The 54,260-nt window shown below is 67.1% G+C and carries 62 protein-coding genes and 4 tRNA genes (1 of these 66 running past the window's edge); 53 read left to right on the top strand and 13 right to left on the bottom strand.

The features are described 5' to 3' along the window. From L3V18_RS08700 to L3V18_RS08500, 41 genes are all read left to right on the top strand, one after another. Positions 1–588 carry the 3' end of a tetratricopeptide repeat protein gene (locus L3V18_RS08700; protein WP_237054296.1) on the top strand. The gene continues 1,233 nt to the left of window position 1, outside the view, so only the last 588 of its 1,821 coding nucleotides appear in the window; its start codon lies off the left edge, out of view; the stop codon is at positions 586–588. After that, the gene (gene lolB / locus L3V18_RS08695) at positions 585–1,298 is read left to right on the top strand and encodes a lipoprotein insertase outer membrane protein LolB (protein ID WP_237054295.1); all 714 of its coding nucleotides are present in this window, start codon (positions 585–587) and stop codon (positions 1,296–1,298) included. The genes L3V18_RS08700 and lolB overlap by 4 nt, the downstream gene beginning before the upstream one ends. 64 nt (positions 1,299–1,362) lie before the next feature. Beyond that, the gene (ispE, locus tag L3V18_RS08690) at positions 1,363–2,244 is read left to right on the top strand and encodes a 4-(cytidine 5'-diphospho)-2-C-methyl-D-erythritol kinase (protein WP_237054523.1); all 882 of its coding nucleotides are present in this window, start codon (positions 1,363–1,365) and stop codon (positions 2,242–2,244) included. Positions 2,245–2,291: 47 nt separating this feature from the next. Then, positions 2,292–2,368 (top strand) — tRNA-Gln (locus L3V18_RS08685). A gap of 134 nt (positions 2,369–2,502) precedes the next feature. Further along, complete coding sequence (locus L3V18_RS08680; RefSeq protein ID WP_237054294.1) at positions 2,503–3,462, top strand: ribose-phosphate diphosphokinase; 960 nt, start codon at positions 2,503–2,505, stop codon at positions 3,460–3,462. Positions 3,463–3,592: 130 nt separating this feature from the next. After that, complete coding sequence (locus L3V18_RS08675; RefSeq protein WP_237054293.1) at positions 3,593–4,246, top strand: 50S ribosomal protein L25/general stress protein Ctc; 654 nt, start codon at positions 3,593–3,595, stop codon at positions 4,244–4,246. A 69-nt stretch (positions 4,247–4,315) separates the two neighbouring features. Continuing rightward, positions 4,316–4,897 (top strand): aminoacyl-tRNA hydrolase, encoded by a 582-nt coding sequence (pth, locus tag L3V18_RS08670; RefSeq protein ID WP_237054522.1) that lies wholly within the window; start codon positions 4,316–4,318, stop codon positions 4,895–4,897. 98 nt (positions 4,898–4,995) lie between these two features. Further along, positions 4,996–6,087, top strand: coding sequence for a redox-regulated ATPase YchF (gene ychF, locus L3V18_RS08665; protein ID WP_237054292.1), 1,092 nt, complete (start codon positions 4,996–4,998; stop codon positions 6,085–6,087). Between the two features lie 117 nt (positions 6,088–6,204). After that, positions 6,205–6,290, top strand: a tRNA-Tyr gene (locus L3V18_RS08660). A gap of 248 nt (positions 6,291–6,538) precedes the next feature. Further along, positions 6,539–6,612 (top strand) — tRNA-Gly (locus L3V18_RS08655). 32 nt (positions 6,613–6,644) lie between these two features. Next, a tRNA-Thr gene (locus L3V18_RS08650) sits at positions 6,645–6,720 on the top strand. Positions 6,721–6,793: 73 nt separating this feature from the next. Then, positions 6,794–7,984, top strand: a complete 1,191-nt coding sequence (gene tuf / locus L3V18_RS08645; protein WP_237054291.1) for an elongation factor Tu — start codon at positions 6,794–6,796, stop codon at positions 7,982–7,984. A 502-nt stretch (positions 7,985–8,486) separates the two neighbouring features. Then, positions 8,487–8,798: a 30S ribosomal protein S10 gene (rpsJ, locus tag L3V18_RS08640; protein ID WP_027070119.1), complete on the top strand. Its 312-nt coding sequence runs from the start codon at positions 8,487–8,489 to the stop codon at positions 8,796–8,798. Between the two features lie 10 nt (positions 8,799–8,808). Continuing rightward, positions 8,809–9,462: a 50S ribosomal protein L3 gene (gene rplC, locus L3V18_RS08635; RefSeq protein WP_237054290.1), complete on the top strand. Its 654-nt coding sequence runs from the start codon at positions 8,809–8,811 to the stop codon at positions 9,460–9,462. A gap of 12 nt (positions 9,463–9,474) precedes the next feature. Then, the gene (gene rplD / locus L3V18_RS08630; RefSeq protein WP_237054289.1) at positions 9,475–10,080 is read left to right on the top strand and encodes a 50S ribosomal protein L4; all 606 of its coding nucleotides are present in this window, start codon (positions 9,475–9,477) and stop codon (positions 10,078–10,080) included. Further along, positions 10,077–10,373: a 50S ribosomal protein L23 gene (rplW, locus tag L3V18_RS08625; protein WP_111267077.1), complete on the top strand. Its 297-nt coding sequence runs from the start codon at positions 10,077–10,079 to the stop codon at positions 10,371–10,373. The genes rplD and rplW overlap by 4 nt, the downstream gene beginning before the upstream one ends. 10 nt (positions 10,374–10,383) lie before the next feature. Next, a complete protein-coding gene (gene rplB / locus L3V18_RS08620) occupies positions 10,384–11,211 on the top strand; it encodes a 50S ribosomal protein L2 (RefSeq protein ID WP_237054288.1) in 828 nt (275 codons plus the stop codon). A gap of 6 nt (positions 11,212–11,217) precedes the next feature. Continuing rightward, positions 11,218–11,484: a 30S ribosomal protein S19 gene (rpsS, locus tag L3V18_RS08615; protein ID WP_237054287.1), complete on the top strand. Its 267-nt coding sequence runs from the start codon at positions 11,218–11,220 to the stop codon at positions 11,482–11,484. Between the two features lie 10 nt (positions 11,485–11,494). Further along, positions 11,495–11,830 carry a 50S ribosomal protein L22 gene (gene rplV / locus L3V18_RS08610; RefSeq protein ID WP_111267074.1) on the top strand — a complete coding sequence of 112 codons (336 nt, stop codon included), beginning with the start codon at positions 11,495–11,497 and terminating at the stop codon, positions 11,828–11,830. 14 nt (positions 11,831–11,844) lie between these two features. Next, on the top strand, positions 11,845–12,579 hold the full coding sequence (gene rpsC / locus L3V18_RS08605; protein ID WP_237054286.1) for a 30S ribosomal protein S3: 735 nt from the start codon (positions 11,845–11,847) through the stop codon (positions 12,577–12,579). Positions 12,580–12,585: 6 nt separating this feature from the next. Beyond that, positions 12,586–12,999, top strand: a complete 414-nt coding sequence (gene rplP / locus L3V18_RS08600; protein ID WP_111267072.1) for a 50S ribosomal protein L16 — start codon at positions 12,586–12,588, stop codon at positions 12,997–12,999. Continuing rightward, positions 12,999–13,184 carry a 50S ribosomal protein L29 gene (gene rpmC, locus L3V18_RS08595; RefSeq protein WP_237054285.1) on the top strand — a complete coding sequence of 62 codons (186 nt, stop codon included), beginning with the start codon at positions 12,999–13,001 and terminating at the stop codon, positions 13,182–13,184. The genes rplP and rpmC overlap by 1 nt, the downstream gene beginning before the upstream one ends. Positions 13,185–13,193: 9 nt before the next feature. Next, complete coding sequence (gene rpsQ / locus L3V18_RS08590; RefSeq protein WP_237054284.1) at positions 13,194–13,463, top strand: 30S ribosomal protein S17; 270 nt, start codon at positions 13,194–13,196, stop codon at positions 13,461–13,463. 16 nt (positions 13,464–13,479) lie between these two features. Further along, a complete protein-coding gene (gene rplN, locus L3V18_RS08585) occupies positions 13,480–13,848 on the top strand; it encodes a 50S ribosomal protein L14 (RefSeq protein ID WP_111267069.1) in 369 nt (122 codons plus the stop codon). Positions 13,849–13,865: 17 nt separating this feature from the next. Further along, positions 13,866–14,180: a 50S ribosomal protein L24 gene (gene rplX, locus L3V18_RS08580; RefSeq protein ID WP_237054283.1), complete on the top strand. Its 315-nt coding sequence runs from the start codon at positions 13,866–13,868 to the stop codon at positions 14,178–14,180. 11 nt (positions 14,181–14,191) lie between these two features. Next, complete coding sequence (gene rplE, locus L3V18_RS08575) at positions 14,192–14,731, top strand: 50S ribosomal protein L5 (protein ID WP_237054282.1); 540 nt, start codon at positions 14,192–14,194, stop codon at positions 14,729–14,731. A gap of 16 nt (positions 14,732–14,747) precedes the next feature. Then, complete coding sequence (rpsN, locus tag L3V18_RS08570; RefSeq protein ID WP_237054281.1) at positions 14,748–15,053, top strand: 30S ribosomal protein S14; 306 nt, start codon at positions 14,748–14,750, stop codon at positions 15,051–15,053. 197 nt (positions 15,054–15,250) lie between these two features. Further along, positions 15,251–15,649 (top strand): 30S ribosomal protein S8, encoded by a 399-nt coding sequence (gene rpsH, locus L3V18_RS08565; RefSeq protein ID WP_237054280.1) that lies wholly within the window; start codon positions 15,251–15,253, stop codon positions 15,647–15,649. A gap of 13 nt (positions 15,650–15,662) precedes the next feature. After that, a complete protein-coding gene (gene rplF / locus L3V18_RS08560; protein ID WP_237054279.1) occupies positions 15,663–16,190 on the top strand; it encodes a 50S ribosomal protein L6 in 528 nt (175 codons plus the stop codon). A gap of 29 nt (positions 16,191–16,219) precedes the next feature. Beyond that, positions 16,220–16,573, top strand: coding sequence for a 50S ribosomal protein L18 (rplR, locus tag L3V18_RS08555; protein WP_237054278.1), 354 nt, complete (start codon positions 16,220–16,222; stop codon positions 16,571–16,573). A 161-nt stretch (positions 16,574–16,734) separates the two neighbouring features. Beyond that, positions 16,735–17,274 (top strand): 30S ribosomal protein S5, encoded by a 540-nt coding sequence (gene rpsE / locus L3V18_RS08550; protein WP_237054277.1) that lies wholly within the window; start codon positions 16,735–16,737, stop codon positions 17,272–17,274. Beyond that, on the top strand, positions 17,267–17,464 hold the full coding sequence (gene rpmD, locus L3V18_RS08545) for a 50S ribosomal protein L30 (protein ID WP_237054276.1): 198 nt from the start codon (positions 17,267–17,269) through the stop codon (positions 17,462–17,464). The genes rpsE and rpmD overlap by 8 nt, the downstream gene beginning before the upstream one ends. Then, a complete protein-coding gene (gene rplO / locus L3V18_RS08540) occupies positions 17,464–17,910 on the top strand; it encodes a 50S ribosomal protein L15 (RefSeq protein ID WP_237054521.1) in 447 nt (148 codons plus the stop codon). Before rpmD ends, rplO begins: the two co-directional genes overlap by 1 nt. A gap of 173 nt (positions 17,911–18,083) precedes the next feature. Next, on the top strand, positions 18,084–19,424 hold the full coding sequence (gene secY, locus L3V18_RS08535; protein ID WP_425493504.1) for a preprotein translocase subunit SecY: 1,341 nt from the start codon (positions 18,084–18,086) through the stop codon (positions 19,422–19,424). A gap of 429 nt (positions 19,425–19,853) precedes the next feature. Beyond that, positions 19,854–20,210 (top strand): 30S ribosomal protein S13, encoded by a 357-nt coding sequence (gene rpsM, locus L3V18_RS08530; RefSeq protein ID WP_237054274.1) that lies wholly within the window; start codon positions 19,854–19,856, stop codon positions 20,208–20,210. A gap of 12 nt (positions 20,211–20,222) precedes the next feature. Continuing rightward, positions 20,223–20,615 carry a 30S ribosomal protein S11 gene (rpsK, locus tag L3V18_RS08525; protein WP_036212595.1) on the top strand — a complete coding sequence of 131 codons (393 nt, stop codon included), beginning with the start codon at positions 20,223–20,225 and terminating at the stop codon, positions 20,613–20,615. A 14-nt stretch (positions 20,616–20,629) separates the two neighbouring features. Further along, positions 20,630–21,259, top strand: coding sequence for a 30S ribosomal protein S4 (gene rpsD, locus L3V18_RS08520; RefSeq protein ID WP_237054273.1), 630 nt, complete (start codon positions 20,630–20,632; stop codon positions 21,257–21,259). 52 nt (positions 21,260–21,311) lie between these two features. Continuing rightward, positions 21,312–22,310 (top strand): DNA-directed RNA polymerase subunit alpha, encoded by a 999-nt coding sequence (locus L3V18_RS08515; RefSeq protein ID WP_237054272.1) that lies wholly within the window; start codon positions 21,312–21,314, stop codon positions 22,308–22,310. Positions 22,311–22,602: 292 nt separating this feature from the next. Further along, a complete protein-coding gene (gene rplQ / locus L3V18_RS08510) occupies positions 22,603–22,983 on the top strand; it encodes a 50S ribosomal protein L17 (RefSeq protein ID WP_237054271.1) in 381 nt (126 codons plus the stop codon). A 180-nt stretch (positions 22,984–23,163) separates the two neighbouring features. Continuing rightward, positions 23,164–23,682, top strand: coding sequence for a disulfide bond formation protein B (locus tag L3V18_RS08505; RefSeq protein WP_237054270.1), 519 nt, complete (start codon positions 23,164–23,166; stop codon positions 23,680–23,682). A 127-nt stretch (positions 23,683–23,809) separates the two neighbouring features. Then, positions 23,810–25,204, top strand: a complete 1,395-nt coding sequence (locus L3V18_RS08500) for a class II 3-deoxy-7-phosphoheptulonate synthase (protein WP_237054269.1) — start codon at positions 23,810–23,812, stop codon at positions 25,202–25,204. 66 nt (positions 25,205–25,270) lie between these two features. Here L3V18_RS08500 and L3V18_RS08495 read toward each other — a convergent pair whose 3' ends face one another. Then, the gene (locus tag L3V18_RS08495; protein WP_237054268.1) at positions 25,271–26,953 is read right to left on the bottom strand and encodes an amidase; all 1,683 of its coding nucleotides are present in this window, start codon (positions 26,951–26,953) and stop codon (positions 25,271–25,273) included. A gap of 314 nt (positions 26,954–27,267) precedes the next feature. Next, a complete protein-coding gene (gene typA, locus L3V18_RS08490) occupies positions 27,268–29,109 on the bottom strand; it encodes a translational GTPase TypA (protein WP_237054267.1) in 1,842 nt (613 codons plus the stop codon). A 245-nt stretch (positions 29,110–29,354) separates the two neighbouring features. Here typA and L3V18_RS08485 point away from each other — a divergent pair, with 245 nt between their 5' ends. From L3V18_RS08485 to L3V18_RS08465, 5 genes are all read left to right on the top strand, one after another. Continuing rightward, a complete protein-coding gene (locus tag L3V18_RS08485; RefSeq protein WP_237054266.1) occupies positions 29,355–29,861 on the top strand; it encodes a peptidylprolyl isomerase in 507 nt (168 codons plus the stop codon). Between the two features lie 238 nt (positions 29,862–30,099). Continuing rightward, positions 30,100–31,305, top strand: a complete 1,206-nt coding sequence (locus L3V18_RS08480; protein WP_237054265.1) for a pyridoxal phosphate-dependent aminotransferase — start codon at positions 30,100–30,102, stop codon at positions 31,303–31,305. A gap of 7 nt (positions 31,306–31,312) precedes the next feature. After that, on the top strand, positions 31,313–31,672 hold the full coding sequence (locus L3V18_RS08475) for a glutaredoxin family protein (protein WP_237054264.1): 360 nt from the start codon (positions 31,313–31,315) through the stop codon (positions 31,670–31,672). Between the two features lie 72 nt (positions 31,673–31,744). Continuing rightward, complete coding sequence (locus L3V18_RS08470) at positions 31,745–32,728, top strand: malate dehydrogenase (RefSeq protein WP_237054263.1); 984 nt, start codon at positions 31,745–31,747, stop codon at positions 32,726–32,728. Positions 32,729–32,825: 97 nt separating this feature from the next. Then, on the top strand, positions 32,826–33,830 hold the full coding sequence (locus tag L3V18_RS08465) for a glycosyltransferase (RefSeq protein ID WP_237054262.1): 1,005 nt from the start codon (positions 32,826–32,828) through the stop codon (positions 33,828–33,830). On the opposite strand, the gene L3V18_RS08460 is transcribed toward L3V18_RS08465, so the two are convergent. Next, positions 33,725–35,182: a glycosyltransferase family 39 protein gene (locus L3V18_RS08460; protein ID WP_237054261.1), complete on the bottom strand. Its 1,458-nt coding sequence runs from the start codon at positions 35,180–35,182 to the stop codon at positions 33,725–33,727. The genes L3V18_RS08465 and L3V18_RS08460 overlap by 106 nt on opposite strands. Positions 35,183–35,302: 120 nt before the next feature. On the opposite strand from L3V18_RS08460, the gene L3V18_RS08455 reads away from it, so the two are divergent. The 5 genes from L3V18_RS08455 (at position 35,303) to L3V18_RS08435 (ending at position 40,896) form a co-directional block, all read left to right on the top strand. Further along, positions 35,303–35,941 (top strand): RluA family pseudouridine synthase, encoded by a 639-nt coding sequence (locus L3V18_RS08455; RefSeq protein WP_237054260.1) that lies wholly within the window; start codon positions 35,303–35,305, stop codon positions 35,939–35,941. 101 nt (positions 35,942–36,042) lie between these two features. Then, the gene (gene prpE / locus L3V18_RS08450) at positions 36,043–37,935 is read left to right on the top strand and encodes a propionate--CoA ligase (RefSeq protein ID WP_237054259.1); all 1,893 of its coding nucleotides are present in this window, start codon (positions 36,043–36,045) and stop codon (positions 37,933–37,935) included. An 89-nt stretch (positions 37,936–38,024) separates the two neighbouring features. Further along, positions 38,025–38,912: a methylisocitrate lyase gene (gene prpB / locus L3V18_RS08445; protein WP_237054258.1), complete on the top strand. Its 888-nt coding sequence runs from the start codon at positions 38,025–38,027 to the stop codon at positions 38,910–38,912. A gap of 291 nt (positions 38,913–39,203) precedes the next feature. Continuing rightward, positions 39,204–40,373, top strand: coding sequence for a bifunctional 2-methylcitrate synthase/citrate synthase (gene prpC / locus L3V18_RS08440; protein WP_237054257.1), 1,170 nt, complete (start codon positions 39,204–39,206; stop codon positions 40,371–40,373). A 67-nt stretch (positions 40,374–40,440) separates the two neighbouring features. After that, positions 40,441–40,896: a potassium channel family protein gene (locus L3V18_RS08435; protein WP_237054256.1), complete on the top strand. Its 456-nt coding sequence runs from the start codon at positions 40,441–40,443 to the stop codon at positions 40,894–40,896. Positions 40,897–40,994: 98 nt separating this feature from the next. On the opposite strand, the gene L3V18_RS08430 is transcribed toward L3V18_RS08435, so the two are convergent. The 9 genes from L3V18_RS08430 to L3V18_RS08390 form a co-directional block, all read right to left on the bottom strand. Further along, entirely contained in the window at positions 40,995–41,606 is a 612-nt protein-coding gene (locus L3V18_RS08430; protein ID WP_237054255.1) for a glutathione S-transferase N-terminal domain-containing protein, read from the bottom strand. A 120-nt stretch (positions 41,607–41,726) separates the two neighbouring features. Continuing rightward, positions 41,727–42,191 carry a cell wall hydrolase gene (locus L3V18_RS08425; RefSeq protein ID WP_237054254.1) on the bottom strand — a complete coding sequence of 155 codons (465 nt, stop codon included), beginning with the start codon at positions 42,189–42,191 and terminating at the stop codon, positions 41,727–41,729. Positions 42,192–42,895: 704 nt separating this feature from the next. Continuing rightward, on the bottom strand, positions 42,896–44,941 hold the full coding sequence (locus L3V18_RS08420; protein WP_237054253.1) for an NADPH-dependent 2,4-dienoyl-CoA reductase: 2,046 nt from the start codon (positions 44,939–44,941) through the stop codon (positions 42,896–42,898). 318 nt (positions 44,942–45,259) lie between these two features. Further along, positions 45,260–45,655, bottom strand: coding sequence for a carboxymuconolactone decarboxylase family protein (locus tag L3V18_RS08415; RefSeq protein WP_237054252.1), 396 nt, complete (start codon positions 45,653–45,655; stop codon positions 45,260–45,262). Between the two features lie 186 nt (positions 45,656–45,841). After that, the gene (locus L3V18_RS08410) at positions 45,842–46,216 is read right to left on the bottom strand and encodes a MerR family transcriptional regulator (RefSeq protein ID WP_237054251.1); all 375 of its coding nucleotides are present in this window, start codon (positions 46,214–46,216) and stop codon (positions 45,842–45,844) included. Between the two features lie 81 nt (positions 46,217–46,297). Continuing rightward, positions 46,298–47,317 carry a zinc-binding alcohol dehydrogenase family protein gene (locus tag L3V18_RS08405; RefSeq protein ID WP_237054250.1) on the bottom strand — a complete coding sequence of 340 codons (1,020 nt, stop codon included), beginning with the start codon at positions 47,315–47,317 and terminating at the stop codon, positions 46,298–46,300. A gap of 64 nt (positions 47,318–47,381) precedes the next feature. Beyond that, positions 47,382–48,407: an aldo/keto reductase gene (locus L3V18_RS08400; protein WP_237054249.1), complete on the bottom strand. Its 1,026-nt coding sequence runs from the start codon at positions 48,405–48,407 to the stop codon at positions 47,382–47,384. Between the two features lie 47 nt (positions 48,408–48,454). Further along, entirely contained in the window at positions 48,455–49,723 is a 1,269-nt protein-coding gene (locus L3V18_RS08395) for an SGNH/GDSL hydrolase family protein (protein ID WP_237054248.1), read from the bottom strand. Positions 49,724–49,792: 69 nt separating this feature from the next. Continuing rightward, positions 49,793–51,016 carry an MFS transporter gene (locus L3V18_RS08390; RefSeq protein ID WP_237054247.1) on the bottom strand — a complete coding sequence of 408 codons (1,224 nt, stop codon included), beginning with the start codon at positions 51,014–51,016 and terminating at the stop codon, positions 49,793–49,795. Between the two features lie 95 nt (positions 51,017–51,111). On the opposite strand from L3V18_RS08390, the gene L3V18_RS08385 reads away from it, so the two are divergent. After that, complete coding sequence (locus tag L3V18_RS08385) at positions 51,112–52,038, top strand: LysR family transcriptional regulator (protein ID WP_237054246.1); 927 nt, start codon at positions 51,112–51,114, stop codon at positions 52,036–52,038. A 15-nt stretch (positions 52,039–52,053) separates the two neighbouring features. On the opposite strand, the gene L3V18_RS08380 is transcribed toward L3V18_RS08385, so the two are convergent. After that, positions 52,054–52,869 carry a DODA-type extradiol aromatic ring-opening family dioxygenase gene (locus L3V18_RS08380; RefSeq protein ID WP_237054245.1) on the bottom strand — a complete coding sequence of 272 codons (816 nt, stop codon included), beginning with the start codon at positions 52,867–52,869 and terminating at the stop codon, positions 52,054–52,056. Positions 52,870–53,270: 401 nt separating this feature from the next. Here L3V18_RS08380 and L3V18_RS08375 point away from each other — a divergent pair. Next, a partial coding sequence (locus tag L3V18_RS08375; protein ID WP_237054244.1) for an OmpA family protein occupies positions 53,271–54,260 on the top strand: 990 nt, incomplete at its 3' end.

The following is a 54,260-nucleotide window of genomic DNA, read 5'->3' as shown; positions in this document are numbered from 1 at the left end:
GAAGACGAGAACGGTGCCGGCGAGCTCGACGCGTATGCGCGCGGCCTGGCCGCATTCCCGGACGAGCCCGAGATCCTTTACGCGCGGGCATTGGCCTGGGAGCGCCGCGACGACATCGCCCGCGCCGAGGCCGATTTCCGCAAGATCCTGGTGATCGATCCGGAGAGCACCGCCGCGCTGAACGCACTCGGCTACACCCTGGCCGACCGTACCGACCGCTACCGGGAGGCGCTGGAGCTGATCAACCGCGCCCGCGCGGCCGAGCCGGAGAATGCCGCGATCATCGACAGCTACGGCTGGGTCCTGTACCGGCTCGGTCGCAACGAAGAGGCGGTGATCGAATTGCGCCGTGCGCTGGCGATGCAGGAGGACGCCGAGATCGCCGCGCACCTGGCCGAGGTGCTGTGGGTGATGGGCAAGCGCGACGAGGCGCGTCGGATCTTCGACAAGGCGCGCGCGCTGGACCCCGACAACCGGTCGCTGCGCCGCGCGCTGGAGAGCGTCGGCCTGCCGGTCGGAACGCCGGCGGACAAGTCCGGCGACGGCGGCAGCGACAAGGACGCCGACGGCGCCGGAGCGTCCGCATGATCCGGACTGGCATCATCCGGATCGGCATCCGCGGCGCGATCCTCGTCGCCATGGTGGCGCTGCTGGCCGCGTGTGCCGGCATGCCCAAGGCGCAGCGCGGTCTGCCGCCGGCCGAGCGCGCCGTCGCCGAGGCGCACCAACAGGCGCGCGAGGACGCGTTGCGCGCGGTGACCGACTGGTCGTTGAGCGGACGCGTCGCGGTGTCGATGGCCGGGCAGGGCGGCAGCGGCCGGCTGGAGTGGCGACAGCAAGGCGATCGTTTCGACATCCAGCTCAGCGCCCCGGTCACCCGCCAGAGCTGGCGCCTGGCCGTGGGCCCGGACGGTGCCCGCCTGGATGGCGTCGAGGGCGGCCCGTGGACGGGCCGCGACGCCGATCTGCTGCTGTACGAGGCGACCGGCTGGTACCTGCCGGTGTCGGCGCTGGCGGACTGGGCGCGCGGGCTGCGCGCAACCGCCGGTGGCCCGGCCGGCGAGGTATATGCGGCCGATGGCCGTCTCGCGGTGCTGGAGCAGGACGGCTGGCACATCGAATACGCGTGGCCGGAAGCGGCCGACGGCGTCGACCTCCCGCGCCGCATCGATGCCCGCAGCGACGGTGTCGACGGCCGCCAGGCGCGGGTCAGGCTCGTGGTCGATCAATGGCAGGTCGACGCGCCGCGGGCCGCTGCGTTGCCGGGAAGCGAGGGAGCGGGCGGTGGCGGCGGCTGAAGAGCCGCCCCGTGGTGGGCGTCCCTGGGAGATCCGCAACGCAGGCTCCGATTCAGTTTTCGACATGCGCCCCGATCCGGACGGCTGGATCGCCTGGCCGGCTCCGGCCAAGCTGAACCTGTTCCTGCGCATCGTCGGCCGACGGCCCGACGGCTACCACCTGCTGCAGACCGTGTTCCGCCTGCTCGACTGGGGCGACACCGTCCGCCTGCGTGTCCGCGACGATGGCCGGATCGTTCGCCACGGCGTATCGGTGGCCGGCGTCGCCGAGGCGGACGATCTCACGGTTCGGGCGGCAAAATTACTGCAAAATGCGTCCAATATCGGCAAAGGTGCCGACATTGTCGTCGACAAGCGCATTCCGGCCGGGGGCGGTTTCGGCGGTGGCTCCAGCGATGCGGCGACCGTCCTGGTCGCCCTCGATGCGATGTGGGGATCCGCCCAGGGGGCGGACGCGCTGGCCGCGCTCGGCCTGCGGCTGGGCGCCGACGTGCCGGTGTTCGTGCAGGGTCGCAACGCCTGGGCCGAGGGCGTGGGCGAGGCGTTGACGCCGGTCGACCTGCCGCCCGCCGGCTACGTGCTGGCCGATCCGGGCGTGCATGCGGCGACCGCCGAACTGTTCCGCTCCCCGCAATTGACGCGGGATTGCCCGCCCGCGACAATATCGGACTTCGTTTCGGGCGTTCCGCTCGGCAACGTGTTCGAGCCGGTCCTGCGCGCGCGGGAAGACGCCGTCGAGGCGGTCTTCGTGGCGCTGTCGCGGATCGGCCGTCCGCGTCTGACCGGGTCGGGCAGCGGCTGTTTCGTCGAGTTCGAAGGCATCGAACCCGCCGAACGCGCGCTGGCGACGCTGCCCGCCGGCCTGAAAGCCTGGTCGGCGGCCGGCGCGGCGCGGTCGCCGTTGCTGGACGCGCTCGAGGCTTACACATCGTCAGCCAGCACCTGAGCTTACGGACGCCGGCATGGGTTCCGGAAGCTGTGGTCGGAAGCAACAGGGGCGTCGCCAAGAGGCCTAAGGCACCAGGTTTTGATCCTGGCATTCGTAGGTTCGAATCCTACCGCCCCTGCCAATCCCGCCGGGTGTGAAGCCGGTCCCCGAGGCCCGGCGGGCTGGGTGCGCGCAAGGACTCGCCGCCTGACTAATGCTGGACGTAACGCCCACGCGGCATCCCCAACCGAACGCCGACATCGCCGGAGTCCGATCGTGCAATCCGACCGCAACCTGCTGGTGTTCAGCGGCAATGCCAACCGCCCCCTCGCCGAGGCGGTCTGCCGCGAACTCGGCATCCGCCTGGGCAAGGCCCTCGTCGGCCGCTTCTCCGACGGGGAAGTCCAGGTCGAGATCGAGGAGAACGTCCGCCGACAGGAAGTCTTCGTGATCCAGCCGACCTGCGCGCCCAGCGCGGAGAACCTGGTCGAGCTGCTGGTGCTGGTGGACGCGCTCAAGCGCGCCTCGGCCAGCAATGTGACCGCGGTGGTGCCGTATTTCGGCTATGCCCGCCAGGATCGCCGCCCGCGTTCCTCGCGCGTGCCGATCACCGCCAAGGTCGCGGCGAGCATGTTCGGCGCGGTCGGCACCGACCGCGTGCTGACCGTCGACCTGCATGCCGACCAGATCCAGGGTTTCTTCGATCTGCCGGTCGACAACGTGTACGCCTCGCCGCTGCTGCTTGCCGATATCTGGCGCGCGCACGGCACCGACAACCTGATCGTGGTCAGCCCGGACGTCGGCGGCGTGGTCCGCGCCCGCGCGATCGCCAAGCGCCTCGACGACGCCGACCTGGCGATCATCGACAAGCGCCGCCCGCGCGCCAACGTCGCCACGGTGATGAACATCATCGGCGACGTCGAGGGCAAGACCTGCGTGCTGGTCGACGACATCGTCGACACCGCCGGCACCCTGTGCGCGGCGGCCAACGCGCTCAAGGCGCAGGGCGCGACCAAGGTGGTCGCCTACTGCACCCATCCGGTGCTGTCGGGCGCGGCGATCGACAACGTGACCCGTTCGCAGCTCGACGAACTGGTGGTGACCGACACCATCCCGCTGACCGAGGCGGCCCGCGCCACCGGCCGCATCCGCCAGCTCAGCGTCGCCGAACTGCTGGCCGAGACGATCCGCCGGATCGCGTTCGGCGAGTCGGTCAGCTCGCTGTACGTCGACTGACGCCATCGCGGCGGGTCGCGCGAAATCCGCTCCGCGGCGGCGCCGCGGAGCACAACGGCTCACCTGGTCGCGGGTGAGTCATCCAGACCGCCGCGAGGCGGATTCATGCAGTAAAGAGTGAGTAACGAAAATGTCTGAACACAGCCTCAAGGCCGTCAGCCGCAGCGATGAGGGGAAGGGTGCGAGCCGCCGCCTTCGTCACGCCGGCGTGATTCCGGCCATCGTCTATGGCGGCAAGTCCGAGCCGAAGCCGATCCAGCTCGAGCACGAGAAGACCTGGCTCGCCAGCCAGAACGAGTGGTTCTACTCGTCGATCATCGACCTGGAAATCGACGGCAAGTCGGAGAAGGTCCTGCTGCGTGACATGCAGCGCCATCCCTACAAGCAGTTGATCATGCACCTGGACTTCCAGCGCGTCACCGCCGGCCAGGCGCTGCGCACCCGCGTGCCGCTGCACTTCATCAACGAGGACAAGTCGCCGGCCGGCAAGGCGGCCGACGTCGTCGTGACCCACGAGCTGAACGAGGTCGAGATCAGCTGCCTGCCGAAGGATCTCCCCGAGTTCATCGAGATCGACCTGGCCGACCTGAAGCTCGGCGAGACCATCCACCTGTCCGAGCTTAAGCTGCCCAAGGGCGTCGAGATCCCCGAGCTGAAGCTCGGCAAGGAGCACGACGTGGCCGTGGTCGTGGCCCGTGCCGGCCGTGTCGAGGTCGAGGAGACCCCGGCCGAGGAAGGTTCGGCCGACGTGCCGGCCGCCAAGGCCGAGAAGGGCGAGGAGTAATCGCGTCCCGTCGGCGGCTCCGCGCAGATGGAGCCGCCGGCGCACGTGGAACGCTCCTTCTCCATGTCGATGGCGGGACTGCGCCTCATCGTCGGGCTGGGCAACCCCGGACCCGAGCACGCCCGGACCCGGCACAACGCCGGGTTCTGGTTTGTGGACGCCTTGGCGGAGAAGCTGGGCGGACGTTTCAACGTCGACTCCAAGCTGTTCGGCTCGACCTGCCGGGTCGAGATCGGCGGACAACCGGTCTGGCTGCTGAAGCCGGCCACGTTCATGAACCTGTCCGGCAAATCGGTGGCCGCGGCGCTGCGGTTCTGGAAGTTCGAGCCCGCCCAGGCCCTGCTCGCCCACGACGAGCTCGACCTGCCGACCGGCACCGCCCGGCTGAAGTTCGATGGCGGCCATGGCGGCCAGAACGGCCTGCGCGACACCATGCGCCTGCTCGGGCACGGAAAGTTCCATCGGTTGCGTATCGGCATCGGTCATCCCGGGCACAAGGACAAGGTCACGCCCTGGGTGCTCGGCCGGCCGGGCGGCGAGGACGAGACGCGGATACTGCGGGCGATCGACGATGCGATCGACGTGTTGCCGCTGGCGGTCGCCGGCGACTACGGCGAGGCGATGAAGCGCCTGCACACGAAGAAGGACTAGCGACCGGATCGGCGGTTGGGGATTCGGGATTTCCGTGCGGACCGCAGCGGCCGCCGGCGAATCCCGAATCCCGAATCACCAATCCCGGGTTTCCATACATGGGCATCAAATGTGGCATCGTCGGCCTGCCGAACGTCGGCAAGTCGACCCTCTTCAACGCGTTGACCAAGGCCGGGATCGCGGCGGCGAACTTCCCGTTCTGCACGATCGAGCCGAACGTCGGCGTCGTGCCGGTGCCCGATCCGCGCCTGAATGCCCTGGCGGAGATCGTCAAGCCGCAGAAGCTGGTCCCGACCGCGATGGAATTCGTCGACATCGCGGGCCTGGTCGCCGGCGCGGCCAAGGGCGAGGGGCTGGGCAACAAGTTCCTGGCGCACATCCGCGAGGTCGACGCGATCGCCCACGTGGTCCGCTGCTTCGAGCACGGCGACGTCGTCCACGTGTCCGGCAGGGTCGATCCGATCTCCGACATCGACACCATCGACACCGAACTGGCGCTTGCCGACCTCGAATCCGTCGAGAAGGCGTTGCAGCGTGCCGAGCGCACCGCCAAGTCCGGTGACAAGGAAGCCAAGGTGCGGGTCGAAGTGCTGGGCCGGATCCGCGAGGGTCTCGACGCCGGCAGGCCGGCGCGCGCGCTGGATCTTTCCGACGACGACCTGCTCGCCGTCCGCGACCTGTTCCTGCTGACCCTGAAGCCGGTGATGTATGTCGCCAACGTGCTCGAGGACGGCTTCGAGAACAATCCGCACCTGGATGCGGTCCGCGCGAGGGCTGCGGGGGAAGGCGCCGAGGTGGTACCGGTGTCGGCGGCGATCGAGGAAGAGCTCGCCCAGCTCGACGATGCCGACCGCGACGCCTTTCTGGCCGACCTCGGCCTCGACGAGCCGGGGCTGAACCGGGTCATCCGCGCCGCCTATACCCTGCTGGGCCTGCAGACCTACTTCACCGCCGGGGTCAAGGAAGTGCGCGCCTGGACGGTGAAGAAGGGCGCGACCGCGCCACAGGCGGCAGCGGTGATCCATACCGATTTCGAGAAGGGCTTCATCCGCGCCGAGACCATCGCCTACGACGATTTCATCCAGTACAAGGGCGAAGCCGGCGCGCGCGAAGCGGGGCGGATGCGCCTGGAAGGCAAGGAATACCGGGTCCAGGAAGGCGACGTGCTGCATTTCCGGTTCAATGTCTGATCGACGGCGATCGGCGTCCTGACCCCGCCTGCCGGTCGTCGACGAAGAAAAGTCGTCCGGCGCTGCAAAAGTGCATTGACAACCGCGAACGCCAGCGCCAAAATTGCGGGCTCTTTTGGAGGGATACCCAAGCGGCCAACGGGGGCAGACTGTAAATCTGCTGGCTTACGCCTTCGGTGGTTCGAATCCACCTCCCTCCACCAGCTTCAAGAGGTGGTAGCAGTAAAATCGGCAGGAAGGTTGCCGGAACGAACGAGAGGTGGACGAGAGCCACCGCTGGTTCGGCGATGAAGCGAGAGCTTCGTCGTGCGCGCCGCAAGGCGCGGCCCGGAGGGCCAAGGTCGCGCAGCGGCCGCAGCCATCCACCTCCTTCCACCAGCTTCAAGTTGTATCCGGCAAGATCCCGAGGCCTTACCAGCCGAGGGTGCGGTACCCAAGCAGGTCTTCCGGCGCGGGAGTAGTTCAATGGTAGAACCTCAGCCTTCCAAGCTGATGGTGCGGGTTCGATTCCCGTCTCCCGCTCCATTGCTGCAACGCGCCACCTGCTGCGACAACCTGCTCACGTAGCTCAGTCGGTAGAGCACCTCCTTGGTAAGGAGGAGGTCGCTGGTTCGATTCCAGTCGTGAGCACCATATTCGCGATATCCGGGTTCGATTCGCCCGGCAGTTCCACCCAGAAACCGTCACAAAGCGAGAAGCGACAGCCATGGCTAAAGGTAAATTCGAGCGCACCAAGCCGCACGTGAACGTCGGCACGATCGGCCACGTTGACCACGGCAAGACCACGCTGACGGCAGCGCTGACGAAGGTGGGCGCCGAGCGTTTCGGTGGAGAGTTCAAGGCGTACGACGCGATCGACGCGGCGCCGGAAGAGAAGGCGCGCGGCATCACGATCTCGACGGCGCACGTGGAGTACGAAAGCCCGACGCGTCACTACGCGCACGTGGATTGTCCGGGCCACGCCGACTACGTGAAGAACATGATCACGGGTGCGGCGCAGATGGACGGTGCGATCCTGGTGTGTTCGGCGGCGGACGGCCCGATGCCGCAGACCCGCGAGCACATCCTGCTGGCGCGTCAGGTCGGCGTGCCGTACATCGTGGTGTTCCTGAACAAGGCCGACATGGTGGACGACGCCGAGCTTCTGGAGCTGGTGGAGATGGAAGTGCGCGAGCTGCTGAGCAAGTACGACTTCCCGGGCGACGACACCCCGATCATCAAGGGTTCGGCGCTGAAGGCGCTGGAAGGCGACCAGTCGGAGATCGGCGTGCCGGCGATCCTGGCGCTGGTGGACGCGCTGGACAGCTACATTCCGGAGCCGGAGCGCGACATCGACAAGGCGTTCCTGATGCCGGTCGAGGACGTGTTCTCGATTTCGGGTCGCGGCACGGTGGTGACGGGCCGTATCGAGCGCGGCGTGATCAAGGTGGGCGACGAGATCGAGATCGTCGGTATCCGTCCGACCACCAAGACCACGGTCACGGGCGTGGAGATGTTCCGCAAGCTGCTGGACCAGGGGCAGGCGGGCGACAACGCGGGTCTGCTGCTGCGCGGCACCAAGCGTGACGAGGTGGAGCGTGGCCAGGTGCTGGCCAAGCCGGGTTCGATCACCCCGCACACGGACTTCGAGGCCGAGGTGTACGTGCTGTCGAAGGACGAGGGTGGCCGTCACACGCCGTTCTTCAAGGGCTACCGTCCGCAGTTCTACTTCCGCACCACCGACATCACCGGTGCGGTGACGCTGCCGGAAGGCACCGAGATGGTGATGCCGGGCGACAACGTGAAGATGGCCGTCCAGCTGATCAATCCGGTGGCGATGGACGAGGGTCTGCGCTTCGCGATCCGCGAAGGCGGCCGCACCGTCGGCGCGGGCGTCGTCGCCAAGATCATCAAGTGATCTGATCCAGTGCGGTTGCGCATGGCGCAGCCGCGTGCCGGTCGACATGCCGTTCCCATTCCCGGGCGTAGCAGCGCGGGCTCGGGGCGGAGGTCCGCCGGCTGGACGCGACAGACCCTTGGCCGGGATCTCCGGCTGAACGGGCGAAACGGGCCAACGATGGCCGGCGCTTGCGCCGGCCGGCGATAACCCGTTAGAATGCGCGACCACCGCGCAGGTCCGTCTTACCGGGTCTGCGCAACCAGCGAAATGAGGGGCAGGAGGCACCTCGTATTCGCCAGACAGGGACTCGTCGCGCGGCAAATGCCGCTCCGGACTTCACGGGTCCCGAGTGGTGCTGCGCGTTCAGGTATTCCGTCTGGGCGGGCCGGGCAACCGGCCTGCCTTGTTTGTCTGAGCAGGAAGCTCCGGAGCGAGGGTGAAGGCTCCGGGGCATTGGCTTTTTCAAGGGTCGGCACACCCAGAGGCCGGCCTGTCGCTCTTTTAACCGAGGAATTCCGTCATGGCGGACCAAAAGATCCGGATTCGGCTCAAGGCGTACGATCATCGTCTGATCGACCGCTCGGCCAGCGAGATCGTCGAGACGGCCAAGCGGACCGGCGCGCAGGTGCGCGGCCCGATCCCGCTGCCGACCAAGATCGAGCGTTACACCATTCTCGTTTCTCCGCACGTCGACAAGGACGCGCGCGACCAGTACGAGACCCGCACGCACAAGCGCGTGCTCGACATCGTCGACCCCAACGACAAGACCGTGGACGCGCTGATGAAGCTCGAGCTCGCGGCGGGCGTCGACGTCCAGATCAAGCTGACCTGAGGCCGCTACCATGACCGCGAAGAAGTATTCGTTGGGCATCGTCGGTCGCAAGGCCGGCATGAGCCGCGTGTTCACCGCCGACGGCAAGTCGGTGCCGGTGACCCTGATCGAGGCCACCCCGAACCGCATCACCCAGATCAAGACCGTCGACAGCGACGGCTACAGCGCCGTGCAGGTCACCGCCGGCGTCAAGCGCGCGTCGCTAGTCAACAAGCCCGAAGCCGGGCACCTGGCCAAGGCCAAGGTCGAAGCCGGCCGTGGCCTGTGGGAGTTCCGCGTTGGCGACGACCAGATCGACGGTTTCGAGGTTGGCGGCGAGATCAAGGCCGACATCTTCGAGGCCGGCCAGATCGTCGACGTCCAGGGCGTGACCAAGGGCAAGGGCTTCCAGGGCACCATCAAGCGGCACAACTTCCGCATGGGCGACGCGACGCACGGCAACTCGCTGTCGCACCGCGCGCCGGGTTCGATCGGCCAGCGCCAGACGCCGGGCCGTGTGTTCCCGGGCAAGAAGATGTCCGGCCACATGGGCGCCGTGCAGCAGTCCACGCAGGGCCTCGAAGTGGTGAAGGTCGACGCCGAGCGCGGCCTGATCGCCATCAAGGGTGCCGTGCCGGGCGCGCCGGGTGGCGACGTCATCGTGCGTCCGACGAGCAAGGCATAAGGAGAGATGACGATGGAACTCGCCATCAACAACAGCAAGAAGACGTTGTCGGTCTCCGATGCGATCTTTGGCCGTGAGTTCAGCGAAGACCTGGTCCATCAGGTGGTCGTGGCTTACCGCAATGCCGGCCGAGCCGGCACCAAGGCCCAGAAGACCCGCTCCGAAGTCGCCGGCACCACCAAGAAGTCCAAGCGCCAGAAGGGCGGTGGCGCCCGTCACGGTGCGTTGACCGCGCCGATCTTCGTCGGCGGTGGCGTGACCTTCGCCGCGAAGCCTCGCAGCTTCGAGCAGAAGGTCAACCGCAAGATGTACCGCGCCGCGATCGCCGCGATCCTGTCGGAGCTCAACCGCCAGGGCCGGATCAAGGTCGTCGAGAGCTTCGATGTCGACGCCGCCAAGACCAAGGGTCTGGTCGCGAAGCTGAAGGAGCTGGAAGTCGGTCAGCGTCCGCTGATCGTCACCGAGGAAGCGACCGAGAACCTGTACCTCTCGGCACGCAACCTGCCGTATGTCGAAGTCCGTGACGTGCAAGGCCTGGATCCGGTCGCGCTGGTTGGCGCCGACTCGGTCGTGGTCACCGCCGATGCGGTCAAGAAGATCGAGGAGTGGCTGGCATGAACGAGGCCAAGCTCTACACCATCATCCGTGCGCCGCGCGTGTCCGAGAAGACCGCGCGTCTGCAGGAAGTTTCCAACCAATACGTCTTCGAAGTGGCGACGGACGCGACCAAGGCCGACATCAAGGCCGCCGTCGAGAAGCTGTTCGACGTCAAGGTCGAGGCGGTCAATGTCGTGAACGTGAAGGGCAAGAGCAAGGCCTTCCGTTTCCGCATGGGCCGTCGTGCCGACTGGCGCAAGGCGTACGTGAAGCTGGCCGAAGGCCAGTCGATCGATGTGATGGCCACGGCCTGAGGATAGACCCATGGCATTGATGACATTCAAACCCACCTCGGCTGGCCGTCGTTCGGCCGTCCGCGTGGTGACGCCGGGCCTGCACAAGGGCGCGCCGCATGCCGCGCTGGTCGAGAAGAAGAACAAGACCGGTGGCCGCAACCACCACGGCCGGATCACCACCCGCCACGTCGGTGGTGGCCACAAGCAGCACTATCGCCTGATCGACTTCAAGCGCAACAAGGAAGGCATTCCGGCGCGCGTGGAACGGATCGAATACGATCCGAACCGCACCGCCCACATCGCCCTGCTGTGTTACGTCGACGGCGAGCGCCGCTACATCATCGCTCCGAAGGGCCTGAAGGCCGGCGACCAGGTGATCGCGGGCCGCGACGCGCCGATCCGCGTCGGCAACACACTGCCGCTGACCAACATCCCGGTCGGTTCGACGGTGCACTGCATCGAGATGAAGCCGGGCAAGGGTGCCCAGCTGGCACGCGCCGCCGGCGCCGGTGTCCAGCTGGTCGCGCGCGAGCATGGCTACGCGACCCTGCGTCTGCGTTCCGGCGAAATGCGAAAGGTGCCGGCCGAGTGCCGCGCCACCATCGGCGAGGTCGGCAACGACGAGCACAACCTGGAGAAGCTGGGCAAGGCCGGCGCCAAGCGTTGGCGCGGCGTTCGCCCGACCGTCCGCGGCGCGGCCATGAACCCGGTCGACCACCCGCACGGCGGTGGTGAGGCCAAGGCCGGCCAGGGCAACCCGCACCCGGTCACCCCGTGGGGCGTTCCGACCAAGGGTTACAAGACCCGCAAGAACAAGCGCACCCAGCAGTTCATCGTGCGCGATCGCAGGAGCTAATCGGCCATGGCACGTTCACTGAAGAAGGGCCCGTTCGTCGACCATCATCTGATGAAGAAGGTGGAGACCGCGGGCAACAACAAGAAGCCGATCAAGACCTGGTCGCGTCGCTCGATGATCCTGCCGGAGATGGTGGGCTTCACCATCGCCGTGCACAACGGTCGCAATCACATCCCCGTGCTGGTCAACGAGAACATGGTTGGCCACAAGCTCGGCGAGTTCGCCCTGACCCGTACCTTCAAGGGTCACGGCGGCGACAAGAAGAGCCGCTAAGGAGATGACCATGGAAGCGAAAGCCATCCTGCGCACCGCGCGCATCTCCCCGCAGAAGGCCCGTCTGGTCGCCGACCAGGTGCGCGGCCTTTCGGCCGAGCGTGCCGTCAACCTGCTGAAGTTCTCCGACAAGAAGGCGGCGGGCATGATCCGCAAGGTCGTCGAGTCGGCGATCGCCAACGCGGAGAACAACCAGGGCGCCGACATCGACGAGCTCAAGGTCAAGACCATCATGGTGGACGAGGGTCCGACGCTGAAGCGCTTCATGGCGCGGGCGAAGGGCCGCGGCACCCGGATCCTCAAGCGCACCAGCCACATCACCGTGGTTGTGGGCGCGGGCAAGTAAGGCGGAGTCAGACTATGGGTCATAAAGTTCATCCGACCGGCATCCGCCTGGGCATTGCCAAGGACTGGAATTCCAAGTGGTTCGCCAACAAGAAGCAGTACGCCGAGTTCCTGGCGTCTGACCTCAAGGTCCGCGAGATGCTTCGCAAGAAGCTGTCGCAGGCCGGGATCTCCCGCATCTTCATCGAGCGTCCGGCGAACAACGCCCGCGTCACGATCCACACCGCCCGTCCGGGCGTGGTGATCGGCAAGCGTGGCGAGGACATCGAGAAGCTGCGCAAGGAGGTCAGTGACCTGATGGGCGTCCCGGCGCACATCAACGTCACGGAGGTCCGCAAGCCCGAGCTGGACGCGCAACTGGTCGCCGAGTCGATCGCGCAGCAGCTCGAGCGTCGCATCATGTTCCGCCGCGCGATGAAGCGTGCGGTCGGCAATGCGATGCGCCTGGGCGCGCTGGGCATCAAGGTCAACGTCGCCGGCCGTCTCAACGGTGCTGAAATCGCCCGTTCGGAGTGGTACCGCGAAGGCCGAGTCCCGCTGCACACCCTGCGTGCGGACATCGACTACGGCTTCGCCGAGGCGAGGACGACGTACGGCATCATCGGCATCAAGGTGTGGGTCTACAAGGGCGAGATCTTCGATTTCTCCCAGGTCGGTCAGGAAAAGCCGGAAGAGAGCTCGCGCGGTGACCGCGGCGATCGCCCCTCCCGTCCGGCGCGCCCGGCCCGCCAGCCCCGCGAATCGAGGTAAACGACCATGTTGCAACCCAAGCGAACCAAATACCGCAAGGTGCACAAGGGCCGTAACGAGGGCCTGAGCTGGAACGGCAACGCCGTCAGCTTCGGCGAGTACGGCCTGAAGGCCACTGCGCACGGCCAGATCACCGCGCGCCAGATCGAGGCGGCCCGTCGTTCGATCAGCCGTTACGTCAAGCGTGGCGGCAAGATGTGGATCCGCGTGTTCCCGGACAAGCCGATCACCAAGAAGCCGATCGAAGTCCGAATGGGCTCGGGCAAGGGCAACGTCGAGTACTGGGTCGCCCAGATCCAGCCCGGCCGCATGATTTACGAGATCGAGGGCGTCAGCGAGGAAGTGGCACGCGAGGCGTTCCGCCTGGCCTCGGCCAAGCTGTCGGTCACCACCACTTTCGTTACCCGGACGGTGCGCTGATGGAACTCAAGCAACTCCGCGAGAAATCCGCTGACGAGCTGAAGGCCCACCTGGTCGAGCTGCAGAAGGAGAGCTTCGCCCTCCGCATGCAGAAGGCCACCGGCCAGCTCGCCAAGACCCACGAGGCCCGTCGCGTGCGCCGCGAGATCGCGCGCGTCAACACGCTGCTCGGCCAGAAGAAGTAAGGACCCGCCATGACCGACAACAATACAGAGAAGGCACTGCGCACGGTCGAGGGGCGCGTGGTCAGCAACAAGATGGACAAGACCGTCACGGTGCTCGTCGAGCGCCAGGTCAAGCATGCCCTCTACGGCAAGTACATCCGTCGCTCGACCAAGCTCCACGCCCACGACGCAGACAACGCATGCAACGAGGGCGACATCGTCCGCGTGAGCGAGTGCGCGCCGATGTCCAAGACCAAGAACTGGCGTGTGGTGCAGATCGTCACCCGCGCTGCCGAATAACCGAGGAGGCTGAATCATGATCCAGATGCAAAGCTACCTCGGGGTGGCCGACAATTCCGGTGCGAAGGAAGTGATGTGCATCAAGGTGCTGGGCGGCTCCAAGCGCCGTTACGCCGGCATCGGCGACATCATCAAGGTGACCGTCAAGGACGCCATTCCGCGCGGCAAGGTCAAGAAGGGCGACGTCTACGACGCCGTGGTCGTGCGTACCCGCAAGGGTGTGCGTCGCCCGGACGGCTCGTTGATCCGCTTCGACGGCAACGCCGCAGTGCTGCTCAACAACAAGCATGAGCCGATCGGCACCCGTATCTTCGGGCCGGTGACCCGTGAGCTTCGTTCCGAGAAGTTCATGAAGATCGTCTCGCTCGCGCCTGAAGTGCTCTGAGCGGAGGAGATAGAGAAATGAACCGTATCCGCAAGGGTGACCAAGTCATCGTCACCGCCGGCAAGGACAAGGGCAAGAAGGGCGACGTGATCCGCGTCGACGGCGACAAGGTCGTCGTGTCGAACGTCAACATCGTCAAGCGCCACACCAAGCCGAACCCGCAGGCCGGCCAGCCTGGCGGCGTGATCGAGCGCGAGGCGCCGATCCACATTTCCAACGTCATGCTGTTCAACCCGGCCTCCGGCAAGGGTGAGCGCATTGGTTTCAAGGTGCTGGAGGATGGACGCAAGTTGCGTGTGTTCCGCTCCAGCGGTGAGGCGGTCGACGCCTGAGGAATGCCCAAATGACCCGGCTTGAAAAGATTTACAAGGAAGAGGTGGTTCCGGTACTGACCGAGAAGTTCGGTTACAAGAACCCGATGGAAGTGCCCCGCCTCGTCAAGATCACGCTCAACATGGGCGTCGGCGAAGCCGCCACCAACAAGAAGATCCTCGAGAACGCCGTCGCCGACATGGCCAAGATCACCGGTCAGCAGCCGATCGTGACCAAGAGCCGCGTCTCGGTGGCCTCGTTCAAGATCCGCGACGGCTGGCCGATCGGCTGCAAGGTGACCCTGCGTCGCGCCAAGATGTACGAGTTCCTCGACCGTCTGGTGAACGTGGCCCTGCCGCGCGTCCGCGACTTCCGCGGCGTGTCGGGCAAGTCGTTCGACGGCCGCGGCAACTACAACATGGGCGTGAAGGAGCAGATCATCTTCCCGGAGATCGACTACGACCAGGTCGACGCGCTGCGCGGCATGGACATCGCGATCACCACGACCGCGAAGACCGACGCCGAGGCGCGGGCGCTGCTCGAGGCCTTCCGCTTCCCGTTCCGCAACTGATCCGAGGACACACACCATGGCCAAGACCTCAATGGTCAACCGCGAGATCAAGCGGGCCAAGCTGGCGGCGAAGCATGCCGCCAAGCGCGACGAGCTGAAGAAGATCATCTCCAGCGAGACCGCGTCGTACGAAGAGAAGATGGACGCCGCCGTCAAGCTGCAGAAGCTGCCGCGCGACTCCTCGCCGAGCCGTCAGCGCAACCGCTGCGCCCTGACTGGTCGCCCGCGCGGCGTCTACAGCAAGTTCGGCCTGGGCCGCAACAAGCTGCGCGAAGCCACGATGAAGGGCGACGTGCCAGGCCTGCGCAAGGCCAGCTGGTAACGCGACAAGCGCTCCCCGGGGCATCGAGGAGCGCAAACCCCGGCAGGTTCTGCTAGACTTGCCGGCTTGCCCCGTCCGGGAGGCCATGGCCTCCCATGGCGGGGCGTCGCCGCTTCGGTGGCGGACGACAACGAAGAAAACACTGCTGAAAAGCCGCAATCCCGCGGATATCGGTGCTACTCATAAGGTGACATTCCATGAGCATGACTGATCCCATCGCCGACATGCTGGTCCGCATCAAGAATGCGGCGGCTGTCCGCAAGTCGACGGTGAAGATGCCGTCGTCGAAGATCAAGGTCGCAATCGCCAACGTCCTCAAGGACGAGGGCTACATCCTCGACTCCCAGGTCACCGATCTGGGCAACGGCAAGGCCGAGCTCGAGATCGCGCTGAAGTACTACGAAGGCAAGCCGGTGATCGAGCGCCTCGAGCGCTACTCCCGTTCCGGCCTGCGCCAGTACCGCGGCAAGTCCGAGCTGCCGAAGGTCCTCGGCGGCCTCGGTATCGCCATCATTTCCACCTCGAAGGGCATCATGACCGATGCGCAGGCGCGCCAGCAGGGCGTCGGCGGTGAGGTCCTGTGCTTCGTGGCCTAAGGGAGGAATAGAAATGTCCCGAGTTGCCAAGAAGCCGGTCGCCCTCCCGAAGGGCGTCGAGCTGAACATCCAGGCCGACAGCATCAGCGTCAAGGGCCCGAAGGGCACCCTGTCCGTCGCCAAGCCGGCCGGGGTCGAGGTCAAGGTCGAGGACGGTCAGGCCGTGCTGTCGGCTGCCGATCCGACCCGCATCGCGATCACCGGCACCATCCGCGCGATCCTGGCCAACATGGTCAAGGGCGTGTCCGACGGTTTCGAGCGCAAGCTCGAGCTGGTCGGCGTCGGCTATCGCGCGTCGATGCAGGGCAAGGATCTGAACCTGTCGCTGGGCTTCTCGCACCCGATCGTGTTCCCGGCTCCGGAAGGCATCACCATCGCCACGCCGTCGCAGACCGAGATCCTGGTGCAGGGCGCCGACAAGCAGCGCGTCGGCGAGGTCGCCGCCAAGATCCGCGGCTTCCGTCCGCCGGAGCCCTACAAGGGCAAGGGTGTGAAGTACGCCGACGAAACCATCATCCGCAAGGAAGCCAAGAAGGCCTAACCGGGTCTTCAGCTTTCGAGGTACAGATCATGAAGAAGAACATCGCCCGTCTGCGCCGCGCCAAGTCGACCCGCGCGCACATCCGCGAGCTCGGTGTGCCGCGCCTGTCGGTGCTGCGCACCGGTCAGCACCTGTATGCCCAGGTCTTCACTGCCGACGGCTCGAAGGTCCTGGCCGCCGCCTCGACCACCCAGGCCATCGTCAAGGACGGCCTGAAGAACGGCCACAACATGGAGGCCGCCGCCAAGGTGGGTCGCGCGATCGCCGAGAAGGCCAAGGCCGCCGGCATCGAGAAGGTTGCGTTCGATCGCTCGGGCTACCGTTATCACGGTCGCATCAAGGCGCTGGCCGATGCCGCCCGCGAGGGTGGCCTGCAGTTCTGAGGCTTGAAGCGGCGTGGGGGCGACCCCATGCCGCCGTTCCACCTGCCGGTGCGGGTTGCGCCGGACGTGCCGCCGAGTTCTCGGCGCTGCGAAACACCCGAAACGTTGCACAACGATAAGCGGCAGTGCCGCAAATTTGTTCAAACACAGGAACCGGAAAGATGGCAGAAGATCGTGCACCGCGGGGTCGTGATCGCGACCGTAACCGCGAAGAGATCGATGATGGGATGGTCGAGAAGCTGATCGCGGTCAACCGCGTCAGCAAGACCGTCAAGGGCGGCCGCCAGTTCACCTTCACCGCGCTGACCGTGGTGGGTGACGGCGAGGGCCGCGTCGGCTTCGGCTATGGCAAGGCCCGCGAGGTGCCGGTCGCCATCCAGAAGTCGATGGAGTACGCGCGCAAGAGCATGGTCAACGTCGACCTGAACAACGGCACGCTGTGGCACCCGGTCAAGTCGCGCCACGGTGCGGCAAACGTGTTCATGCAGCCGGCTTCCGAGGGTACCGGCGTGATCGCCGGCGGCGCGATGCGCGCCGTGCTCGAGGCGGTCGGCGTGAAGAACGTGCTGGCCAAGGCGGTCGGCTCGCGCAATCCGATCAACCTCGTGCGTGCGACCGTGCGCGGCCTGGCGGACATGCAGTCGCCGGCCAAGATCGCGGCCAAGCGCGGCAAGAAGGTGGAGGATCTGAGCCATGGCTAAGAAGCCGGAAGCTGCCGGCACCGTCAAGGTGCGCCTGGTCAAGGGCCTGCGCGGTTCGCAGTCGCGTCACCGCCTGTCGGTGCGTGCGCTGGGCCTGAACAAGCTCAACGATGTCCGCGAACTTAAGGACAGCCCGCAGGTGCGTGGCCTGATCAACAAGGTCCATTACCTGGTCCGGGTGGAGGAGTAATCGTCATGCGTCTGAATACACTCAAGCCGGCCCCCGGCGCCCGCACCGAGCGCACCCGCGTCGGTCGCGGTATCGGTTCGGGCCTGGGCAAGACCGCCGGTCGCGGCCACAAGGGCTCGTTCGCGCGCGCCGGCAAGGGCAAGATCAAGGCTGGTTTCGAAGGCGGCCAGATGCCGATGCACATGCGCCTGCCGAAGATCGGCTTCCGCTCGCGCATGGCAAAGGACACCGCCGAAGTGCTGCTGTACCAGCTGGACAGGCTGGAGGCCGGCGAGATCGATTTCGCCGCGCTGCGCGCCGCCAAGCTGGTGCCGAGCACCGCGAAGAAGGCCAAGATCGTCAAGAAGGGCGAGCTGACCAAGGCGTTCGTCATCAAGGGCCTGCAGGCGACGGCCGGAGCCAAGGCGGCGATCGAAGCCGCCGGCGGCAAGGTCGAGGCCGAGTAACAACGGGGCGGCGCGGCATGCCGCGCCGTCACCGCAGAGACGCCCGGTCGGGACGGCCGGGCCGGACGATCCGAAGTCGGCGATGTTGCGCCAGGGATGGCGGCCCAGCTCTCTCCGGAGAGGTTCGATAATCGTGCGAATGGGAGCACTTGATGTCACGCAGTGGTAGTGCAATGGCCGGCATGGGCGGCGGACTCGGCAAGTTCACCGAGCTTCGTCAGCGCCTGCTGTTCGTCATCGGCGCGCTGATCGTCTACCGCATCGGATGCTACATCCCGGTGCCCGGCGTCAATCCGGACGCCATGCTCCAGCTGATGGAGAGCCAGGAAGGCACCATCGTCGACATGTTCAACATGTTCTCCGGTGGAGCCCTGTCGCGTTTCAGCCTGTTCGCGCTGAACGTGATGCCGTACATCTCCTCGTCGATCATCATCCAGCTGCTGGTCAACATGGTGCCGAGCCTGAAGGCCATCCAGAAGGAAGGCGAGTCAGGCAGGCGCAAGATCAACCAGTGGTCGCGGATGGGCGCCATCCCGCTGGCGATCTTCCAGGCCTGGGGCATCGCGACGGCGCTGCAGGCCGGCGGTGCCAGCCAGGGCATCGAGGTGGTCTACAACCCGGGCCCCGGCTTCATCCTGACCGCCGTGGTCGCATTGACCGCCGGCACGATGTTCCTGATGTGGCTCGGCGAACAGATCACCGAGCGCGGCGTCGGCAACGGCATTTCGCTGATCATCTTCGCGGGTATCGTCGCGGGCCTGCCGTCGGCGGTGATCGGGATGTTCCAGCAGATCAACAACGGCGACATGAACGCGATCAACGCGATCCTGATCACCGCGATCGTGCTCGGCTTCACCTATTTCGTGGTGTTCGTCGAGCGTGGACAGCGCCGGATCACCGTGAACTACGCCCGACGCCAGGGCGGCCGCAATGCGTACATGAACCAGTCGTCGTTCCTGCCGCTGAAGCTGAACATGGCAGGCGTGATCCCGGCGATCTTCGCGTCGAGCATCGTGATGTTCCCGGCGACCGCGGCCAACTGGTTCAGCCAGGGCAGCTCGTCGTCGTGGCTGCTCCAGCTCAGCCAGTGGCTGAATCCGGGCGAGCCACTGCACATGATCCTGTATGGCGGAATGATCGCGGGTTTCGCGTTCTTCTATACGGCTCTGGTCTTCAACTCGCAGGAAACCGCCGACAACCTGAAGAAGTCGGGTGCGCTGATCCCGGGTATCCGTCCCGGCAAGGCGACGGCGGAGTACGTCGACGGCGTGCTGACCCGCCTGACGGCGGCCGGCGCCGCCTACCTGGTGCTGGTCTGCCTGTTGCCGGAAGTCATGCGCAAGGAGCTGAACACCTCGTTCTACTTCGGCGGCACCTCGCTGTTGATCGTGGTCGTGGTGGTGATGGACTTCATCGCGCAGATCCAGGCGCATCTGATGTCGCACCAGTACGAGAGCCTGCTGAAGAAGGCCAACCTGAAGGGTTCCCGCGGCGGCCTCCCGGGCCGCTCCTGAGCCTGAACGCGAACCGGTCGGTCCGCCGTCCGGTTCGAGCCGCCGCGTGAGCCTGATGTAGGCTTGCGGCGAATCGCGGTACCGGCGGGGTCGATGGCCCCGCGCCAAGGCGGCAGCCTTCGGGCACCGCGCCGACCCGGATTCCCGTCCGGGCACATTGATGGGCGACTCGCGTGGCGGTTCCGGGCGCGAGTGGATCCAGGCCATACGCGCACCAGAGTAGTGCGCGGGGCCGGGCAGGGCGGAAACAGCGCCAGGTCCGGTACAGCCGGGGTCCGTCGCCGGAGCATGGGCACACTCCCCATGCCGGGTCCAGCGCCGCCGTACGGGCGCGGGACTTCCTGGAAAGCCGGAATCTTGGTATAATTTCCGATTCACTCCGCCGGGCAGCGCCGCTGTCCGGCCGCCAAACCAGTTGGAGATCGCGTTATGGCGCGTATTGCGGGCGTCAACCTGCCTCCCCAGAAGCATGTCTGGGTCGGTATCCAGAGTATCTACGGCATCGGTCGTACCCGTTCGGTCCAGGTCTGCGACGCAGCCGGGGTCGAGAAGACGACCAAGATCCGGGACCTGTCCGAGCCGGAAGTCGAGCGCCTGCGCGCCGAGATCGGCAAGTACGTGGTCGAGGGCGACCTTCGCCGTGAGATCGGCATGTCGCTGAAGCGTCTGATGGACCTGGGCTGCTACCGCGGCCTCCGTCATCGTCGTGGCCTGCCGCTGCGCGGCCAGCGCACCCGTACCAACGCGCGTACCCGCAAGGGCCCGCGCAAGGCCATCAAGAAGTAAGGAACCCAGACCATGGCCAAGCCGGCACAAGCCAAGACGAAGAAGAAGATCAAGCGGGTCGTCACCGACGGCATCGCCCACGTCCACGCTTCGTTCAACAACACCATCATCACGATCACCGACCGCCAGGGCAATGCGCTGTCGTGGGCGACTTCGGGCGGCGCGGGTTTCCGCGGTTCGCGCAAGTCGACCCCGTTCGCGGCGCAGGTCGCCGCCGAGAAGGCCGGCCGCGCCGCGCTCGACTACGGCGTGAAGTCGCTGGAGGTCCGCATCAAGGGCCCCGGCCCGGGTCGTGAGTCCGCCGTGCGTTCGCTGAACAACGTCGGTTACAAGATCATCAACATCATCGACGTGACGCCGATCCCGCACAACGGGTGCCGTCCGCCGAAGAAGCGTCGCGTCTGAGGAGCTGAAAGAACATGGCTCGTTATATCGGTCCCAAGTGCAAGCTCTCGCGTCGTGAAGGCGCCGACCTCGGTCTGAAGTCGCCGGCTCGCGCACTCGACTCCAAGTGCAAGCTGGAGCAGAAGCCCGGCCAGCACGGTCCCAACGCCCGCCGCGGCAAGCTGTCGGACTACGCCAACCAGCTGCGCGAGAAGCAGAAGGTCAAGCGTATCTACGGCCTGCTGGAGCGCCAGTTCCGCAACTACTACAAGAAGGCCTCGACCAAGAAGGGCAACACCGGCGAGAACCTTCTGCAGCTTCTCGAGACCCGTCTCGACAATGTCGTCTATCGCATGGGCTTCGCTGTGACCCGTCCGGCCGCGCGCCAGCTGGTTTCGCACCGCGGTGTCACCGTCAACGGCAAGTCGGTCAATCTGCCTTCGTATCAGGTCAAGGCCGGCGACGCGATCGCGCTGTCCGAGCGCGCCCAGAAGCAGCTCCGCGTCCAGGAGTCGCTGACCGTGGCGCAGCAGATGGACCTTCTCCCGTCGTGGGTCGAGGTCGACAGCAAGAAGTTCAGTGGCGTGTTCAAGGCGGTTCCTGATCGTGCCGATCTGCCGTCCGACATCAACGAAGCGCTGATCGTCGAGCTGTACTCGAAGTAATCCATTTCACGTGCCTCCGACCCCCGCGGAGGCTCGCAGGAGACACCCAAACATGACGGTTACCGCCAATCAGGTACTGCGCCCGCGCGGTCCCCAGATCGAACGACTCAACGGCAACCGTGCCAAGGTCGTGATCGAGCCGCTGGAACGCGGCTATGGTCACACCCTCGGCAACGCGTTGCGTCGCGTGCTGCTGTCCTCGATCCCCGGCTTCGCCATCACCGAGGTCGAGATCGACGGCGTGCTGCACGAGTACACCACCGTGGAAGGCCTGCAGGAGGACGTGCTCGAGGTGCTGCTGAACCTCAAGGACGTCGCCATCCGCATGCATACCGGCGAAACCGCGACCCTGGTCCTGAGCAAGCAGGGCCCTGGTGTCGTGACGGCCGGCGACATCAAGGCCGACCACAACGTCGAGATCATCAATGCCGACCATGTGATCGCGCACCTGACCAAGGACACCGCGGTCAACATGCGCCTGAAGATCGAGCGCGGCTACGGTTACCAGCCGGCCGCCGCCCGTCGCCGTCCGGACGAGGACACCCGTGCGATCGGCCGCCTGATGCTGGATGCCAGCTTCAGCCCTGTCCGTCGCGTGGCCTACGCTGTCGAGGCTGCCCGCGTCGAGCAGCGCACCGATCTGGACAAGCTGGTGCTGGACATCGAGACCAACGGTACGATCGACGCAGAGGAAGCCGTGCGCACCGCCGCCGACATCCTGACCGACCAGCTTTCGGTGTTCGGCGACTTCACCCAGCGCGACCGTGGTCAGGCCAAGCAGCCGACCGGCGGCGTGGATCCGATCCTGCTGCGCCCGATCGACGACCTCGAGCTGACCGTGCGTTCGGCCAACTGCCTGAAGGCGGAGAGCATCTACTACGTCGGCGACCTGATCCAGAAGACCGAGGTCGAGCTGCTGAAGACCCCGAACCTCGGCAAGAAGTCGCTGACCGAGATCAAGGAGGTCCTCGCCCAGCGCGGCCTGTCGCTCGGCATGAAGCTCGAGAACTGGCCGCCCGCCGGCATCGCTTCGCACGGAATGATGGGGTGAGATAGCGCGTTTGCGAGCCACTGGCTCGCGCGCTACCGAACGCCCGTCCACGGATGGACGGGCAGGGCTCTGCGGAGCCCGCGACGCCTCGCCAAGGATGGCATCGGCAACATCTAGGGCACGGCTGGCCAAGCTACTCTCACCAGCCAATGCTCCAGCCGACGGGCAGCAAGCCCGCGGCACGCCGGCCAGGGAGACAGGCCGGTACGGACCACCCGCAGTCCATTGCTCCAGCGCCTGGATGGCGACAACGAAGTCCAACGATCCAACATTCATCTAGGAAGCAAACGTCATGCGCCACCAGAAATCAGGACGCAAGTTCAGCCGCACCAGCGCCCATCGCGACGCGATGTTCCGCAACATGGCCGCGTCCCTCTTCAAGCACGGACTGATCCGTACCACCCTGCCGAAGGCCAAGGAGCTGCGCCGGGTCGCCGAGCCGCTGATCACCCTCGCCAAGACCGACGGCGTCGCCAACCGCCGCCTCGCGTTCGCGCGCCTGCGCGACAAGGAAGCGGTCGGCACCCTGTTCGTCGAGCTGGGCCCGCGCTACCGCGAGCGTCCGGGCGGCTACCTGCGCATCCTCAAGTGCGGCTTCCGCGCGGGCGACAATGCGCCGATGGCCTACGTCGAGCTGGTCGACCGGCCGCAGGTCGCCGAAGCCGTCGAGTAAATGAGTCGGCCGGGGGGGAGTTCCGCCGCCCCAGGTTCGCAAAGACGCTCCACAAGCCCCGGTCGCCGGGGCTTGTGCGTTTGTGACGGTGGATAATCCCGGGCCCGGCCGGCAAGAGGGCTGGTGCCCACGACGTCCGGGCTATGGGCAGAGCGGCAAAGAGTCCGTAAGCTGCCGCGCATGAACCGATCAACACGCCTCGCCGTCGCATCGTTCCGCAGCCGCTTCCTGCTGGGCTTCCTGGCCTGCGCCGGGCTGATCGGCTTCGCCCTCTACACGCAGTTGCGCGAGGTCGATCCACTCGAGCCCTGTCCGCTGTGCATCTTCCAGCGGATCGCGTTCGCGGCGCTGGGCGTGGTGTTCCTGCTCGGCGGGCTGCACGCGCCGGCGGGTGCGCTCGGCCGCCGCATCTACGGCGTGCTGGCCATGCTGGCGGGCATTGTCGGGCTCCTGATCGCCGGTAATCACGTCCGCCTGCAGCATCTGCCGCCGGACCAGGTGCCGGCCTGCGGGCCGGGACTGGACTACATGCTCGAAGCGATGCCCATCTCCGGCGTGATCCGCAAGGTGATGACCGGTTCGGGCGAGTGCGCCAACGTCGACTGGACGTTCCTCGGGCTGTCGATGCCGACCTGGAGTCTGGTCTGGTTCGTGCTGTTGACCGGATGGGCCTGCTACGCGGCGTTCCGTCGCAGTTGAGCGCCGCGGACCGTGCCCGCCGCGGAATGCCGCGACTGAACGAGCGGCTCGGTTGCCGAGGAAACCGTTGCAGCGCCGACACGATCGGCGGATGATGGCTTGCCGCGATGCAACAAGCACAGCTGTCATGTCGAGCACCGAACGCAACATCCAAGCCGTGAAACTCCCTATGGACTGGGCCCCGGATTCCTGGCGCAGCCGCACAGCGCTGCAGCTGCCGACCTATCCGGACGCGGCCGAGCTGGAGGGCGTGCTTGACGAGTTGCGGGCGTTGCCGCCGCTGGTGACCTCGTGGGAGATCCTCGCGCTCAAGCAGCAGCTCGCCGAGGCGCAGGAGGGCAAGCGCTTCCTGCTGCAGGGCGGCGATTGCGCGGAGACCTTCGACGCCTGTTCGTCCGACGTGATCTCCAACCGGCTGAAGGTGCTGCTGCAGATGAGCCTCGTGCTCGTCCATGGGATGCGCAAGCCGGTGGTCCGCGTCGGCCGTTTCGCCGGGCAGTACGCGAAGCCGCGCTCGGCCGACACCGAGACCGTCGACGGCGTCAGTCTGCCGAGCTACCGTGGCGACATGGTCAACGCGCCGGCATTCACCGAGGCGGCGCGCCGTCCCGATCCGCGCCGCATGATCAAGGGCCACGCGCGTTCGGCGATGACGATGAACTTCGTCCGCGCACTGATCGACGGCGGTTTTGCCGACCTGCACCATCCCGAGTACTGGAACCTGAGCTGGGTCGGCCATTCGCCGCTGGCCGACGAATATCGCCGCATGGTCAACGCGATCGGCGACGCGGTGCGCTTCATGGAAACACTGTCCGGCAGCGAGGTGCACAACCTCAACCGCGTCGATTTCTACACCTCGCACGAGGCGCTGCTGCTGCCGTACGAGGAATCGATGACCCGGCAGGTGCCGAGGCACTGGGGCTGGTTCAACCTGAGCACGCATTTTCCGTGGGTCGGCATGCGTACCGCAGCGGTCGACGGCGCCCACGCCGAGTACTTCCGCGGCATCCGCAACCCGATCGCGTTGAAGGTCGGACCATCGGTGACTGCGGACCAGCTGCTGAGGACGATCGATCTGCTCAATCCCGAGGACGAGCCGGGCCGGCTGACCTTCATCCACCGGATGGGCGCGACCGGGATCGCCGAGAAGCTGCCGCCGCTGCTCGATGCGGCGCGTCGCGACGGGCGCCGGGTGCTGTGGGTCTGCGATCCGATGCATGGCAATACCGAGAGCACGACGAACGGGTACAAGACCCGTCGCTTCCGCAACATCCGCAGCGAGCTGGAGCAGGCGTTCGAGCTGCATGCCGCGGCCGGCACGCGGCTGGGTGGCGTCCACCTCGAGCTCACTGGCGAAGACGTGACCGAGTGCCTCGGCGGTGCCCGCGAGCTGACCGAGAGCGATCTGGAGCGTGCGTACAAGTCCACCGTCGACCCGCGCCTGAACTATGAGCAGGCGCTTGAAGTGGCAATGTTGATCGTACGCAAGCAGGCCCAGCTGGGCGCGCCGACGAGCGCCTGAATCCGGAGCGGGCCCCGTCCTGTTCTGGAGGGATGCGCGTCGACTGTTCGGCCCAGCCGGCGGCGATCAGCCGCCGGAGCCGTTTTCGGGTGTTGGCTCGCGGCCGGCGTCTGCGGCGGCGGTGTCCAGCGGCAGCGTCGGCAGGAAGCGCGGCGGAATGCGGGCACGGGTCTTCTGCTCGAATGCATGGGCGAGCGCGATCAGTCTCGCTTCGCTCCACGCCGGCCCCATGAGCACGATGCCGACCGGCAGGCCGTGCACGTCGCCCATCGGCACGGTGATGCTGGGCGTGCCGGCGACCGCGGCCACTCCGTAGCCCGCGCCGAGAAAGTGATCGCCGTTGACCAGGTCGATCGGCCAGGCCGGTGATACCGCCGGGGCGACGATGGCATCGAGTTCGTGTGCGGCGACGGTGGCGTCTATCCCTTCGGTGCCGGCGAGCCGACGCGCATCCATCCGCGCCTGGACGTAGACCTCGCCATCCAGCGGCCCGCGCTGCCGGGCCTGTTCGAACAGCTCCTGCCCGAACCATCGCATCTCGACGTCGGCATGCCTGCGGTTGTAGTCGATCAGTCCCGCGAGCGTCTTCACCGGTGCATCGCCATTGCGCAGGTAGTGCTCGATGCCGTGGCGGAACTCGTGCAGCAGCACCTCGAACTCGGCATCGCGCCATTGGCCGTCGGTGGCGATGGCGACGTCGACCAGTTCGGCGCCGGCCTCGCGCATCGCCTCCAGGTTGCGTTCGAATACCGCGTCGACGCCGTCGTGGAATCCGAGCGCATCGCGCAGCACGCCGATCCGTGCGCCGCGCAAGCTGCCGGCATCCAGCCGTGCGTGGTAGTCGAAGATCGCGCGTCCGGTGCTTTCGATGGTGCGCACGTCGCGCTCGTCGCGACCGACCATCGACGACAGCAGCACCGCGGCGTCGGCCACCGTCCGGGCCATCGGGCCAGCGGTGTCCTGGCTGCTGGAGATCGGCACGATGCCGCTGCGGCTGATCAGACCGACGGTCGGTTTGATGCCGACCAGGCCGGCCACCGCCGACGGGCAGATGATGCTGCCGTCTGTCTCGGTACCGACGCCGGCCGCGGCAAGGCTGGCGGCGATCGCGCTGCCGGTGCCCGAGCTGGAACCGCAGGGCGAGCGGTCCAGAACGTACGGATTGCGGGTCTGCCCGCCGCGTGCGCTCCAGCCCGAACTCGAACGGGTGGAGCGGAAGTTCGCCCATTCGCTGAGGTTGGTCTTGCCGAGGATCACCGCACCGGCTTCGCGCAGGCGCGCCACCACGAAGGCATCGCCAGACGGCCGGTATCCGGCCAGCGCCATCGAGCCTGCAGAGGTGACCATCGGCATCGCGTCGATGTTGTCCTTGAGCAGGATCGGGATGCCGTGCAGCGGGCTGCGCACGCGGCTGGCCGCGCGCTCGGCATCGAGCACCGCCGCTTCCTCCAGTGCTTTCGGGTTGAGTTCGATCACCGCGTCGAGGCGGGGACCGGCGTCGTCGATGGCGGCGATCCGATCCAGGTAGGCCCGGGTCAGCGAGACGCTGCTGAGCTTGCCATGCGCCATGTGCGCCTGGAGCTCGGCGATGCCGACTTCGGCAAAGGCAAAATCCGCGCCGCCGCTGGTCGCGGTGATCGCGGCCGCAGCGGTGGTCTGGTCGACGGATGGCGGACTGTCGTTGTCCACGGCCCGCTGGCAGGCGGTCGGGCCGATGAGCAGCGCAGCCAGTAGCAGGCACTGGCGCATGGCGATTCCCCGGTCGCAGATGGCTGCTCCGAGCATAGGCGATCGCCGGTGGCCGATACTGTGGACGGATTCGCGGGTGGCGCCAACGGTTGTGGTGGCGGGCTGTGCGGTGTGCCCGGTCGGCATGATGCCGCTGCCCGCCCCGAGATCCCCGCGCGCATGGATCACGGATGCGGCAATCGAGTCGTGGCCGGCGTCGGCTCCAGGACGACCCCCGCGACCAGCGCGGCCTCTGTCAGCGGGAACGGCGGACAAGAAAATGGCAGCGGGAGATCGCTCGCGCTGCCATTTTCGGGTATCGCGGGGCGTGGCGCTCAGGCTGCGCGCGATGCCCGCTTGCGGTCGCTTTCGGTCAGGAATTTCTTGCGCAGGCGGATCTCCTTTGGCGTGATCTCCACCAGCTCGTCGTCCTCGATGAAATCCAGGGCCTGTTCCAGCGAGAACTTGATCGCCGGGCTCAGCGCGATGGCGTCGTCCTTGCCCGAGGCGCGCATGTTGGTCAGCGGCTTGGGCTTGATCGCGTTGACGGTCAGGTCGTTGTCCTTGGAGTGGATGCCGACCAGCTGGCCTTCGTACACCGAGTCGCCTTCGGCAGCGAACAGCTTGCCGCGCTCCTGCAACGGTCCCAGCGAGTAGGCGGGGGTGGTGCCGGCGGCATTGGCGATCATCACGCCGTTGATCCGCTTGGCGATCGCGCCCTGTTCCTTCGGGCCGTAATGGTCGAACACATGGAACAGCAGGCCCGAACCCTGGGTCAGGGTCTTGAACTCGTTCTGGAAGCCGATCAACCCACGTGCCGGGATCATGTACTCGAGGCGCACGCGGCCCTTGCCGTCGGGCTCCATGTTCTTCAGCTGGCCCTTGCGGACGCCCAGCTTCTCCATCACGCCGCCCTGGTGGATCTCCTCCACGTCCACCACGAGCTGCTCGATCGGCTCCATCAGCTGGCCGTCGATCTCCTTGATGATCACTTCAGGGCGCGACACCGCCAGCTCGAAGCCCTCGCGGCGCATGTTCTCGATCAGCACCGACAGGTGCAGTTCGCCTCGGCCGGAGACGAGGAACTTGTCCGCGTCCTCCAGCTGCTCGACCTTGAGCGCCACGTTGTGGACGGTCTCGCGTTCTAGGCGGTCCTTGATCTGGCGGCTGGTCAGGAACTTGCCGCCCGACAGGTCGCGGTTGCCCGCGAACGGCGAGTTGTTGACCTGGAAGGTCATCGAAATCGTCGGCTCGTCGACGGTCAGCGGCGGCAGCGCCTCCGGGGTGTCGAGGGCGCAGACGGTATCGGAGATGGTCAGTTCCTGGATGCCGGAAATGGCGACGATGTCGCCGGCCTGCGCGCTGTCCTGCTCGATCCGCTCCAGGCCCATGAAGCCCAGCACCTGCAGCACCTTGCCCTGGCGCTTCCTGCCCTCGCGATCGATCACGGCGACCGGCATGTTCTTCCTCAGGGTGCCGCGCTGGATGCGGCCGATGCCGATCACGCCGACGAAGTTGTTGTAGTCCAGCTGGCTGATGCGCATCTGGAACGGACCGTCCGGGTCCACCTCCGGCATCGGCGCGTGCTGCATGATCGCCTCGTACAGAGGGGTCATGTCGCCCGAGCGGACGCTGTCGTCGAGGCTGGCGTAGCCATTCAGCGCCGAGGTGTAGACGATCGGGAAGTCGAGCTGCTCGTTGGTCGCGCCGAGCTTGTCGAACAGGTCGAACACCTGGTCGATCACCCAGTCCGGGCGTGCGCCGGGGCGATCGATCTTGTTGACCACGACGATCGGCTTGAAGCCCATCGCGAACGCCTTCTGGGTCACGAAGCGCGTCTGCGGCATCGGGCCGTCCATCGCGTCGACCAGGATCAGCACGGTATCGACCATCGACAGCACGCGCTCGACCTCGCCGCCGAAGTCGGCGTGGCCTGGTGTGTCGACGATGTTGATCCGGTTGCCGTTCCAGGTGATGGCGGTGTTCTTGGCTAGGATCGTGATGCCACGTTCCTTCTCCTGGTCGTTGCTGTCCATCACGCGCTCGGCGAGGACGGTGCGCTCGGAAAGGGTGCCGGACTGCTTCAGCAGGCAGTCGACGAGGGTGGTCTTGCCATGGTCGACGTGGGCGACGATGGCGATGTTGCGCAGGCGTTCGACGGAGTTGGATGCGGACATGCGGAAAGGACGCCGGCGAAGGCGTCAGGCTCGCGGAGGGAAGCCGGTCATTATATCCGGCAAACGGTCTCCAGACACGCGGGCGTGCGGTTTCCGGCCCCGGCTGCGCTATTCTAGGCGGTCCGCATTCAGCATCCTGCCCCCGGTGCCGGCGTTCATGTGCCGTCGACCCGGGATGGCGGACTCTGGAGCCTTCCCCCGGCGTCGTTCGCGACGTACCAGCCTCACACCAGGAGCCGTATCCAATGTCCCTGATCGCCACCTTCGATACCGACCGCGGCCCGATCCGCGTCGAGCTCGCCGCCGACAAGGCGCCGTTGACCGTCGCCAGTTTCGTGAACCTGGCCCGGCGCGGCTTCTACGACGGCCTCAACTTCCACCGTGTCATCGCCGACTTCATGATCCAGGGCGGCTGCCCGCTGGGAACCGGCACCGGCGGCCCAGGCTACCGTTTCGAGGACGAGACCGGCAACGGCCTGACCCACGAACGCGGCGTGCTGTCGATGGCCAATGCAGGGCCGGGCACCAACGGCAGCCAGTTCTTCATCACCCACGTGCCGTGCCCGTGGCTGGACGGCAAGCACACCGTGTTCGGCAAGGTGGTTGAAGGCATCGAGGTCGTCGACAAGATCCAGCAGGGCGACGAGATCCGCACCGTGAAGATCGAAGGCGACGTCGAGCCGGTGCTTGCCGCCAAGGCCGATCGGGTCGCCGACTGGAACCAGACCCTGGACGCGAACGCCCGCGCGTGAGCTCGCCGCGCTGCCGCGCGGTGCCGCATCCATGTCGCCCCCGGGCCCTGCCGGTCCGGGGTTTTTCGTGTCCGCAGGCGACGCCCGCGCGTTCGTGCCGGAGGGCGAGGCATCCGCGTACGAACCGCGGCCCAAGGATGGGGTGGGGGGGCTTGCGTGTTACCATCAGGGGGCTTTGTCCGGGCCGTCCGGCGGCCCGCCTCCCCACCGTCACAACCTACCTGAGAGGTTCCCCGCGATGCCCCAGCTCGCCAGCCGTATCGGCCGCGCCAAGCCCAGTGCGATCATGCAGATTGCCGAGAAGGCCAAGCGCCTGAAAGCCGAAGGCCGCGACATCATCAGCTTCTCGATCGGCGTTCCGAACTTCCTGCCCGGCGAGCACGTCTACGAGGCCGCACGCAATGCGCTGTCCCACGACAGCGGCCAGTACGGCAGCAACCGTGGCGCCGACGCGATGCTCGACGCGTTCATCGAGCACATGGGGAAACTGGGGCTGACCGGCTACGGTCGGGTCAATTGCGCGAGCGGCGTCGGCGCCAAGCACGTGCTCTACAACTTGGCCGAGGCGTTGCTCGACGAGGGCGACACGATCGCGTTCCCGACGCCGTACTGGACCAGCTACCTCGACATCGCCGAGATCGTCAACGCCAGGATCGAGCTGCTGCCGTGCCCGCCGGAGCAGGACTACAAGCTGACTCCGGCGCAGCTGGAAGCCGCGCTGGCGAAAAAGCCGCGTGTGTTCCTGTTCAACAATCCGTCGAACCCGACCGGCATGGTCTACACCCGCGAGGAGATCGACGCCCTGGCCGAGGTGCTGGTGAAGTACCCCGACACCTGGGTGATCACCGACGACATCTACAACCGGATGGTGTTCGACGGCGTCGGCTACCACAACTTCGTGCATTCGAAGCCGGAGCTGAAGGAGCGGGTGATCTTCGTCGATTCGCTGTCGAAGACCTATGGCATGCCGGGCTGGCGGGTCGGCTTCATGGCAGGGCCGGAGTCGGTCGCCAAGGCGGTGGTGACGCTGAACTCCAACCACATCACCAACATTCCGGAGATCACCACGGCCGCTGCGATCGCCGCGCTGTCGGGTCCGCAGGACGTGCCCGAGGCCAAGTGCGCCGAATTCCAGGCCAAGCGCGACCAGGTCATGGAAGTGATGACGGGCATCCCGGGCGTGGTCTGTCCGCGGCCGCAGGGTGCGTTCTACGTGTTCCCCGATGTCAGCTGCAGCTTCGGCAAGACCCACGGCCCGACCGGCAGGAAGATCGAGAACGACGTCGACTTCTGCAGCGTGCTGCTCGAAGCGAAGGGCGTGGCCTGCGTGCCGGGTTCGGCGTTCGGCGAGCCGCGCGCGATGCGCATCAGCTACACCTGTCCGACGCCGCAGCTGGCGCCGGGCATGGAGCGCATCCGCGAGTTCTTCGCCGAGCTTGCCTGAGCCGCCGATGTCCACCGTCCGTGTGCTCGTCGTCGTCGCGATCCTGGTCGGGGCGTGGAAGCTCTGGCCCCGCGAGCCAGCCGCCCTGCACCCGGACGATCCGCGCAACGCCACCGGCGACGACCGCATCGTGATGCTCGCCGCCGAGTGGTGCGGTTACTGCCGCAAACAACAGAAAGCGTTCGAGCTGTCCGACGTGCGCTACCGCGTGATCGATGTCGAGACCGCTGCCGGCCAGCGTGCGATGCAGGCGCTGGGCGCGCGCGGCGTGCCGACCACGGTGGTCGGCCAGGACGTCGTCTATGGATACGACACCGCCGTCCTGCAGCAGAAGCTCGAACCGCTGGGCTACTCCGACGTGTTCTGACGTCGGTGCGGCCCGCATGACCGACGCACTCCAACCCATGCCCCACCCCCAGTCAAACGCAAGGAACTACCGATGAAAACCCCCGTCCGCGTTGCCGTCACCGGTGCTGCCGGCCAGATCGGCTACTCGCTGTTGTTCCGCATCGCCTCCGGCGAGATGCTTGGCAAGGACCAGCCGGTGATCCTGCAGTTGCTCGAACTGCCGATGGAAAAGGCCCAGGCCGCGCTGAAGGGCGTGATGATGGAGCTGGAGGACTGCGCGTTCCCGCTGTTGGCCGGCATGGTTGGCACCGACGACGCCGAGGTCGCCTTCAAGGACGCCGACATCGCCCTGCTGGTCGGCGCGCGTCCGCGCGGCCCGGGCATGGAGCGCAAGGATCTGCTGCTGGAGAACGCCAAGATCTTCACCGCCCAGGGCGCGGCGCTGAACAAGGTCGCCAGCCGTGATGTCAAGGTGTTGGTCGTCGGCAACCCGGCCAACACCAATGCCTACATCGCGATGAAGTCGGCGCCGGACCTGCCGGCGAAGAATTTCACCGCGATGCTGCGTCTCGATCACAATCGCGCGCTGAGCCAGCTCGCCGCGAAGGCTGGCGTCGCCGTCGGCGACATCGAGAAGATGGTCGTCTGGGGCAACCACAGCCCGACCATGTACCCGGACTACCGCTTCGCCACCGTGGGCGGCGAGTCGCTGAAGGACAGGATCAACGACGCCGACTGGAACGCCAACGACTTCATCCCGAAGGTCGGCAAGCGCGGCGCGGCGATCATCGAGGCGCGTGGCCTGTCGTCGGCTGCTTCGGCCGCCAACGCCGCGATCGACCACATCCACGACTGGGTGCTCGGCACCGACGGCAAGTGGGTGACGATGGGGGTGCCGTCCGACGGCAGTTACGGCATTCCGGAAGGTGTGATCTACGGCGTGCCGGTAACCTGCGCGAACGGCGAGTACGTTCGCGTCACCGATCTCCCGGTCGACGACTTCAGCCGTGCGGCGATGGACAAGACCCTCGCCGAGCTGGAAGAGGAGCGCGCCGGCGTCGCCCATCTGCTCTGAGACATTGCTTGTCGGGCAGGTCAATCAAGGGGCCGTCCGCGTTTGCGGGTGGCTCTTTGGATTCTGGCGGCCGGGTCGGCTGGGGAGTTGAGTGACGATGGACGGGTTGCGGGTAGCGGTTCTGGTTCCCTGCTTCAATGAAGAGGCGACCGTTGCGCAGGTTGTCGTTGGCATGAAGTCAGCGCTGCCGACGGCCGAGATCCATGTTTTCGACAACAACTCGACCGATGCGACGGTCGAGCAAGCCGGGCAGGCGGGCGCCGTCGTCCATCGTGTCGGCAGGCGCGGCAAGGGCAATGTCGTCAGGCGCCAGTTCAGCGATGTCGAGGCGGATGTCTACGTCCTCGTCGATGGCGACGCAACCTATCACGCGGCCAGCGCGCCGGCGCTGGTGGCCGAGGTCGTGGCCGGCAACGACATGGTGGTGGGGGTGCGCGAGAGCAGCGGCGGGGTCGGCTATCGACCCGGCCATGCGTTCGGCAACCGGTTGCTGACGACGTTTCTGTCCAGGCTCTTCGGACACCCTTGCCGGGACATCCTGTCGGGTTATCGGGCGTTCTCGCGCCGGTTCGTGAAGAGCTTCCCAGCGCATTCGAGCGGTTTCGAGATCGAAACCGAACTGACCGTCCACGCGCTTGAGCTGCGCATGCCGGTGGCCGAGGTCGATACGCCGTACGTGGACCGGCCCGAAGGCTCGGTCAGCAAGCTCAATACCTGGTCGGACGGTGCCCGGATCCTGCGGACGATGCTCCGGCTGTTCTCGTCGGAGCGGCCGATGGCGTTCTACGGAACGATCGCCGCGGTCCTTTCGGTAGTGGCTCTGGCGCTGTGCATACCACTGGCCGTCACCTACCTCGACACCGGCCTGGTTCCGAGGTTCCCGACCCTGATCCTGGCGGTTTCCCTGGTGGTGCTGGCGAGCATGTCGGCACTGATCGGAATCGTCATCGACGCGGTCGCGCGAGGGCGTCGCGAACTCAAGACGATGGCCTACCTTCAGGTACCGGCACCGTGCCGTGAACTCCGGGTTCCTGGGCCGGTGATCCAGGAAAGGATGACCGCCAGGTTCGCGAATACGAACCACGGGAACGCGTGCAGATAGCGGAACGAAACGATGTGGGCGAACAGCAGGTGTCCGGCGACCATGCCCAGCCCGGTCAGTGCGAGCAGTAGACTCTGATCGCGCGTCTGCCGGTTCCAGCCCGCAGCGAGGGCCAGTAGCGATAGCGGCGCCAGGGCAAACAGGCAGAAGGTCAGCCACTGCGTCGAGCGGGAAAACCAGGTGCGTGCCGGCGAGGGCGAACGCGCTAGACCTTGGACATCCCAGTCGAGCTTTCGCTTGATGTCGCGGATCTCCGGTGCGCTCGGGGCTATCTGGCCTTCGTCGTCGAGCATTCTCCAGTAGACGCGTTTGTCGTCGAAGTAGCCATTCATGGTTTCGAGGTTGACCCGGATCAGGCCGAGCGGGTCGTCGAGCATCGCCCGGCGGGTGATGGTCCTGGCGACCATCTCGGGATTCTCGCTGGCCTGTTGCAGCTTCGGCCACAGACCATCCGACCCCCAGATGTGATGGCCCCTTTGCCAATGGTCGTCCAGGTCGCGCTCGACCTCGTCGAGGAGACGGCCGCTGACGCCCGTGCCTTCGAAGTGCTCGGGTTTGATCAGCGGTGCGACCAGTCCGATCCGCATCATGCCGGTATGGGCGACGTATCCCGGAGGTTGCCCGACGGACTTCCCGTACAGCCAGGTGTAGCCGGCATGGGACAGCACCAGGACAAGCAGCGAGATGAATGCATGGCGCCAGACGGGGCCGCGGGAAGAGCCGTTGCGGATCTGCGCAGCGGCCAGTATGGCCGGTGCGACGATCGCCATGCCGAGGGTCAGTGGAATGAAGTTGGGCCGGATCGCGCCTGCGGCCAGCCCGCCGAGCACGCCCAGCCAGTACCAGCCAAGGCGTCCGGTGACCAGGTATCGGGACAGCACGAGCAGGGTGCAGACCAGCGCCAGCAGGCCGAAGGTCTCGGCCAGGACCATGCGTTCCATGAAGATCTGCACCGGCTCGGTGGCCAGCAGCCCGGCTGCCAGCACGCACAGCCACTGCCGAAGCTTCAGTGCGTGGCGAAGGAAGCCGTAGAGACCGACGCAGCTCATGATCGACCAGATCACGTGGGCTACAAGTACCGGGCCAGGTGCTCCGAGCTGGAACGAGGTGAAATGAAGCGTCCATGCGTAGAGCCAGGATCTGGCGCCGGGCGAAAGGAGCCGTTCGCTGGCAGCCAGGAACACCATCGAGTCGCCCATGTACAGGCGCAGGGTATGATCGATGACGAGCCAGGCCAGCTTGATCGCCACGATGACCAGCACTGCGATGCCCCAGTCCTTGAGGTATCCCGATTCCTTCATGGATCTGAGGCTGGCGCGGAAGGTGGCGGGGGTTCCTGTGGAGGCGATCATGCGAACGTCCGTTTGCTCGGGGGAGGACAGCTGGGCGCGACGATACAGCGTGCTGCCGGGTGAGGGAACGTGTTGTCGGGCGGGTTGCCGGCCGCGAGTGGGGATATCCGCGTGCCGGCGATGATCGAATCTGCCGGGCTGTTCGTCATCTTCCATGACGAACACCTGCTGATCGTCCAGAAACCCCCCGGTCTGCTGTCGGTACCCGGGCGATTGCCTGAGAATCGCGATTGCGTGGTTTCGCGGTTGCAGGAGGCGTATCCGGACGCCCTGACCGTGCATCGACTCGACCAGGTCACCAGCGGCCTCATGCTGTTCGCGCGCGGCAAGGACATGCAGCGTGCGCTGGCGATGCAGTTCGAACGGCGCCAGGTGTGCAAGCGCTATGTCGCGATTGTCCAGGGCCGCGTCGACGGGACGGCGGGGGAGATCGCTCTGCCGCTGATCTGCGACTGGCCGAACCGGCCGAAGCAGAAGGTCGACTTCGAGATCGGAAAGCCGGCACTCACGCGATGGCGTCTGCTCGCGTATGGCTTTGGAGCAGGCGGGCCCGATGTCAGCAGGCTCGAACTGGAGCCGGTCACCGGGCGCAGCCATCAGCTGCGCCTGCACCTGGCCAGCATCGGCCACCCGATCGTCGGCGACACGCTGTACGGCGCGGCGCCGGCCGGACGCGTATGCCTGCATGCCAGCCGGCTGTCGTTCGCCCACCCCGCGGACGGCAGGGCGGCGTCCTTCGAAAGCCCGCCTCCATTCTGAGACGCATTCGCATGCCGGCGTCGTGGGCTCGACCAAAGTCCGAATGAAGCCGCCCCGGCGCGGGCCTAGGCTTGGGGTACCGAATCCCCAGGGCGGCCGCCATGCGTTACGAGGACCTCTACCAGCGCTCGATCGACGACCCGGAAGGTTTCTGGGCGGAGCAGGCCGGGGCCATCGACTGGAAGACGTCGCCGCAGCGGATCCTCGACTATCGCGACCCGCCGTTCCGGCGCTGGTTCTCCGGCGGCACCACCAACCTCTGCCACAACGCCATCGACCGGCATCTGGACGCGCGCGGCGACCAGCTCGCCTTGGTGGCGATCTCGACCGAAACCGGGATCACCCGCGAAATCAGTTACCGCGAGCTGTTCGACGAGGTCAATGTCTTCGCCGCGGTGCTGAAATCGCTCGACGTCGGCCGCGGCGACCGGGTTGTGATCTACATGCCGAACATGGCTGAGGCGGTGTTCGCGATGCTGGCCTGCGCGCGCATCGGCGCGGTGCACTCGGTGGTGTTCGGCGGCTTCGCCTCGCACAACCTGGCCCTGCGCATCGACGATGCGCGGCCGAAGCTGCTGATCTGCGCCGACGCCGGGATGCGCGGCGGCAAGGTGATCCCGTACAAGCCGCTGGTCGATGCCGCCTGCACGAAGTCGAAGCATCCGCCGCCGCACGTGCTGATCGTCAGCCGCGGGCTCGATCCGGATGCGGCACGCGTATCGGGCCGCGATGTCGAATACGCCGATCTGCATGCAAGGCACCAAGGTGCGGAGGTCGAGGTCGAATGGCTGGAGTCCAACGAACCCAGCTACCTGCTCTACACCTCCGGTACCACTGGCAAGCCCAAGGGCGTGCAGCGCGACGTCGGCGGTTATGCGGTGGCGCTGGCGTTGTCGATGTGGTCGATCTACGACATCGGGGCCGGGCAGGTGATGTTCTCCACCTCCGACGTCGGCTGGGCGGTCGGCCATTCCTACAACGTCTACGGCCCGCTGATCGCCGGCGCGACGTCGATCCTCTACGAGGGCCTGCCGACCAGTCCCGACCCGGGCATCTGGTGGGCGATCTGCGAGAAGTACGGCGTGCGCACGATGTTCTCTTCGCCGACCGGCATCCGCGTGCTGAAGAAGCAGGACGCGTCCTGGCTGAGGAAGCACGACCTGTCGAAGCTGCAGTGGCTGTTCCTCGCCGGCGAACCGCTGGACGAACCGACCGCGCACTGGATCACCGACGGCATCGGCAAGACCATCATCGACAATTACTGGCAGACCGAGACCGGCTGGCCGGTGCTGTCGCTGATGCCGGGACTGGACATGAAGCCGGTCAAGTTCGGATCGCCGGGCCTGCCGGTGCCGGGCTATCGGCTGCGGGTGATCGACGACGTCACCGGCGCCGACGTCGCCGCGGGCGAGAAGGGCGTGCTGGTGATCGAGCCGCCGTTGCCGCCGGGCTGCCTGACCACGGTCTGGGGCGACGACGCGCGCTTCATGCAGAGCTATTTCAGCCACTTCCGGGAGCTGCTGTACAGCTCGCTGGACTGGGCGATCCGCGACGAGGACGGTTACACCTTCATCCTCGGTCGCACCGACGACGTGATCAACGTGGCCGGGCACCGGCTCGGCACCCGCGAGATCGAGGAGTCCTGCTCGACCCACCCCGGCGTCGCCGAGGCCGCGGTGATCGGCGTGAAGGACGCGCTGAAGGGGCAGGTGCCGGTGGTGTTCGCCACCCTCAAGCAGGCCGATGCCGATGCCGCCACCGAGGCAGAGGCGATGCGCGCGCGGGTGGTCGAGCAGCTCGGGGCGGTCGCCCGCCCTGCGCGGGTCTACGTGGTCAACGCACTGCCCAAGACCCGTTCCGGCAAGCTGCTGCGCCGCTCGCTGCAGGCGCTGGCCGAGCAGCGCGACCCTGGCGACCTGTCGACCCTCGACGACCCTGCGGCGCTGGAGGAAGTGCGGCGGGCGCTGGAACGCGGCGCCGACTCCGGCGGCTGAGTGGAGCCGCCCGGCCACTGCCGTGGGATCGGCAGCCGGATCAGCGGCCGGCCGGGTCGGATAGAATGGCGGACCCACGAGGAGAGGCCATGAGCAACGCAAATTCCAGGGGCGCGCGTTTCCGCGCCGCCGTCTCCGAAGAGTCCCCGCTGCAGGTGATGGGGGCGATCACCGCCTACGCCGGCCTCATGGCCAAGCGCGTCGGCTATCGCGCGTTGTACCTGTCCGGCGGCGGCGTCGCCGCCAATTCGCTGGGCATGCCCGATCTTGGAATCAGCACGATGGAGGATGTGCTGACCGACGCGCGCCGCATCGTCGACGCCACCGACATGCCGTTGCTGGTCGACATCGATACCGGCTGGGGCGGCGCCTTCAACATCGCCCGTACGGTCCGTTCGTTCATCAACGTCGGTGTCGCCGCCGTGCACATGGAGGATCAGGTCGGACAGAAGCGCTGCGGACACCGGCCGGGCAAGGAAGTGGTGCCGAAAGCCGAGATGGTCGACCGGGTCAAGGCCGCGGTCGATGCGCGCACCGACGATGGCTTCGTGATCATGGCGCGCACCGACGCCGCCGCGAGCGAAGGCATCGACAGCGCGATCGAGCGCGCGGTGGCGTACGTCGAAGCGGGCGCCGACATGATCTTCCCCGAGGCGATGAATACGCTCGACGACTACCGCAGGTTCAAGGCCGCGGTGAAGGTGCCGGTCCTCGCCAACCTGACCGAGTTCGGTTCCACGCCCTTCTTCACCACCGACGAACTGCGAGACGCGGGGGTCGACATCGCCCTGTACTGCTGCGGCGCCTATCGCGCGATGAACAAGGCGGCACTGAACTTCTACGAGACCGTGCGCCGCGAAGGCACGCAGAAGAACATCGTCGACACGCTGCAGACGCGCGCCGAACTGTACGACTTCCTCGGCTATCACGCGTACGAAGACAAGCTCGACGCGCTGTTCGCCGACGGCAGGTCCTGAACCGGGCACCCGGATCCCGGGCGCGATGGTCGGCCGACGGAGCGAACGGATTCCCGCGCTGCGGGCCCCCTGCCTCGATCTCCGCCGGCGCGTCCGTCCGCCCCCGCGCTGCGGCAGCCACGCCCCGTGTTGCCGCAGCCGGCGCGACCAGCCGGTCGCACCCAGGCCTGAGCGCTGTCATCCGGTGACAACGCCCGGGCCGATCCACACCGGCCAGCCGGCGACTCGAGCGGACCACCGTCCGTCGGCCCGCAGGCCATCCACCAGGCATCGCCAAGCAGGAGAACCACGATGACGAAGGCCGCGACAACCGACACCGCCCCGGCGGCGACTCCCAGGCCGAAGAAGTCCGTCGCCCTCAGCGGCACCGCCGCCGGCAACACCGCGCTGTGCACGGTTGGCCGCAGCGGCAACGATCTGCACTACCGCGGCTACGACATCCACGACCTCGCGACCAAGTCGAGCTTCGAGGAGGTCGCGCACCTGCTGGTGCACGGCGTGCTGCCGACCGTTTCCCAGCTCAACGCGTACAAGGCCAAGCTCAGGCGCCTGCGTGGCCTGCCGGCGATCGTCGCCGAGGCGCTGGAACTGGTGCCGGCCAATGCGCACCCGATGGATGTGCTTCGCACCGGTTGTTCGGTGCTGGGTACGGTCCTGCCCGAGCGCGACGGACATCCGGCATCGGAAGCGCGCGACATCGCCGACAAGCTGATCGCCAGCTTCGGTTCGATGCTGCTGTACTGGTGGCACTTCACCCGCAACGGCCGCCGCATCGACGTGGAAACCGACGACGACTCGGTCGCCGCGCACTTCCTGCACCTGCTGCACGGCGAACCGCCGAGCGCGCTGCACGCCGATTCGCTGGACAGGTCGCTGATCCTCTACGCCGAGCACGAGTTCAATGCCTCGACGTTCACCGCGCGGGTGATCGCCGGTACCGGTTCGGACCTGCATTCGTGCATCACCGGCGCGATCGGCGCGTTGCGCGGGCCCAAGCACGGCGGCGCCAACGAAGTGGCGATGGACATCATCAGCCGCTACCGCAGCGCCGACGAGGCCGAAGCCGACATCCGCGCGCGGATGGAGCGCAAGGAGATCATCATCGGCTTCGGCCATCCGGTCTACACGATCGGAGACCCGCGCAACCCTATCATCAAGGAGATCAGCCGCAAGCTGTGCGAGGGCGGCGGCAACCGGACCCTGTTCGACGTGTCCGAGCGCATCGAGAACCTGATGATGGATACCAAGAAGATGTTCCCGAACCTCGACTGGTACAGTGCGTCGGCCTACCACATGATGGGCATTCCCACGCCGATGTTCACTCCGCTGTTCGTGATCGCCCGCACCACCGGATGGAGCGCGCACGTGATCGAGCAGCGCGAGGACGGCAAGATCATCCGGCCGAGCGCGAACTACACCGGTCCGGAGGACCGCGCGTACGTCGCGATCGACAAGCGCTGAGACAGCGCGGATCATGCAGGGGCCCGGGATTCCCGGGCCCTTTCGCCATGTGTCCCGGGAGCGCGCGATGTACGAGGACTGGTCCGCCAACGTCGTGATCCTCTGCGTCACCGTCGCCGCGGTGGGCATCGTGATCCTGTCGCATTACGAGGTGCTCAGCCGGATCGTCTCGCACAACCGACGCCATGCCGAGCGGGCGGGAAGACGCCGTCTGGTCGCCGTCAACCTGTGGCTGCTGGCCCTGCACGTCTTCGAGATCTGGGTGTTCGGGGCGGCGTACTACCTGCTGTTGAACCTGGCCGGCGTCGGCGAGGTTCATGGCATGCATCACGACAACCTGTTCGACACCGTGTACTTCTCGGCGATGGTCTATACGACGGTGGGCTTCGGCGACATGGTGCCGGTGGGTTCGATCCGGCTGCTGGCCGGCACCGAGGCACTGGTCGGACTGATGCTGATCACCTGGTCGGCGTCGTTCACCTATCTGGAGATGGCCCAGTACTGGAAGGCCCGCGATCGCTGAGACGAGACGGCCGTGTGCGGCCCCGGAGAACGCCGGGCGTTCTTCCGGGTTCCTGTCCCGGTCGCCGCACATGCCCGCCGTCAGGGACGGCGTGCGGCTCAGGACAGGCCTTCGGCCTCGAGTGCCGCGCGCACGCCCGGATCGGCCTCCATCCGCCGCTTGAACGCGGCCAGGTTGTCGAGCCCGGACAGATCGAGCTTCAGCCCGTCCGCCCAGCGCAGGGTGATGTAGAAGTAGGGGTCGGCGAAGCTGCGGAAGCCGGCCAGCCAGTCGCGACCCTGCAACTGGCGGTCCGCGCTCTCGAACAGCCCGCGCAGACGCCTGTGTGCGGCTTCGCGCAGCGCTGCGTGATCGCCGTGATCGGCGCTGAACAGTCCCGGCGCGAACAGCGGCTTGAATGCCGGATGCAGATCGGAGTTGACGAAGGCCAGCCAGCGGGAGGCTTCGGCGCGCTGGCGGGCGCTGCCGTCGCCGGCGAGGCCCGCCTCGGGATGGCTGTCGGCGATGTAGCCCATGATCGCCGCGTTCTGGGTCAGCACGAAATCGCCATCGACGATCGCCGGCACCGCGCCGGCAGGATTGATCGCCAGATAGGCCGGCGCCTTCATCGTGTCCTTGTCGAGGATCTCGACGTCGAACGGCTTGCCGGTCCACTGCAGGGCGATGTGGTCGGCGGTCGAACAGGCTCCTGGCTTGGTATACAGTTTCATCGTGCGCTCCGGGGATGGATGGAAGGGCGAAACGAAAACGGGCCGGCAACTATCGCCGACCCGTCCTGTCACCCTCAACGCCACCGATGAAACGCTGCGTCACTCCGGCGACGGCGCGCGCTACGACTTCGGCCCGCGCGGCTTCAGCGACTGCACCTTGAGGAAGGTGTGGTCGCCGATCTGCGCGACCTGGTAGGCGTTGCGCCAGCTCGGGCTGGCGATCTTGTGGGCGAGGAAGTGGCTCGCGCCGGGCACGACTTCCTTGCGCTCGCCGGCCGGCAGCGCCCAGTTGCGTTCGGCCTCCAGCGCCACCGTCACGGCCTCGCCCCAGGCATCGACATTGCTCAGGCGCGTGTTCGGCGAAACGATCGTCGGCGCGAACTGCTTGCGGGCGGTGACCACCTCGCAGACGCTGTCGCCCCACAGGCCGCTGTCGCGGCGGCGCAGGGCGACCTCGGCGACGGCCTGCTGGCCGCGGACGGACTGGTCGCGGGCTTCCAGGTACAACGTGGCGCTCAGGCAGAGCGAGTCGGCGGCGTTTGGCGGCAGTACCGATGCCAGCCAGAGGATCCATGCCAGTTTCATGTGAACTCCAACTTCGTTGCGTCGACCGCACTCCGGCATCCACCCCTCGCGGGGCGCTGACAGCGGGTACTGACCGACATGGCGTTGTTTCCGAGCTCGGCGATACGGACGGCCGGGCAGGGTGCGGAAATCGCATTACTAAGGGCGGCGGCTCTGTGGCGCGCTTTGCCCCCGATCATCGGGCCGCAGAACGCGGGGCCGATGTGGGTGGCCGCAAGAGGGGCGGCTGCAAAAGTTGGCGCAAGGTAGCGGCGCCTTGATAAACGTTGCGTGAACGCGGGGGGCTTGACGGGGACGCCGGAGTGGGGCGGGAATTCGTGTTTGACCCGTATATGTGTATGTTTTTTAAAGTATTTTATGTGACAGGTGAACGCGTGGGGCTGCTGACTGGGCGTTCAGGGCGCGAATCTGGAAGCGCAAGGGAGTTGGCTGTCGAAGCCTTCGCAGGAGCGTCGGCGTCGTGAGCGAGGGGGAGCGTCTCGAATCCGGGGGTGCGGCAACAACGCTCCCGCAGGAGCGGCGCAAGCCGCGATGAAGCTGTCCCATGAACACCTCTCGCGGCGCTCACGCCGCGCTTACGGTGTGGATAGGGCTCGCCCCATGAGTCAGGCTGCGAACGGGGTATGAGGGCGCAACGGTGGGGCCATGGTTTGCGCAGCAAACTTTGGTGCGTCCCGTGCGCAGCCGGGAATCGCAGGCTGCGCCTATAGCGTCGCGGCGAGCCGGCTGCCCTGGGCGATCGCGCGCTTGGCGTCGAGCTCGGCCGCCACGTCGGCGCCGCCGATCACATGCGCGACGATGCCGAGACTCTCCAGTTCCGCCGCCAGTGGCTTGTGCGGCTCCTGGCCGGCACAAATCACGACGTGGTCGACCGGCAGCAACTGCTCATCGCCGCCCTCGACCCGGATGCGCAGGCCTTCATCGTCGACGCCAAGGTATTCGACTCCGCCGAGCATCTGTACATGCCGCGCTTTCAGCGTCGCACGATGAATCCAGCCGGTGGTCTTGCCCAGCCGCTTGCCGGGCCGGCCTGGACTGCGCTGCAGCAGCCATACCTCGCGCGCGGCGGACTCCGGGCGTGCATCGGTCAGGCCGCCGCGGTTGCCGAGATAGCCGATGTCGACGCCCCATTCGGCACGCCACGCCTTGGCGTTGAGGCTGGGGGATTCGCCCTGGTGGACGAGGAATTCGGCGACGTCGAAACCGATCCCGCCGGCGCCGATGACCGCGACCCGGTCCCCGGGCATCACGCGCCCCGTCAGGACGTCGAGATAGCTGACGACCCTGGGGTGGTCCGCGCCGGGGAAGTCGACCGTGCGCGGCCTGATGCCGGTCGCCAGCACCACCGTGTCGAATCCGGCCAGCGCATCGGCATCGGCACGGGTCCGCAGGCGCAGCTCGACGCCGGTCTGCTCGACCCGACGGCGGAAGTAGCGCAGCGTCTCGTGGAACTCCTCCTTGCCCGGGATTCGCTTGGCGAGATTGAACTGGCCGCCGATCTCGTCGGCGGCATCGAACAGCGTCACCGAGTGGCCGCGTTCGGCGGCGACCGTCGCGCAGGCCAGACCGGCCGGCCCTGCGCCGACCACGGCGATGCGAAGCGGCGCGGTCGTGGCGGGGTAGTTCAGCTCGGTTTCGGCGCAGGCGCGCGGGTTGACCAGGCAGCTTGCCCGTTTGTTCTCGAACACGTGATCGAGGCAGGCCTGGTTGCAGGCGATGCAGGTGTTGATGTCGTCGGCGCGGCTGTCGCGCGCCTTGCTCACCCAGGCCGGGTCGGCCAGCAGCGGCCGGGCCATCGACACCATGTCGGCTTCGCCGCGGGCGAGTACGCCTTCGGCGACGTCGGGCATGTTGATCCGGTTGGTCGCGACCAGCGGCAGTGATACATGCGGTTTCAGGCGCGCGGTGACGCCGGTGAAGGCCGCGCGCGGCACCGATGTCGCGATGGTCGGGATGCGCGCCTCGTGCCAGCCGATGCCCGTGTTGATCAGGGTCGCGCCGGCGGCCTCGATCGCCTGCGCCTGGTGCACGACCTCGTCCCAGGCCAGGCCCTTGTCGACCAGGTCCAGCATCGACAGCCGGTAGATGATGATGAAATCCGGTCCGCAGGCTTCGCGGATCCGGCGCACGATCTCGACCGCGAAGCGCATGCGCTTGGCAACATCGCCGCCCCAGGCGTCATCGCGCCTGTTGGTGCGTGGCGCGGTGAACTGGTTCAGCAGGTAGCCTTCAGAGCCCATCACCTCGACGCCGTCGTATCCGCCGTCGCGGGCGAGCCGTGCGGTGCGCACGAACGCGGCGATCTGGCGCTCGACGCCGCGTGCGGACAGCGCGCGCGGGGTGAACGGATTGATCGGCGCCTTGATCTTCGACGGCGCGACCTGCAACGGGTGATAGCCGTAGCGTCCCGCATGCAGGATCTGCAGGCAGATGCGGCTGCCGTGCTCGTGCACCGCACGCGTGACCCGACGGTGCTTGCCCGCTTCCCACGGCCAGCGCAGGGTGCCCCCGAACGGTTTGAGCCAGCCGACGATGTTCGGGGAGAAACCGCCGGTGACGATCAGTCCGACTCCGCCGGCGGCGCGCTCGGCGAAATATGCCGCCAGCTTCGGAAAGTCGGCCGCCTTGTCCTCCAGCCCGGTATGCATCGACCCCATCAGGACGCGGTTGGGCAGCGTGCAGAAGCCCAGGTCCAGCGGTTCGAACAGGCGGGGATAGAGCGGATGGGGCGTCGGACTGGCGGCTGGCATGGCGATACGCTGGCGTACGGAAGCCGCACGATGCCGGGAAAAGGCGTCGGCTTCAACTCTTCCGGTTCGACCCGATCGCCCAGCCAGGCCAGGGGCGGCACCGCTGCGTCCACGCAAGCCATGCCGGGCCGGTCCCGGGTTCCAGTGACGTCCGCTCGCGGGCGATCAACGCGCCATCCGGCGATCCATCCACGATGACGCCGGGGACGAAGGTGTGGATGGTGAGGCTGGAGGCGCAACCCGTTGCCACCGCGCGGCCTCCGGCAGTATCCGGCGTCCCGCCCGTACGGCTGCCGACATTCGGGTCGCGCTGGATTCCTACGCTTCGATGAGTCCGCGCTCGACGAAGACTTCCCGAGCTGCGGAAGCTCCGTTCAACGCGGCCGGGAAGCCCGCATAGACCGCCATCTGGATGATGACCTCGACGATCTCCTGTGATGTGCACCCCACGTTCAGCGCACCGTGGATGTGCACCTTCAGCTGCGGCGCTGCATTGCCCAGGGCGGTCAGTGCGGCGACGGTGGCGATCTCCCGCGACTTCAGGTCCAGTCCGGGGCGGCTGTAGACATCCCCGAATGGAAACTCGATGGTGTAACGGCCAAGGTCCGGCGCGATGTCCTTCAGGGACTCGATGACCCGTTCGCCCGCCTCGCCATCGATTTCCCGGAGCTTTTCCCAGCCGCGCTCGAAGCGCTCGTCGTTGTCGATACCCATGTCTGTCTCCCGATGGATTGAAGTACGGCCGGCGGGCGCGTATTGACCGCAGGCTGCTGCGCCGAGCAGCCCGGCGGTGCGCAGGAAGCGCCTCCTGTTGCGGGAGTGAGGGGGTGTGCCTGGGACTTTCACGGGACCTTGCTCCTGCCGATATGTTCGACGGGAGCTTGCGGGTTGGAGTCGACTCTAAGTCAAGTGCGTTTCATGCCCGTCCATCGCCGCCCGATAGAGCGCGATCTTCTCGCGGAGTCTGTCCAGGTGGCGGTACTGTTCGGCGACGCTTTGCTCCAGCGCAGCGGCATGGCGTTCGAGCAGGTCGTGCCGTTCCTTCAGGGTCGATGCTCCTTCGCCCCTGAGGTCGGCGTAGAGGTGGATCTGCTCCAGTGGCATCCCGGTGTCCTTCAGCCTCTGCACGAAGCCGATCCACGCGATGTCTTTCTCGGAGAAATCGCGGTGACCATTGGCAAGGCGGTGGACATCGCGCAACAGTCCGATCTTTTCGTAGTAGCGGACGGTGTGCGGACTGATGCCCACCCGGCTGGAAAACTCCTTGACGTTCACCGCATGTTCTCCTGCCGCCGTGCCCAGGTGCGGAATGTAGCAGCGCTGTCGCCCTTGTGCCCCTGGCCCTGCGAAAACGGCTTACCAGCCGCTCAGTACCAGCTTGCCGGTCGTCGCGCCCGACTCGAGCCGGCGATGCGCCTCGCGCAGGTTGGCGGCGTCGATCGGCTTCAGCGCATCGCGTTGGATGCTTTTCAGTTCGCCCGCATCGACCAGGGCGGCGATCCGATCGAGGATCCGGCCCTGTTCGTCGATGTCGGGCGTCTTCAGCACCGGGCGCGCGAACATCATCTCCCAGTGGATGCCGATGCACTTCATCTTGTAAGGATCGCCGATATGCAGCGGTGCGCTCGGCTCCACGATCAGCCCGACATGGCCCTGCGGCGCGAGCAGTCCGCCGAGCACGTCCCAGTACGCGACGGTGTCGGCGAGGTTGATCGCCGCGTCGACCGTGTCGAAACCCAGCGTCTTCAGCTGCGGCGCCAGCGGTTCGCGATGATTGACGACATGGTGCGCGCCCATCGCCCTGCACCACTGGGCGGAGTCTTCGCGCGACGCGGTCGCGATCACGGTGAAGCCGGCGCGGCGCGCGAGCTGGATCGCGATCGAGCCGACTCCGCCAGCGCCGGCGATCACCAGCAGCGACTTGCCGGCGCCACCGTTCCCGCTGTCGTAGGGCATGCGCTGGAACAGCAGCTCCCAGGCGGTTATCGCAACCAGCGGCAGCGCCGCGGCCTGGCCGTCGTCGAGCGTGCGCGGCGCGTGGCCGGTCACCCGCGAATCGACCAGTTGCAGCTCGGCATTGCTGCCCGGGCGGCTGAAGTCGCCGGCGTAGTAGACGCGGTCGCCGGGCTTGAAGCGCGAGACCGCGTCGCCGACCGCCTCGACGATGCCGCAGGCGTCGTAGCCGAGGATGCGCGGTGTCTCCTCGACCTTGTCCTTCGGTGAACGGACCTTGGTATCGACCGGATTGACCGACACCGCCGACACCCGGACCAGGATGTCGTGGCCGGCCGGCGCCGGCGGCTCGGGCAGGTCGAAGTCCTGCAGCGAGGCGGGGTCGTCGATGGGAAGATAGCGGGTGAGGGCGACGGCTTTCATCGGAAGCATGTCCTTGGATGGCGGGGGCGCCGGAATGCCGGCGCGGCAAGGGAGTTGAGGTGCGTCAGACCGGCGCCGGATTGCGCTCGGCGAAGCCGCGCTGGTGCCAGTACGGGTACGGCAGGGTCACCGCACTGGCGGCGTCCAGGCGGGCGACCTGCTCCGGGCTCAGGTTCCAGCCGACCGCGCCGAGGTTCTGTTTCAGCTGCTCCTCGTTGCGCGCGCCGATCACCACCGTCGACACGGTCGGCCGCTGCAGCAGCCAGTTCAGCGCGACCTGCGGCACGCTCCTGCCGGTTTCGGCGGCGATCTCGTCGAGCGCATCGACGACCCGGTACAGGTACTCCTCATCGACCGGTGGACCGTAATCGGCACTGCCCGGCAGCCGGCTGACCTCCGGTCGCGGCTGGCCGCGGCGGATTCTGCCGGTCAGGCGGCCCCAGCCCAGCGGGCTCCACACCACCGCGCCGACGCCCTGGTCCAGGCCCAGCGGCATCAGCTCCCATTCGTAGTCGCGGCCGATCAGCGAATAGTAGGTCTGGTTGGCGACGTAGCGGCTCCAGCCATGGCGTTCGGCCGCGGCGAGCGACTTCATCAGGTGCCAGCCGGAGAAGTTGGACACGCCCAGGTAGCGGATCTTGCCGGCGCGGACCAGGTCGTCGAGCGTGGACAGCGTCTCTTCGACCGGCGTCATCGCGTCGAAGCCGTGCAACTGGAACAGGTCGACGTAGTCGGTGCCCAGTCGCTTCAACGCCGCGTCGACGGCGTTGATCAGGTGGAAGCGCGAGGAACCGGCGCTGTTCGGGCCGTCGTCGAAGCGGAAGGTGGCCTTGGTCGACACCAGCGCCTGGTCGCGGCGGCCCTTGATCGCCTCGCCGAGGATGCGCTCGGCCTCGCCGCCGGAATAGACGTCGGCGCTGTCGAACATGTTCAGGCCGGCGTCCAGGCAGATGTCGACCAGGCGGCGCGCCTGTTTCGCGTCGGTGTCGCCCCACGCGGCGAACAGCTCGCCCTTGCCGCCGAAGGTACCTGTGCCGAAGCTCAGTGCCGGGACCTTGAAGCCCGAGCGGCCGAGAAAACGGTATTCCATCGAATGATCCTCGTTGAGAGTGTCGGGGGTATGCGCGCGCGGGCCTGTCAATCGCCGAGCAGGGCGCCAATGTCGATCGCTTCGGCCATCGCGCGGTAGCCGGCATCGCCCGGGTGCAGGTGATCGCCGGAGTCGTAGGCGGGCCGCATCCGTGTCGGCCGCGACGGGTCGCGCAGGATCGCGTCGAAGTCGATCACCGCATCGAATTCGCCGCCGTCGCGGATCCAGGCGTTGACCTGCTGGCGGATGCGCTCCTTGTCGCTGTCGTAATAGCCGCGCATCGGTGTCGCATCCAGGGCGCCCTCGAACGGCGTCAGGGTCGCACCGACGATGCGCACGCCGCGTGCACGGGCGCGGGCGATCAACTGGCGGTAGCCGGCGATCAGCGCCTCTGCCGTGACCGGGGCGTCGTCGACCGCGAGCGGTGTGCCGTGCCAGGCGATGTCGTTGATTCCCATCAGCACGACCACGCTGTCGACGCCGGGCTGGGCGAGCACGTCGTGGTCGAAGCGGGCCAGCGCGTTCCCGCCCATCCGGTCGCCGAGCACGCGGGCGCCGGAGATGCCGGCGTTGAGCACGGCGATGCCGCGATCGGCGAGGCGGCCGGCCAGCACGTCGGGCCAGCGCGTGTCGGCATCGATGCTGGCCATGTTGCCGTCGGTGATCGAGTCGCCGAACGCGACCACGGTCCGGGTTTCCGCAGGGGTCTCGACCAGGATCGCGGACAGGAACACCCGGGTGGTCAACGTCGTGTCGGTTTTCATCGCCGCCGCACCGGTCTGGTCACCGGCACCGACGTGGGCGGTCTGGCGCGCGTCCCAGTGGAAGGTCGACGGCGGCGTCGGTTCCGGCAGGTACAGGCTGACCGAGACCCGCGACAGCGCGGCGACGTCGAGCTCGACCGGATCGCTGAGCATCGGCGCGCCGGGCGGAATGACGACCTCCTCCGCACCGCCGAACGTCAACGTGCGATCGCTGCCGGCGACGACGGTGCCGCCGGTACCGGCCAGCGCCACGTGCGCGGCGCCGATCCGCAGCGGGCGATCGCCATAGCGGTTGGACAGCAGCACGCGGACGCGCTCGCCGCCGATGCTGACCCGCGCGACCTGGCGCACGGTCTGGTCCCAGAACTGGAACGGGAGGTTCGTCGGCAGCGCGAACTCGCCGTCCCAGCGTGGCTGCGGGCTGGCGGTCCAGGTCGCGGTCCAGGTCGGCGCGACCGGTTCGGCCGCCTGCAGCGGCAGGGCGATCGCGAGCAGCAGGGCGGCGAGCGGTGCGGCGAACCGCCTGCGCCAGGAGGAAGAGGGCGTGGACATGTCGAATCGATCTCCGTTCGAAGTGGGGTTTGAATTCAGAGAGAGGCGTGGACGCGGCGCGGGCACGTTTCAGGCCTGCTCCGGCATGCAGCCGGTCGGCAGCGCGGCGCGGTCGCGGCCCGCCTCCAGCCGCACGCTCCAGATCGCCATCGCCAGCCCGGCGAGGGTGACCAGCGCCGCGACCCAGGTCACCGCGGCCAGCCCTGGACCGTGCTCGATGACCATCCCGCCGAGCCAGGCGCCGGCGGCGTTGCCGAGGTTGAAAGCGGCGATGTTGAAACTCGACGCCAGGTTCTGCCCCGCGCCCTCGGCGAAGCGCAGCACCCGCAACTGCAACGGCGACACGGTCGCGAACGCGGCGATCCCGAGCAGGCCGGTGAAGGCGACCATCGCGACCGGCGAGCGCAGCGCGAAGCTCATCGCGCCGAGCACTACGGCGAGCAGCAGCAGACTGCCGAGCAGGGCGGGAGTGGGGCGACGGTCGGTCCAGCGCCCGCCGAGCAGGTTGCCGACGACCATGCCGCCGCCGAACACCAGCAACACCGGCGAAACGGCGGCTTCCGACATGCCGGCCAACCCCGTCAGCATCGGCTGGATGTAGGTGATCACGGTGAATACGCCGGCGAAGCCGAGCATCGTCATCGCCAGCCCGATCAGGACCTGCGGCCGTGCCATCGTCGCCAGCTCCTCGCGCAGCGGCACGGCGGCCGCCTCGCCGCGGCTGCGGGGCACCCACAGCGCGATCACCGCCAACGAAACCAGACCGATCGCGACCATCGCCCAGAATGTCGAGCGCCAGCCCAGGTGCAGGCCCAGCCAGGCGCCCGCGGGCATCCCCAGCAGGGTCGCCAGAGTCAGGCCGGCGAACATGATCGAGATCGCCGAGGCCCGGCGCTCGGCCGGCACCAGCCCCGTCGCGACCACCGCGCCGACGCCGAAGAAGGTGCCGTGGGTCAGCGACGTCAGCACCCGCGCGGCCATCAGGCTCGCGTAGTCGGGCGCCAGCGCGCAGGCGGCGTTGCCGACCGTGTAGATCACCATCAGCGCCAGCAGCACCGCCTTGCGCGGCATCCGCCGGGTCAGCAGGGTCAGCACCGGCGCGCCGACGAACACCCCCAGCGCGTAGCCGGACACCAGCAGTCCGGCGGCCGCGATAGATACCTGCAGGTCGGCGGCGACCTGTAGCAGCAGGCCCATGATCACGAATTCGGCGCAGCCGATGCCGAACGAGCCCGCGGTCAGCGCGTACAGCGCGATCGGCAGGCGGGTGGTGGGGGTGGGAGAGACGGGCATCGCGGGCGGATCCTGAAAAGAGCCGCCAGCCTAGGCCGTTGAATATTCTTCAGAAATGGCCAAAATCCATAATTACTTTCAAGATTCAATTGAATATGGACCGCGTCGACGACATCCAGCTGTTCCTGAGGGTGCTCGATCTGGGCTCGATCAGCGCGGCCGCGCGCAGCCTGGACCTGTCGGTTGCGGTCGCCAGCCAGCGGCTGAAACGGCTGGAAAGCGAGCTCGGCGTGCGCCTGCTCCATCGCACGACCCGCCGGCTGCATCCGACGCCCGAGGGCCTGGCGCTGGCCGAGCGCGGCCGCGCGCTGGTCGACGAGCTCGACTCCCTGACCAGCAACCTGCGCCAGGGTGGTACCGAGGTCGCCGGCATGTTGCGGGTCACCGCGTCGGCCTCGTTCGGCCGCCAGTACCTTTCGCCGTTGCTGGCCGAGTTCATGGCCCTGCATCCGCGGGTGACCCTCAGCCTCAATCTGACCGACGAGGTCGTCGACCTGGTCAGCGCGGGCTTCGACCTGGCGATCCGGATCGGTCAGCTGGAGGACTCGCAACTGGTCGCCCGCCGGCTGGCCGACAACGTCCGCCTGCTGTGCGCGTCGCCGGAATACCTGCAACGACACGGGACGCCGCGCACGCCGGCCGAACTGGCCGGACACGACTGCCTGTTGCTGGTCGGCCGCCAGGGGCGCCAGGACGTCTGGCGGCTCGGCGATGCGGGCGGAGGCGAGATCACGGTGCGCGTGCGCGGTCGCTTCGAATCCAACTTCGGCGAGGCGCTGCGCGATGCCGCGGTTGCCGGGCTCGGCATCGCCCTGCATTCGACCTGGCACGTGCACGAGGATCTGTGTGCCGGGCGCCTGGTCCGGGTGCTGCCGCAGTTCGGCAACGACGGCAGCGGCATCTATGCGGTGATGCCGCAGCGCCGTCTGGTGCCGCCGCGGGTGCGTGCCTTCGTCGACTTTCTGGTCGACCGTCTCGGCCGGGAACCGCCGTGGGAACGCGACGCTCCCTGTCTCGCCTAGAGCGCGGGCAGGCGCTCAGGCGAATGCGTAGGCATCCAGCGCCAGCGAACCATATTCATGCGAGCGGTGCAGCGCTTGCGGCAGCGGTGAGGCGCCGGCCGCGCCGATCGCGACGAACAAGGGCATCAGGTGCTCGACGGTCGGGTGCGCGCGGCGTGCGTTCGGCGCCGATGCCTGCCAGTCGAGCAGGGCGGTCCAGTCGCGCGCGGTGATCCTCTCCCGCATCCAGTCGCCGAACTCGCGAGCCCACCCAGGTACCGGTGCGGCGGCATTGGAGAAGTCCAGATCGCCGAGGTTGTGGACGAAACCGCCGGAACCGATCACCAGCACCCCCTGTTCCCGCAGCGGCGCCAGCGCCTGGCCGAGCGCGAGATGCGTCGCGGCGTCGGCATGCGGCATCACCGACAGCGGAACGACCGGGATGTCGGCATCCGGAAACATCCGCCGCAGTGGAACCCAGACGCCATGGTCGAGCCCGTGCGAAGCACGCAGACGCACCCCGATACCCGCGTCGGCTGTCCGCTCCACGATCCGCGCGGCGAGCGTCGGGTCCCCGGGAGCGGGATAGGCGATCGCATACAGCGATTCCGGGAAACCGCCGAAGTCGTGGACCGTCCGCGGCTGCGGATCGCCACCGACCAGCGGCGTGGCCGACATGAAATGTGCCGACGCAACCACGATTGCCGACGGTCGCGGCAGCATTTCTCCGAGCCTGTCGAGGAAACGGCCGGCCGCCGAGTCCTCCACCGCCAGCAGCGGCGAGCCGTGCGAGAGGAACAGTGTAGGCAGCGGAGTCGGCATCTGGGGTGGCAGCGGTTCAGCGGTATCCATGGAAGCAGCGTGCGGTCGTCCCGCCTCTTCGCCAAGTCCGCTGCCGGCTCCGGTCCGTTCCATCCCTGCAATGCCCGCGATCGCCTCGTGCGGCACACGCCTGTGCCTCACGGTCCCGATGAACGGTATCCGCACGCCAATGACGTCACGGCACGTATCCGCGGGTTCGGTGCGCGTGTTCGAACGTTGGCACGTGGCTCCAGAGTGCCCGGACGCCTGCCTGAACCCCTGTTAAGCCTCGGCCATTCGCGGCCGCCAATGTTAGATACGCGTTAACACCGCTTTCACGAAGACGCGCCTACTCTGCGCCCCGATGGCGTCCGAACACGGGTGACCGTCCAGACGGTATGGATCCTCGCAGACGCGTGTTTCCACATTTATATAGAACCAAGGAGCAACAGATGAATAAGAAACTCCTCTGCGCCGCCCTGCTGGGTGGCCTGGGCCTGGCCCAGGCAGCCAACGCGCAGGACTTCGACGACCGCTGGTACATCACCGGTGCCGCTGGTTTCAACCTCCAGGACAGCGATCGCGAAACCCGCAATGCGCCCTTCGTGAGCCTGGGCCTGGGCAAGTTCATCACTCCGAACTGGTCGATCGACGGCGAGCTGAACTACCAGAACCCGAACTGGGACGAGAACCAGAACCTCAACTGGAGCCAGTACGGCATCTCGTTCGACGCGCGCCGCCACTTCATCCAGGAAGGCCGCAACTGGAATCCCTACCTGCTGATGGGTCTGGGCTACCAGCGCGAGGAGATCGAGACCGACAACTTCCCGAACCCGGACTCCCCGTTCGAGGAGGAAGAAGGCGCAGCCGCGCTGAAGCTCGGTGGCGGTATCCAGGGCGACATGGGCCGCGTGAAGATGCGCGCCGAGCTGGCCTATCGCGCGGTCGCGATCGACGACACCCGCGCCCAGCTGCTGAACGATGATCCGCCGCCGGAGAGGAACGACGGCGAAGACTGGTTCGGCGACGTGCTGGCTTCGGTCGGCGTGGTGATCCCGCTGGGTCCGGAGCCCACCGCCCCGGTGGCTCCGGCGCCGGCGCCGCAGCCGAGCTGTGCGGACCTGGACGACGACGGCGACGGCGTCAACAACTGCGACGACAAGTGCCCGGGTTCGCAGGCCGGCCAGACCATCGGTCCGGACGGCTGTCCGGTGCCGGTGACGATCGACCTGAAGGGCGTGAACTTCGACTTCGACAAGTCGACGCTGCGTCCGGACGCGGTGGCGATCCTGTCGGAGGCGACCGAGATCCTGAGGCGCTATCCGGAGCTGCGCGTCGAAGTGGCCGGTCACACCGACCTGTGCGGTTCGGATGCGTACAACCAGAAGCTGTCGGAGCGTCGCGCGACCGCGGTGTACGACTACCTGACCAGCAACGGCATC

It is taken from the genome of Marilutibacter chinensis (assembly GCF_021725675.1).
In the GTDB taxonomy this organism is placed as follows: Bacteria; Pseudomonadota; Gammaproteobacteria; order Xanthomonadales; family Xanthomonadaceae; genus Marilutibacter; species Marilutibacter chinensis.
The sequence above is the reverse complement of the archived record's forward strand: the minus strand, read 5'-3'. Positions and strand labels throughout refer to the sequence as shown.

Excerpts from the sequence above, each read along its gene's own strand:
- L3V18_RS08455 (WP_237054260.1), top strand. The coding sequence starts at position 35,303 with ATGATCGAATCTGCCGGGCTGTTCGTCATCTTCCATGACGAACACCTG.
- L3V18_RS08430 (WP_237054255.1), bottom strand. The coding sequence starts at position 41,606 with ATGAAACTGTATACCAAGCCAGGAGCCTGTTCGACCGCCGACCACATC.
- L3V18_RS08405 (WP_237054250.1), bottom strand. The coding sequence starts at position 47,317 with ATGAAAGCCGTCGCCCTCACCCGCTATCTTCCCATCGACGACCCCGCC.
- L3V18_RS08395 (WP_237054248.1), bottom strand. The coding sequence starts at position 49,723 with ATGTCCACGCCCTCTTCCTCCTGGCGCAGGCGGTTCGCCGCACCGCTC.
- rpsE (WP_237054277.1), top strand. The coding sequence starts at position 16,735 with ATGGCAGAAGATCGTGCACCGCGGGGTCGTGATCGCGACCGTAACCGC.
- lolB (WP_237054295.1), top strand. The coding sequence starts at position 585 with ATGATCCGGACTGGCATCATCCGGATCGGCATCCGCGGCGCGATCCTC.
- typA (WP_237054267.1), bottom strand. The coding sequence starts at position 29,109 with ATGTCCGCATCCAACTCCGTCGAACGCCTGCGCAACATCGCCATCGTC.
- rplQ (WP_237054271.1), top strand. The coding sequence starts at position 22,603 with ATGCGCCACCAGAAATCAGGACGCAAGTTCAGCCGCACCAGCGCCCAT.
- rplV (WP_111267074.1), top strand. The coding sequence starts at position 11,495 with ATGGAAGCGAAAGCCATCCTGCGCACCGCGCGCATCTCCCCGCAGAAG.
- rpsD (WP_237054273.1), top strand. The coding sequence starts at position 20,630 with ATGGCTCGTTATATCGGTCCCAAGTGCAAGCTCTCGCGTCGTGAAGGC.
- rplX (WP_237054283.1), top strand. The coding sequence starts at position 13,866 with ATGAACCGTATCCGCAAGGGTGACCAAGTCATCGTCACCGCCGGCAAG.
- rpsN (WP_237054281.1), top strand. The coding sequence starts at position 14,748 with ATGGCCAAGACCTCAATGGTCAACCGCGAGATCAAGCGGGCCAAGCTG.
- L3V18_RS08495 (WP_237054268.1), bottom strand. The coding sequence starts at position 26,953 with ATGCGCCAGTGCCTGCTACTGGCTGCGCTGCTCATCGGCCCGACCGCC.
- secY (WP_425493504.1), top strand. The coding sequence starts at position 18,084 with ATGGCCGGCATGGGCGGCGGACTCGGCAAGTTCACCGAGCTTCGTCAG.
- L3V18_RS08420 (WP_237054253.1), bottom strand. The coding sequence starts at position 44,941 with ATGCCAGCCGCCAGTCCGACGCCCCATCCGCTCTATCCCCGCCTGTTC.
- rplW (WP_111267077.1), top strand. The coding sequence starts at position 10,077 with ATGAACGAGGCCAAGCTCTACACCATCATCCGTGCGCCGCGCGTGTCC.
- rpsQ (WP_237054284.1), top strand. The coding sequence starts at position 13,194 with ATGACCGACAACAATACAGAGAAGGCACTGCGCACGGTCGAGGGGCGC.
- L3V18_RS08380 (WP_237054245.1), bottom strand. The coding sequence starts at position 52,869 with ATGGATACCGCTGAACCGCTGCCACCCCAGATGCCGACTCCGCTGCCT.
- rplE (WP_237054282.1), top strand. The coding sequence starts at position 14,192 with ATGACCCGGCTTGAAAAGATTTACAAGGAAGAGGTGGTTCCGGTACTG.
- ychF (WP_237054292.1), top strand. The coding sequence starts at position 4,996 with ATGGGCATCAAATGTGGCATCGTCGGCCTGCCGAACGTCGGCAAGTCG.
- rplC (WP_237054290.1), top strand. The coding sequence starts at position 8,809 with ATGACCGCGAAGAAGTATTCGTTGGGCATCGTCGGTCGCAAGGCCGGC.
- rplN (WP_111267069.1), top strand. The coding sequence starts at position 13,480 with ATGATCCAGATGCAAAGCTACCTCGGGGTGGCCGACAATTCCGGTGCG.
- L3V18_RS08400 (WP_237054249.1), bottom strand. The coding sequence starts at position 48,407 with ATGGAATACCGTTTTCTCGGCCGCTCGGGCTTCAAGGTCCCGGCACTG.
- prpC (WP_237054257.1), top strand. The coding sequence starts at position 39,204 with ATGACGAAGGCCGCGACAACCGACACCGCCCCGGCGGCGACTCCCAGG.
- L3V18_RS08460 (WP_237054261.1), bottom strand. The coding sequence starts at position 35,182 with ATGATCGCCTCCACAGGAACCCCCGCCACCTTCCGCGCCAGCCTCAGA.
- rplR (WP_237054278.1), top strand. The coding sequence starts at position 16,220 with ATGAAGAAGAACATCGCCCGTCTGCGCCGCGCCAAGTCGACCCGCGCG.
- L3V18_RS08385 (WP_237054246.1), top strand. The coding sequence starts at position 51,112 with ATGGACCGCGTCGACGACATCCAGCTGTTCCTGAGGGTGCTCGATCTG.
- L3V18_RS08470 (WP_237054263.1), top strand. The coding sequence starts at position 31,745 with ATGAAAACCCCCGTCCGCGTTGCCGTCACCGGTGCTGCCGGCCAGATC.
- prpE (WP_237054259.1), top strand. The coding sequence starts at position 36,043 with ATGCGTTACGAGGACCTCTACCAGCGCTCGATCGACGACCCGGAAGGT.
- L3V18_RS08480 (WP_237054265.1), top strand. The coding sequence starts at position 30,100 with ATGCCCCAGCTCGCCAGCCGTATCGGCCGCGCCAAGCCCAGTGCGATC.
- rpsH (WP_237054280.1), top strand. The coding sequence starts at position 15,251 with ATGAGCATGACTGATCCCATCGCCGACATGCTGGTCCGCATCAAGAAT.
- rpsK (WP_036212595.1), top strand. The coding sequence starts at position 20,223 with ATGGCCAAGCCGGCACAAGCCAAGACGAAGAAGAAGATCAAGCGGGTC.
- L3V18_RS08425 (WP_237054254.1), bottom strand. The coding sequence starts at position 42,191 with ATGAAACTGGCATGGATCCTCTGGCTGGCATCGGTACTGCCGCCAAAC.
- rpmC (WP_237054285.1), top strand. The coding sequence starts at position 12,999 with ATGGAACTCAAGCAACTCCGCGAGAAATCCGCTGACGAGCTGAAGGCC.
- L3V18_RS08675 (WP_237054293.1), top strand. The coding sequence starts at position 3,593 with ATGTCTGAACACAGCCTCAAGGCCGTCAGCCGCAGCGATGAGGGGAAG.
- ispE (WP_237054523.1), top strand. The coding sequence starts at position 1,363 with ATGCGCCCCGATCCGGACGGCTGGATCGCCTGGCCGGCTCCGGCCAAG.
- L3V18_RS08500 (WP_237054269.1), top strand. The coding sequence starts at position 23,810 with ATGTCGAGCACCGAACGCAACATCCAAGCCGTGAAACTCCCTATGGAC.
- L3V18_RS08505 (WP_237054270.1), top strand. The coding sequence starts at position 23,164 with ATGAACCGATCAACACGCCTCGCCGTCGCATCGTTCCGCAGCCGCTTC.
- rpsC (WP_237054286.1), top strand. The coding sequence starts at position 11,845 with ATGGGTCATAAAGTTCATCCGACCGGCATCCGCCTGGGCATTGCCAAG.
- L3V18_RS08515 (WP_237054272.1), top strand. The coding sequence starts at position 21,312 with ATGACGGTTACCGCCAATCAGGTACTGCGCCCGCGCGGTCCCCAGATC.
- rpmD (WP_237054276.1), top strand. The coding sequence starts at position 17,267 with ATGGCTAAGAAGCCGGAAGCTGCCGGCACCGTCAAGGTGCGCCTGGTC.
- tuf (WP_237054291.1), top strand. The coding sequence starts at position 6,794 with ATGGCTAAAGGTAAATTCGAGCGCACCAAGCCGCACGTGAACGTCGGC.
- rplB (WP_237054288.1), top strand. The coding sequence starts at position 10,384 with ATGGCATTGATGACATTCAAACCCACCTCGGCTGGCCGTCGTTCGGCC.
- rplF (WP_237054279.1), top strand. The coding sequence starts at position 15,663 with ATGTCCCGAGTTGCCAAGAAGCCGGTCGCCCTCCCGAAGGGCGTCGAG.
- rplD (WP_237054289.1), top strand. The coding sequence starts at position 9,475 with ATGGAACTCGCCATCAACAACAGCAAGAAGACGTTGTCGGTCTCCGAT.
- L3V18_RS08415 (WP_237054252.1), bottom strand. The coding sequence starts at position 45,655 with ATGGGTATCGACAACGACGAGCGCTTCGAGCGCGGCTGGGAAAAGCTC.
- rpsM (WP_237054274.1), top strand. The coding sequence starts at position 19,854 with ATGGCGCGTATTGCGGGCGTCAACCTGCCTCCCCAGAAGCATGTCTGG.
- rpsJ (WP_027070119.1), top strand. The coding sequence starts at position 8,487 with ATGGCGGACCAAAAGATCCGGATTCGGCTCAAGGCGTACGATCATCGT.
- prpB (WP_237054258.1), top strand. The coding sequence starts at position 38,025 with ATGAGCAACGCAAATTCCAGGGGCGCGCGTTTCCGCGCCGCCGTCTCC.
- rplP (WP_111267072.1), top strand. The coding sequence starts at position 12,586 with ATGTTGCAACCCAAGCGAACCAAATACCGCAAGGTGCACAAGGGCCGT.
- L3V18_RS08390 (WP_237054247.1), bottom strand. The coding sequence starts at position 51,016 with ATGCCCGTCTCTCCCACCCCCACCACCCGCCTGCCGATCGCGCTGTAC.
- L3V18_RS08435 (WP_237054256.1), top strand. The coding sequence starts at position 40,441 with ATGTACGAGGACTGGTCCGCCAACGTCGTGATCCTCTGCGTCACCGTC.
- pth (WP_237054522.1), top strand. The coding sequence starts at position 4,316 with ATGGCGGGACTGCGCCTCATCGTCGGGCTGGGCAACCCCGGACCCGAG.
- L3V18_RS08465 (WP_237054262.1), top strand. The coding sequence starts at position 32,826 with ATGGACGGGTTGCGGGTAGCGGTTCTGGTTCCCTGCTTCAATGAAGAG.
- L3V18_RS08485 (WP_237054266.1), top strand. The coding sequence starts at position 29,355 with ATGTCCCTGATCGCCACCTTCGATACCGACCGCGGCCCGATCCGCGTC.
- L3V18_RS08475 (WP_237054264.1), top strand. The coding sequence starts at position 31,313 with ATGTCCACCGTCCGTGTGCTCGTCGTCGTCGCGATCCTGGTCGGGGCG.
- rpsS (WP_237054287.1), top strand. The coding sequence starts at position 11,218 with ATGGCACGTTCACTGAAGAAGGGCCCGTTCGTCGACCATCATCTGATG.